The sequence below is a fragment of the Teredinibacter purpureus genome (genome assembly GCF_014217335.1).
Taxonomy (GTDB): Bacteria; Pseudomonadota; Gammaproteobacteria; order Pseudomonadales; family Cellvibrionaceae; genus Teredinibacter; species Teredinibacter purpureus.
Map to the genome: position 1 here is coordinate 4,362,844 of NZ_CP060092.1, position 57,671 is coordinate 4,420,514.

Consider the following 57,671-nt stretch of genomic DNA (forward strand, 5'->3'; position numbering starts at 1 on the left):
TATGACAACACTAAATTATCACGATGGATCAACTCATCGAAATCTTTGTAACCCAATAAGGTTTCGATGCGCGTTGTAGACTGACCCACAATTTTTCGCGCGTCATCACTACTGTAATTCACCAAGCCTCTCGCTATCTCTTTTCCTTGCTGATCTTGGCACACCACCATTTCGCCTCGCGTAAAATGCCCGCTCACACTGTTAACACCTACCGGCAGCAAACTTTTACCCTTGTCACGCAATACGGCTACCGCCCCATCGTCGAGCACAAGCGTTCCTCTCGACTGCAAATGCCCCGCCAACCACTGTTTGCGCGCACCGATAGGCTGCTGATCCGAGAACAGGAGTGTCCCAAGAATTTCGCCATTCGCAACACGAGGTATTACATCCGGCACCTTGCCACCCACAATGATGGTGCTCGCTCCTGAACGAGCCGCCAATCGGGCAGCCCTCACCTTACTGATCATTCCCCCACGACCTAACGCACCGCCGGAGCTGGCCATTGCATCCAAATCAGGCGATAGCGCTGGCTTTTCAAATACTATTTCAGCTAATGCATTTTTACGTGGGTCACAGTCATACATGCCCTTTTGATCCGTTAAAATACACAATACATCCGCTTCAATTAAATTAGCGACCAACGCCGCTAGCGTGTCATTATCGCCAAAACGAATTTCGTCGGTCACAACGGTATCGTTCTCATTAATAATGGGAATAACACCCATGTTAATTAATGTACGCAGCGTTGAACGCGCATTCAAATACCGCTGACGGCTAGAAAGATCGTCATGATCCAATAAGACTTGCGCCGTCTTCTTCGCGTATTTTTGAAATTCTTGCTCGTAAGCCTGAATTAAACTTGCCTGACCTACCGCAGCCGCAGCCTGCTGCTCGTGAATCGCTTTAGGTCGGGTCTTCCAGCCTAGCTTTGTCATACCCGCAGCCACCGCACCCGATGACACCAACACAACCTCATATCCTTTTTTCGACAGGGCGGCTATTTGCTCAACCCATCCCGCCATAGCCTCTTGATCGAGACCTCGACCGTTATCGGTCAGTAAAGCGCTACCAATTTTGATAACCCAACGTCGACTTTGTTTGACTAGCTTTCGTTTGCTCATCGCTCTCTTCGTTCGTTATTTATCAGGTTATTACCGGGAGTGAACCTGACAATTTATCGCAGCAGTATTCACCCAATTTATCGCGTGAATATTGAAAGTTGGAGAAATCTATTCACGAACATATTCTACTTCTACATCGAAGTCATCGTCATCATCATCATCGTCATCTTCTTCACTATTCTGAAGTTTCTTTGATTTGTGTCTTGCTCGCAGCGCTTCAATTTTCTCGCGAGCCTCCGCCTGCATTCGAATTTGCGTATCGTATTCCTGCCGGGCGTGCTCTTCATCTTCTTTCTCTAGGCGCCACAGCTCTTCCATATGCGTCAATATTTTCTCGCATAACTGCTTTGTACCAAAATGACCAATAGCCGACACACAAAAAACAGGCCCCTGCCAATTTAATGCATCCACTACCGCTTTTTTACGCTCTTCAACTTCTTCTTCCGACAACAAATCAGTTTTGTTTAAAACCAACCAACGATCACGCGTTGCTAACGTTGGACTAAAATGCTCAAGCTCTCTCACAATCGCCTTCGCCCCTTCGCCAGGGTCTGAGCCATCGATAGGGCAAATGTCCACCAAGTGCAAAAGCACACGGCAGCGCGTTAAATGCTTCAAAAACCGAACGCCCAAACCAGCGCCCTCAGCGGCACCCTCGATAAGCCCAGGAATATCGGCCACAACAAAACTACGATGCTTTTGTACCTTTACAACGCCTAAACTAGGGATCAAAGTGGTAAAAGGATAATCGGCAACCTTTGGTCTAGCGGCTGATACCGCGGCAATAAATGTAGACTTGCCCGCATTAGGTAAACCCAACATGCCCACATCTGCGAGCACCTTCATCTCCAACTTCAAACTCTTCGCTTCACCTTCAGAACCGCTAGAGGTCTGGCGCGGTGCTCGGTTAATACTGGACTTATAGCGAGCATTACCTATCCCATGAAAACCGCCCTGTGCCACAATCAAACGCTCACCATGCTCGGTAAGATCACCTAGCTGCTCATCGGTATCAATATTAAGTACAGAAGTGCCAATAGGTACCTTTAGCACTAAATCGTCGCCCTTATGCCCCGTACAATTGCGACCTCGACCACCCTCCCCGCTTTGGGCGTTATAGCTTCGCTGGTAACGGTAATCAATCAAAGTATTGAGGTTTTCATCCGCCTCCAAAAACACACTTCCACCATCACCGCCATCGCCGCCGTCAGGGCCTCCAAATTCAATATATTTTTCGCGACGAAAGCTACAGCAACCGTTACCGCCTTTGCCTGCCTGAACATTAATGGGTGCTTCGTCTACGAATTTCATTTAAATCTGTTCCTGTTATTTCTAATACTGCACGAATGAGGGGGACATTCTCGAGCATCACAACGGGAGCAACATTACTCCACTGCTATCTCTAACATACTTACTGACACTACAAACAAAAAAGCCCCACTACACAGTGTAGCGGGGCTTTTAAAGCTTTGATAAAACCGAGATTAAGCAGCTACGATGCTAACAAATCTACGATTTTTAGGGCCTTTAACCGCAAACTTCACTTCGCCATCAGTTTTAGCGAACAAAGTGTGATCTTTACCCATACCTACGTTCTCTCCACCGTGAAACTTAGTTCCACGCTGACGAACTAGAATATTTCCAGCTTTAACTACTTGGCCGCCGAACAATTTCACGCCTAAGCGTTTACTCTCGGAATCGCGACCGTTACGAGTACTACCACCAGCTTTTTTATGAGCCATGATTCTCTCCTAATTAACCTTTAATTCCAGTGATCTTAACTTCTGTATACCACTGACGATGACCTTGACGCTTCATAGAATGCTTACGACGACGGAATTTGATAATAGTTACCTTATCCGCACGACCGTGATTTAACACCTCGGCAGTCACTTTAGCGCCTTCAACAACTGGAGTTCCGATTTTAACGTCGTCTCCGCTGCCCACCAGCAAAACCTGATCGAAATCAATGGTCTCGCCAGTAGCCACTTCAATTTTCTCTAGACGAAGTACTTCGCCCTCTTCCACACGGTGCTGTTTACCACCGGCAGCAATAACTGCGTACATAACTGTGCTCCAGTTTTGGATTGGACGACACGAAGTAGGTAATAGCCCTATGGACCTAACCTTTCAAACCATCACCATTAGTGGCGATAAGCACAAAACTTGCATCGTTTAACGTATTAAACCTGCAGCCTAGACATACAGGGGCGCGCATTGTACTTTATGGTTAAATTCAAAGCAATCGTCATCGTAGTATTATCATGATCCAATATTCCGTATAATGCGCCCCCGAAACGGGGAGTCTACCGAATTCGAAAGTCGCCAGGAAAAAAGAAGAGCTGTCTTGGTCCACCCGTCCCACGAGATGAACTACAGGAAACTATAGATATGTCCAAAATTTTAGATGCAGTAAAACCCGGCGTTGCTACTGGCGACGATGTTCAGAAAATTTTTGAGATTGCCAAAGCCAACAGTTTCGCCCTACCTGCAGTTAACTGCGTTGGTACAGATTCTGTTAACGCGGTGCTAGAAACTGCAGCCAAAGTAAAATCTCCTGTTGTAGTTCAGTTCTCCAATGGCGGCGCCGCGTTCTTCGCGGGCAAAGGCTTGAAACTTGAAGGGCAACAAGCGCAAATTTTAGGGGCCATTGCAGGCGCCAAGCATGTACACCAAATGGCTGAAGCCTACGGCGTTCCTGTTATTCTTCATACCGACCACGCGGCTAAGAAGCTTCTACCGTGGATCGATGGCCTGCTAGATGCCGGTGAACAGCACTTTGCAGAAACGGGCAAGCCGCTATTCTCTTCACACATGATTGACCTTTCTGAAGAGAGCCTTGAAGAAAATATTGGGACATGTGCCAAGTACCTCGAGCGCATGAGCAAAATAGGCATGACCTTAGAAATTGAATTGGGCTGCACCGGCGGGGAAGAAGACGGCGTTGACAACTCCGATATGGACAGCTCATTGCTTTACACCCAGCCAGAAGACGTTGCATACGCCTATACGACGTTAAACGCAGTAAGCCCACGCTTTACCATTGCGGCTTCTTTTGGCAACGTGCACGGCGTATACAAGCCTGGCAACGTTAAGCTAACACCAGCCATACTTGATAACTCACAAAAGCATGTGTCAGAGAAGTTCGGTTTAGCTGACAACAGCTTAAACTTTGTTTTCCATGGCGGTTCGGGTTCTTCTCAAGCCGAAATTACCGAGTCTATTGGCTACGGTGTTATCAAAATGAATATCGATACTGATACTCAATGGGCGACGTGGGAAGGAATCAAAAACTACTACACGGGCAATGAAGGCTTCTTGCAGGCCCAAATTGGTAACCCAGAAGGCGACGACAAGCCAAACAAAAAGTACTACGACCCACGTGTTTGGTTGCGTGCAGGCCAAGCATCAATGGTTACACGCCTAGAGCAAGCCTTTAACGACCTTAACGCTGTAAACGTACTTTAAGCTTCGCGTTAAAACCTTAAGACTGATTAAGCCCGCTACTTAGCGGGCTTTTTTGTGCCTTATGGCTTTACTCCCCAATTTCAATCCGAGGCGATGCCGTTGCACGTTTATCAACCTTAGGTGCACATAGCAATAGCCGCTCTGATGCAATACCTTCCTGTTTGACCAAGTAAGCCTTGAACGACTCACTACGAGCTTCTGCGAGTGCCCGCTGCTCGGCCAAGGTTGCCGCCTCACTCGGCAGCGCAAAGCTACAAGCATTGAGCCTTAGCGTAGGCTTTTTGCGGAGTAAATCCGCCATCTGGCTAAGGTAGCCATGCTGATCACGTGTAATAGCCGTCTCGCCTACGGGAAAAAGTAAAGGCTTAAACCGAACTTTTAAGGCCTCCGCCCCGACCACTCGAGCGACGGCCAACACGTTACTGTAAGGAATAAACGTTTTAATTAAATAGCTTTCTACCTGTTTCATAGCCGCTTTGCGCATCGCAATATTGATAATGTGGCGAACACTTACATCCGGCGAAGTCAAATCGCCTTTTACCGGTATTTTTAAATGAATATCACCACGCTTATCTTTTAAATAATTGAGCGCCAAATTCAAAGGCAGCGAAGTTTGATCGACAACGCTTAAAGCATCCACTTCTTCCACAGACGTAAAAACGGGCCCCTTCAGGTTAAGATTGAGCGTGCCATCTAACTGATTGTTGTCGGCAACCATCTTGAAGTCACTGAATAACACGCCACGATCAACGCTAAACGCTAAAAATTGCTTGGTATACATATTTACTTTCGGCAACGAAAATTCTTTTATTTCACCTTCCACATTAAAACTTTTTTTCTCCGCGAAAGGCTGTGCCGCACCCGCAATGTTAAAAGAGAAGTAGTCGCCCTCATGGCCCGCGACCGTAAATACGGTATTAGCACCGGGGTTCGCGGTGTCTACATTTTCCACATCCAGCACATCCAGCGTTAACGGCATTACGAATGAATTTTTCTGGCGTTGATCCTCAAAATTAATTCGCCCCGGCGCGGCTAAACGAAGCTCGCGAAGCAGCAACGACATTAAAGCTTCCTGCGAACCCACTTCACTAGTGTCATCAGCATTGTTATTCGCTAACAACATATCCTGAGCCGTATCACTCGGAATAACTGGAGCCACCTCCGTATCGACGGCAGGCGCTAAAGTATCCTTCCCTTCAACAGGTGCTGGATGAAGAACAATATCAAGCAAGGGTGAATAAATGCTCACTTGGTCAACCGTTATACCGTCTAATGACGCCTCTATACCGCTTACGTTCAACGCTTCGACCAAAACCTTAGGCAATAAAGCGCCCGGTGATACGTCCGTCATTTTAAATCCGAAGCTCTTTACCTGCGCAACACTGGCGTCATACACCAAGACGGAAGGCTGCTGAGTTTGCTCTAGCGTAACCGAGGTCACATCCAGCTGTAGAGCGTCTAATGAGAACTGCTGTAAACCTGTCGTCACTTGCACCTTACTCACGGCCAGCGACGATGGCCCTACTACAATTTTTGACTCCGCAGCCGATAACTGTGCGCCCATCGTAACGTCCATGTCGAGCAGCCCACTCTCAACAACAAGCCCTTGACCCAAATAAGGACGAAGAACGGTTAAATCTAAATCACTCACCTTTAACGCCGCCGCCAAGGTTGCAACGTCGTCCTGCTCGCTATCCGTTGATAGTTGAGCCGTCAATAAAAGCCCTCCCTCGCCCAACTCTACGCGTCCGGCAATCTTTGTTCGCAGGCCCGCATTATTAAAATAGGTGTCAGTCAGAGAAAACCACGGCAGCTCCACACGATGAGAGGCCGCGCCCGTTTTAAGGTTAAAACTGACATTCTTAAACGAAACGGTATCAACCACCACAGAGAAGGGTAAAGCGGTATCGTTAGGTACGCTTGTATTCGTGTCGGGCTCACGACCTGATAGGCGACTGAGCAAAACGCCTCCAACGGTAGTGTCATCTTTATGTAGCTCGATAGACAATTGAGCATCCGTTAACAACACCTCCCTAATACGAATTTCTCGAGAAAATAATCGCAAAAACCCATAAGCCACCTCAAGCTGCTCAACGACCAACGTCTGTTCACCCGTATTTAGGCTAACAGCGCCTTTAATATTCACTTTTGATGTGAATAAATTAAGCCTTACGGTCGAATCCTCTGACAGCTTAACCCCAAGCGGGGAGAGAAAATCGGCACCCAGGGAACGGACAGCATAGGGGGATACCAACCACACACACACCACAACCACACTATAAAATACGATGCCAATAGAGGCCGCCCTAATTAACGCGCGGGCCAACCGCTTTATGTATACATTTATAACCAAAAAGAATGCTCCCTCTAAGAATACGGTATTAGCCGCAAAGACTGTCGCCCCAAAATATTGAGTTTAGCGTCGAAATGACTCCTACTGCGACCATTTGTCACATAGCCAAACAATATGATTTCGATACAATCTCCGCCCTCATATTTTGGGAGTTAGAAATGATCGATTCAAAACAAAAAAAAATAACGTACCTTCTTCTATCCCTTTGCTCAGCGATAAGTGCCAATACCTTCGCTGACGCCCGCAACGATAGCGGCTCACTGGAAGAACAAGTCTTTGTTACTTCCACACGAGAAGTTAAAACTATTGCCAACCTTTCAGAATCCGTTGGTGTATTGACAGAAGAAACCTTAAAGCAGGTGTCCCCCTCTCACCCAGCAGAAGCACTCAACCGCATCGCTGGAGTGCACATTAACAATCTTGGCGGCGAAGGGCATATGACATCCATTCGACAGCCCATTACCACTGCTGGCGTGTATCTTTTTCTAGAAGATGGCATACCTACACGCCCCACTGGGTTCTTCAATCATAATGGCTTATACGAAATTAATATTCCACAAAGCAGCCGCGTTGAAGTAATCAAAGGCCCAGCTTCAGCTCTCTATGGCAGTGATGCCATCGGTGGCGTTATTAACGTACTAACTCGCACAAGCCCAGACGATACGGAATTCGCCCTTAACGGTGAAGCCGGTTCATTCGGATGGCAGCGCGCGCTACTTTCGGGCGGCAGCAATCTAGGCAATAACAGCGGCTTTCGAGTTGATTATAATACCACTCAAAACGACGGCTTTCGTGATGAAGCCGCTTATGACAGGCAATCGTTAAGTGCCCGCTTTGACAGTGAACTTAGCGAAAAACTTTCGCTAAAAGTCATTGGCGCCTACTCCGAAATCAATCAATCAGGAGTCTCGGCTTTAGAAGAAGATGACTACAACAATAACACCGAGATTAACTTTTATCACAGCGATATTGGTTTTAGAGAAGTGGAAGCCTCTCGACTTTCTGCCGAATTTAATTACGCGGCTAGCAACAACCATTTATTCACATTAACGCCTTTTTATCGCGACAACCATATGGTGATGATGCCCAGTTGGATGGTTAGTTATGACCCGAATATCCGAGACTACGCTTTCGAAAGTTTTGGGGCACTGGCAAAATACCGTTATAAATTTGCAGACGATACTGGCGAATTCATTGTCGGTTTCGATATTGATTCCACCCCTTCAGACTACAAAGAAGAAGCCATTACCACCACACAAGAGGGCGAATTTTATACGGCTTACACCCGCACGGGTGAGCTAAGCTATGATTTTGAATCTACCCAAACCTCTAAGTCGCCTTACCTCCACGCGGAATTTCAAGTTACCGACAAATGGCGAGTAAACGCTGGCGTGAGGTACGATAAGTTTGAAGTCGATTATACCAATCATTTACCGGGCAACCCTGCGGATTATTCCCATCGTCGCCCCGACAGCCAAATATTAAGTTATAACAACACTAGCCCCAAATTTGGCGCAACATACCAACATTCCGACACTCATTCCTTTTACTTAAGCCACCGTTACGCGTTTAGAGCGCCGACCGTAGGGGCTCTTTTTAGACCGGGCTCATCACAAAGTAGCACCGAGCTTCAACCTGTAAAAAGTACAAGCTCAGAAATTGGGATGCGCGGCCGCATAGCCGATAACATTAGTTATGACATTGCACTTTACGATATGGCCGTTACCGACGACATTGTATCTATAATTGATGATGACACTCGACGCACCGTAAACGCTGGCGAAACCGAACACAAAGGCATTGAAGTTGGGTTTGATTGGCGCTTTTCACCCGAGTGGCAACTAGGCCTTTCTTACACCCAAACAGATCAAAATTACAAAGATTTCAGTTATGTATTTTTCTCCCGAGACTGTTTTTGCAATCAGCAAATTAATTTTTCGGGAAACCAAGTGGCAAAAGCGCCCAGCAATTTAGGCAACCTCCGCCTGGAATACACCCCCGAAGCGCTCGCTAAATTACGAGTAGAACTAGAATGGATGAGCGTAGGCGACTACTACACCGACCAGACGAATACCCAACAATACGCTGGCCATAACCTCGTTAACGTGAGAGCAAACTATACGCTTAGCACTGCATTCAACCTGTACGCTCGCATCTCGAACGCAACGGATGAACTCTACTCCACTTATACCTCTAACCAGGTAAACGATCCCGACCTCAGCTACCGCCCTGGGAACCCACGCGCACTCTATGCAGGCTTTAACTGGAGCTTCTAGGTAAACCATTATGAAAACGATACTCAATAATCCAAAATCACTTTTACATTGGCATAACGCGTTGGGATGGTGGGGTTTAGCGGCTATTACTATCTGGGTGTTAAGCGGCGCAGCGCACCCCATAATGAGTTGGCTTGGCCCTAAAGCAGAAAACTTTTTTCCCCCATCAATGACCGTTGACGGGCAACAACTCGGGCGCGTAACCAACTTGATCTCGACCACAGGGGTTCTAAATAACGCGCGTGTCGTAAAAGTGGTTCCTTCTGAAAAAGGCCCGTTATTACAGGTAACAACTGACGACTACGCACCACGCCAATATTACAGCCTTGCGTCGGGCAACAAATTAAATAATTTTGATGGCGAGCAAGCCAAATGGTTAGCGAGTTATTATACCGGCCGTCCAGTATCAGACATTGCGAGTATTCAATTTCAAACGAATTTTGATGACAGCTACCCTTGGGTAAACCGTTTACTACCTGTCTATAACGTTCACTTTAGCGGCGAAGATTCTCTGCGAATATTCATTCATACTGAAACATCAGCAATGGCCGGTTTAAATAACGAACTCAAAGCCTCCATGCAGTGGTTTTTCCAGCATGCCCATACATTTAAATGGTTAAACGGATTTGAGTACGGCCGGCTCATTATCATGTCACTTTTCATGCTGTGCTTAATTGGCACCGCCGTACTAGGTTTACTCTTAGTATTCGCGCTTAAATCTCGAAAGATTAAAAGTGGAAGTCGCCGGTACCATCGGTGGCTTGGCTACGTTTTATGGCTTCCTCTTCTAGCGTGGTCGGCCAGTGGGTTCTACCATTTATTGCAATCATCATTAGTGGATAAGCCTGCGGGCATGCGCTTAAACACACCGTTTAATGCACCTTCGATGGAAGCACTCACACCCCACGTCAACTTACCTGAATCACTAAGCGATCATCACATCAATAGCATTTCTCTGGTACGAGACGAAAATGCGCTGTTTTATCGGCTGAGTATTTCAGCCGCGTCAGACGTCAATGTATCGCGCACACAGCGCTATACCGGAATGCCTACCGAAAAACGGGCGGTATTTATTGATGCGACCACAGGGTTAATCTCCGACGCCCAAAATGATCAACATTACGCCCAAAACCTGGCGGCGAATTTTGCCGGTATCAGTACCGATAAGGTTGGTGCAAGTTCGATGATTACTCGATTTGGCACTGGTTACGATTTCCGCAATAAGCGCCTTCCCGTGTGGAAGGTAGAGATTAACGATGCCGACAACACATGGCTTTTTATCGACCCTATTACGGGTATTCTCGTTGACCAAAGCGAATCTATTGCGCGGGTAGAGGAGTGGTCTTTCACTTTTTTACATAAATGGAATTTCCTCACGCCTTTTACTGGCCGTATGGTGAGAGACATCCTAATCGTCGTCTGTTTAAGCTTTTTATTAGCCATTAGCTATTTTGGCGCAAAGCTGTTGCTGAGCCGATCTAGACGAGAAAAAAATACACTTAATCCTAGCGCCTAAAAATTGAGCTTACAGGTGGCCGATAAAAGGCTCACCTGTAAGCTTAACAATGTCACCTATCCAAGCTAAGCCCAATACCCGCAACCGTTATCACGCTCACCAAAAGCAACCCTCGCGGCTCATTCTTTTTGACCTCATAAACCGTACTTATTCCCTAGCCTGCAAGTCTAGTAATTGTCGCCATGAATATGTCTAGCATCAGCATTTTTACCATTGCCATCATAGGCATGGCAAGCAAAGTAATTTGCCGCCGTTACTAGATTGCTCTGGCTTGTATAAGCCGTATTTGGATGACTAAAGCCCTGCTGGGCGTTAGTTTTCATAGTGGCATTTACCAACTGAATAGAGCCCCTTTGATTGTCAATAACCGAAGACGGCTGATCCGTTTCATTTCCCCAGAGCGCCCCTATTGTTTTAGAGTTTTCAAGCACTTTGAGTGGCTCCTCACGCTCTAGTGTCTCGAAGATTGCCGTCATTTGACGATTAATCAATTGAATATTCCCTCTATTCGTCGCAGACTGATTATCGCCATCGCGAGCCCCCTCACCATAGATCATACAAATCTCAGTCGGCTGCCCCGTAAGCGGTGTGTCATCGTCGCCTGCTGGCACAAGGGGCCGCTCATTAGCGCAAACGTCTCTCGTGAAGTTCCAATGTGCATTCGCAAGGCTCGACGGGTCTTGGCAATTGGGCGTATTACGCTTATGTTCAAATGCTGCCCAGCTAAACCCAGGGTGCAGCACAGTACTTTTGACAAAGCGCCCCCGCCAACCCCAATAACTCATTCACCTCGACAACGCCGTCTCGATTAATATCAGCATTAATCCAAATATAGCCGTGTTTATCGGCCTCTTGTATCACGCTCCATAAGAGCTTCATTTCGCTTGAACCCGCCGGAAGCGTTTTACTTCCCACAGTAACACCACACATTTCACGACTGAAACGCGCTTCGTAATACACCATACTGCCCGCCTGATTATAGATAACAGCATTGCCAAACACTTGATTGATCATTTCAGGAATAATGAAATCATTTTCCGTATTGTCATCACCCTTAATGGAGAGCACAAAGATAAAAGGCTTATCTTTGTTGTTAAACGCGTGGTCAGATTGCGCACGCGCGCCGAGATTTTACCCAGAGGATAGACCACACCCTCACTTAACGATCATTTTATAGACAATCGCGTTGCTAAACTTGACACCCCCACACCATGCCCCTAGCATCCACCCCTCAAAAACAACTGGCGAAATGACCTCATGCAGTCCTTCCACGAAGTGGTGCAAAACGACTTTGAATCCGTCAACCGGCTCATTATTGACCAGCTACACTCTGACGTGGCGCTGGTAGAAAATATTGGACACTACATTGTTGACGCTGGTGGCAAACGTTTGCGCCCGCTACTCGTCCTATTAATGGCCAATGCACTCAACTACAAAGGTCAACAACACATTGATCTAGCCGCCATTATTGAGTTTATTCATACCGCAACACTACTGCACGATGATGTTGTCGACGTATCCTCTCTTCGTCGAGGGCGCCCGACCGCCAATGCAGAATGGGGTAACGCTCCCAGTGTATTGGTCGGTGACTTCCTATACTCTCGATCCTTTCAGATGATGGTCGCCATTGGCAACATGGATATTATGGCCATATTGTCTGACACCACTAATATCATCTCTGAAGGTGAAGTGCAGCAGCTCGTCAACGCTAGAAATCCAGACGTAACGGAAGACAACTATCTCACCGTCATTCACAAGAAGACAGCAGCCTTGTTCGAGGCGGCCTGTGAAATAGGTGCCGTTATTGCCGGTGCAAATGCCCAGCAACGCGCGCAAGCACGGCAAATTGGCTACCATTTAGGCGTCGCCTTTCAGCTTATTGATGACGCGTTAGATTACGAAGGAAATGCCGAAGAACTCGGCAAGAATGTGGGTGACGATTTAGCCGAGGGCAAACCCACCCTGCCATTAATTCACGCTATCGCCAACGGCACGTCAGAAGAAGCTGAATTGGTAAAACAAAGCATTCGCGATGGCGATATCAACAAACTGCAACAAATTATCACTATCGTGCAGCAGCGCGGTGGTTTGGAGTACACCAAAGAGTGTGCCCGCAACCATGCCGAGAAGGCTCAAGCACTCATTGCTAACCTTTCGGCCACACCTTACCAGTCCGCTTTAGCGGATCTCACACGCTTCTCGGTAGAGCGCAGCAACTAATAAAAAAGCCGCCAGCCATTCCTACCCTGAAGCACGCAGCAATAGAGAGTCTATCGATGCAAAAACGTACACTATCCGATCTTTATAATAACTGGGATCAACTCGTTGAAAACGCTACTTCATGGGAAGGGCGTACCTTAAAACAAGCTTTCGAAAAAGACGCCAATCGCTCGGCTCGCTATACCGTTTCAGCCACTGGCCTAGAATTGGACTTTTCTAAAAACCACATTGACGAAACAACACTGTCACTCTTACTCGACGTTGCCAAGCAAGCAGACCTCAAAGGTGCTATAAAGCGCTTGATGCGCGGTGACCACGTCAACAATACCGAAGATCGCCCAGCGTTGCACAGCGCCCTACGATACGCTGGCAAGGCCTCTAGCCCCGAAGAGAAAGCGGTAGAGTCAACACTCAACAAAATGGCCGGCTTAATTGAATCTGTGCATAGCGGCGAATGGAAAGGCTACAAAGGCGATAAGATTACTGACGTCGTCAACATTGGTATCGGCGGCTCCGACTTAGGCCCTCGCATGGTAACAAAAGCGCTAACACCCTTTCATACAGGGCATGTGAACGTTCACTTCGTTGCAAACATAGACGGCGCCGAAATCCATGACCTTACCCAAACATTAAATGCCGATACGACACTCTTCTTAGTTGCTTCCAAATCATTCTCTACTTTAGAGACCCTCGAAAATTCACTCACCGCTCGTCGATGGATGCTGGAAAATGGCTGTGCCGAAAATGAACTCCGCCATCACTTTGTTGCCATCTCGTCAAAAGTCGATAAAGCCGTTGAATTCGGTATTGATGCCGACAATGTTTACCCGTTATGGGATTGGGTAGGCGGCCGATACTCATTGTGGTCTGCTATAGGCATGCCCATAGCTTTCGCCGTTGGTATGGACAATTTCCGCAAGCTTCTGTCTGGTGCGAATGCAATGGACACTCACTTTGCTGAAGCGCCACCGGAAAAAAACATTCCCGTGCTTATGGCCCTTATCGTGTTCTGGTACAGCAACTTCATGGATACCGACACGCAAGCCATACTTCCTTACGCTTACCACTTACAGCTGCTCCCAGCCTATTTACAGCAACTTGAAATGGAAAGTAATGGCAAAAGTGTTACAAAAGAAGGCGTGCGCGTAGACTACCAAACAGGCTCTATTGTATGGGGTACTGAAGGAACAAATGGCCAGCACTCGTTCCACCAACTACTGCATCAAGGCACAACCACGATGCCTATCGATTTTATTGCCACCCTGCAAGCCCATCACCCAATCGATCATCAACATAAATACTTGTTTGCCAATTGTGTGGCGCAAAGCCAAGCTCTTATGACGGGGCGCGATCTCGCAACAACGGAAACAGAGCTGCGTGCAGCAGGTGTCAGTGAAAGTGAAATAACCACCTTAGCAGAACACAAAGTTCATCCGGGTAATCGCCCAAGCAACACTATTTTGATGGACAAGCTAACCCCAGAAACACTCGGCGCACTTGTCGCAGCCTACGAACATAAAGTGTATACATTGGGCACATTGTGGAATATTAACTCCTACGACCAATGGGGCGTAGAGCTAGGTAAGTTACTCGGCACACACATTGCCACTGCCATAGACACAACGGATATCCCCGGCGACTGGGACTCATCAACCCAAACTTTAGTGCGTAAGTTTAACGAAGCAAACAAAAGTATTTAACCCACAGGCTGGGCCTTAAATCGTTAGAACGCGGCCTAGGGCCGCGTTTTTTATACTCGCTAAACGTAATATTTCACTGAGGCTACAGCTATTACAGCATAAGTAAGTTAAATTCAGGGGCAGTAAAACCTGAACTTTCTATTATTCGCTTAGTCTCACTCGCTACCAGTACAAAAAGTACTGACAGAACAGACCTAAATTTTGCTCCCACAGGGAGTTACTTCGTCAGGAGATCACCGATGAAAAACATGAGTAAAACACTAGCATTATCCAGTGCCATCGCCGCAGGCGTTATGATGGCCTCAAGTCACGAAGCGCTTGCAGGCAAAGCTAGCATGGAGAAATGCTACGGTATCGTTAAAGCCGGTAAAAATGATTGTGCCATAAAAAGCCAAGGCACCAGCTGCGCGGGCCAAGCCAAAAAAGATGCCATTTCAGATGCATGGATCTACGTTCCAAACGGAAAATGTGAATCCATTGTTGGCGGTAGCTTAACCCCCAAAGGCGCACAAAAGTAAACATAGCTACCTGTGAACCACCTAAAAGGCTCATTGAGTTATCGGGGCCTTTTAGTGTAACCAGCCCGTACCTTTATTTATGACTGAACCTCTCCCCCTACGCTGCGGTGTTGGGCTAAAAGCACAGCACTACAACGATATTATTCACGAACAACCTAATGTTGGTTGGTTCGAGATTCATCCTGAAAACTATATGGGTCCTGGCGGGCCGCCACATCATTACCTACAAAAAATCAGAGCACAATACCCTCTTTCACTGCACGGAGTAGGGCTTTCGTTAGGCTCAAGCGAGGGGGTTAGTAGCGAACATTTACACGCGCTAAAACGGGTAATCGATCGATATCAGCCCGCTCAAGTATCCGAACATATCGCGTGGAGTCACTGGAATAGTATTTATTTAAATGATTTACTGCCGTTACCTTACACACATGAAAGCTTACAAATACTTTGTGACAACATCGACCGCACACAAGCTTTTTTAGGCCGATCAATACTCATCGAAAACCCTTCAACATATATCGACTTTTCATACAGTGATCTCACCGAGAGTGCATTCATTAATGAAGCCTGTCAGCGCACAGGCGCGGGCCTACTTCTCGACGTTAATAATATTTTTGTCTCTGCCACCAATAACGGATTTGACCCTTACCATTACATTGACACCATTAACACGCAATATATTGGCGAAATCCATCTTGCAGGCCATACAGAAAAAACATTACCCGATGCCTCCATTATTCGCATCGACGATCACGGCTCGGCTGTTAAAAACAGCGTATGGATGTTATTTAAGTATCTATTAACCAAGACAAACAAACCGTTCCCAACACTCATTGAATGGGACAACGATATTCCAGAATGGGCGGTTTTAGAAGGAGAAGCACATAAAGCTGAAACACTTCTAGTACGTCAACGAGAAGGCGCTTGATATGACGCTGAAAAAATTTCAACAAAATTTTGGCGAATTTTTTCTATCTGGCGAACACGATTTTGCACTACAAAAACAATTAAAGGCCTACCCTCGCGACATCTTAGAAGCACGGCTGAATATCCATAGAAACAACTATTACGCATCTCTTGGCGACATTTTGCGTGAAACATTTAGCACCGTTAACCAACTGGTAGGCGACACATTTTTTACAGCTCTCGCAAACAACTACCTCACCCAACACCCCCCAACTAAGGCTGCTATGCTTTGGCTCGGCGATACCTTCCCTCACTTTATTGCCCGCTTTGAACATACCCAAAAAATATCGTATCTAGCAGATGTAGCGCGCGTTAATTGGGCACAGCACTTAGCTTATCACGCAAAAGACACCCCCCCCTTAACCGCACGGAATTTCGCTGACATAGACAACGACACGCTTGGCCAAAGCGCTTTTATCTTTCACCCCAGTCTTGCGCTACTACAATCACCTTATGCTCTATATTCCATTTGGCAGTACTGCCTTCCAACAGAGGAGGCTAACGTTGATGAGGGTTCGACTATACTCCCCTCAGAGATCGACGCAGACAGGCCCGAAAATATACTTGTCGCAAGGCCTAGCACCACGGTCGCCACTTACAACCTTTCACATGAAGTCGCTTTTTTTATCTCTCAACTATTGACCGGCCAAACACTGCTAGACGCCGTATCTCGCACTGCAGACTATAGCGACTCTCACAAGCTCGACTTTAACGCCAGCGATGCTGTGTCATTCTTAATTTCCTCAGGCATCGTTACCTCAACCATTATTCCCGAGGGCGATGCTCTATGACTATTTTCAATAAAATTGATCGATTCGCAAAAACACTGGGCGATATTATTCCCGAGGCGGTGCTTTCTATTTCTGCCCGCGTTTCGGTCTTTATGATTTTCTGGCTATCCGCACAAACAAAAATTGGAGGGGACGCAATCTTCGGACAAAAATGGATGTTTTGGAATGTTTCACAAACAACGCTTCTATTGTTCGAATATGATTACGCCCTACCCTTAATTCCCGCCGATATCGCAGCTTACCTCGCGAGCATCACAGAATTTTTAATATCGATATTAATACTTGTTGGCTTCATGACGCGCGCAAGCGCCCTTATTTTTATAATCATGACGCTCATAATTGAAATTTTCGTTTACCCCGAAGCATGGGCAACCCACCTACTTTGGTTGGTGCCATTACTGTATATTCTAAAGCAGGGTGCCGGTGTATTTTCGGTCGATTCATTGCTAAAAAAAACTTAACTCCGTAAAAATATACCAAAAAAAACCGGCCAAGGCCGGTTTTTTTTGGTATTAACAGCTAAAGAAATTAAGCATCGTACTGTTTAACCAGGCCTAACAATTCCTCTGTTTTCGCTTCCATTAAGCCTTGATCAGCGCGGCTTTCAATATTTAAGCGCAGGACAGGCTCCGTACTGGATGAGCGTATATTTAATCGCCACTGTGCAAACTCCATTGATAAACCATCGATTTTTTTTAATAATCAATGCAGAAGAGCGGTAATGCTCTTCTATCGAAGTAATTATTTTTACAGGATCGTTTACCGTGTTATTTCGCTCGCCACTACACGGAAATTTTGCAACACGATCTTTCACCAATTCAGATAACGTCTTACCTGTAGTGCTCATTAACTCTGTCACCAACAACCAAGGGATATTGCCATTATCACAATAAGCAAAATCTCGGAAATAATGATGAGCGCTCATTTCACCGCCATAGACGGCATCTTCTGCACGCATTTTTTCTTTGATGAAGGCATGCCCTGTTTTACTTTCAATCGCAATACCACCTTCAGCCTCGGCCAAGTCAATGGTATTCCACGTTAATCGAGGATCATGCACAACTTTTGCACCGGGGTTTTTCTTTAAGTAAGCCGCGGCCAATAAACCAACAACATAATACCCTTCAATAAACACACCGTTTTCATCAAAGAAGAAGCAGCGATCAAAATCACCGTCCCAAGCAAAACCTAGGTCAGCCTTATGTTCCTTTACTGCATCAATAGTTGCGCCGCGCTTCTCGACCAAAAGCGGGTTAGGAATACCATTAGGGAAGTTGCCGTCAGGATTATGATGAATTTTAATAAATTCAAAAGGCAAATGAGGCTCTAAACCATCGACCACAGCACCAGCGCCACCATTACCCGCGTTACAGACAATTTTAAGCGGTTTTAAAGCTGAAATATCAACATATTCCAACAAATGTTCGAGGTATTCAGGGCGAATATCACGCTTTTCTACGCTACCCACAACCGCCGACGGCTTAAACTCACCACGCTCGGCAATAGTCTGTATATCATCCAAGCCGGAATCACCCGAAATAGGCTCTGACCCTTTGCGCACCAATTTCATTCCGTTGTAATCCATAGGGTTATGGCTAGCCGTTACACAAATGCCACCATCAACGCCCAAGTGAAACGTTCCGAAATATACCTCTTCTGTACCCACTTGCCCCATATGTATAACGCTGGCGCCCGCTTCCGTAATGCCTTTAACCAAGGAATCGGTTATCTCCGCGCTGGTCAAACGAATATCGTGGCCAACCACAACAGTTTTAGCATCGAGGTATTCAACGAACGCTCTACCAACGCGATACGCTACATCAGCATTAAGTTCTTCGGGAACACGGCCACGAATGTCGTACGCTTTGAAACAAGTAATATCAATTTTCATCTAACTTCAGTCCACCTTTAGTCTTGGGTATACAGATTTTCGTAAACATAGTTGGTTGCATTCACAAAGCCTGCAACGCTTCCGCAGTCAAAACGACGACCTTTGAATTTATACGCCAACACACAACCGTTTTTAGCTTGCGTAAGGAGTGCATCAGTGAGCTGCACTTCATTATTTTTACCTGGCGGGGTATTTTCTATTATTTCAAAAATGTCGGGAGTTAAAATATAACGACCAATGATAGCGAGATTACTGGGAGCATCTTCGGGTTCTGGTTTTTCTACCATGTTATCAACTTGGTAGAGCCCGTCTTTAATTTGCTTGCCAGCAATAACACCAAACTTACTAATATCTTCTTTTGGCACTTCTTGTACCGCCACAATACTGCAACGAAACTGTTTATACAGTTTAACCATTTGTGATAAAACGCCTTCGTCCGCTACACATAAGTCATCCGATAGCACAACGCCGAAAGGCTGGTCACCAATTAAACGACGGCCATTTAAGATTGCATCACCGAGCCCTCTCATTTCACGCTGCCGCGTAAAAGAGAACGAACCTTTTGCCATTACGTCGCGAATAGACGCTAAGTAATCCTCTTTGGAGGAACCCGCTATTTGATGCTCTAGCTCATAGCTCACGTCGAAATGGTCCGCGATTGCACGCTTACCTCGACCGGTTACAAAACCAATTTCGGATAAACCCGCACCCAAGGCTTCTTCTACGCCATACTGCACAAGTGGCTTGTTAACAACGGGTAACATTTCTTTGGGCATCGATTTTGTCGCAGGAAGAAAGCGGGTTCCATATCCGGCAACAGGAAATAAACATTTACTAATCATCTTTGATTCTACCTTCTTGGTATTAAATATTTTATCTGTTGAGCGTATCGCTAATGTGTGGTGTGAAAACTATACCAACTAATTGTTGAACTTTTATTGAGCAAAGGCACCGAAAACGAGCAGTTTACGGCGTCATCAACATTGGCAGTATTTATTTGTAGCGTTCAATGCACTGAGTCACCCAATCCACAGAGGCTCTATTCTTAACACGCACGAAATATACCATATTCAATAACACTATAGTGCTTGATCGAGGCCTTGGTAGCGCTACCCTTTATATTTTATTGGCTGATACGGTGTTTCGCCCGCCTCGCGACTGGACAAGCCCTATACACAGGGTAGAATGGCGGCTTTTTCCGGCTGGGTATCGCTTAAACTCGCCGCCAACTAACCACGGATAATCTTCAGTCATGAATTCATTCGAACAGCAATCATCCTATAACCTGGAAGAGCTACTGGCCTGCGGTCAAGGCAAAATGTTTGGCCCAGGTAACGCACAGCTACCCGTACCCAATATGTTAATGCTGGACCGAATAACTCACATCAGCCAAGCTGGCGGTGAGTTTGGCAAGGGCGAAATCATTGCCGAATTGGATATCAAAGATGACTTGTGGTTCTTTGACTGCCACTTCCCCGGAGATCCCGTAATGCCTGGCTGTCTGGGCTTAGACGCCATGTGGCAGTTAGTCGGTTTTTTCCTTGCATGGAAAGGGAACCCCGGTCGCGGACGCGCGCTTGGCTGTGGCGAAGTTAAATTCACAGGCCAAATACTCCCGTCGAACGGTAAAGTAACGTATCACATCAACCTAAAACGCGTTATTGAACGCAAGTTGGTAATGGGGATAGCCGATGGTCGAGTGTCGGTTGACGGCAAAGACATTTACTTTGCTAAAGACCTAAGAGTTGGCCTATTTAGCAATACCGACAGCTGGTAGTTCGCTAACAGAATTCGAGCTAGCGGTATGGCATAATGCCGCCGCGATCTGACTAGATTATGAGGAATAATATGAAACGCGTTGTGGTCACTGGCATGGGTATCAGCTCATGCATCGGTAACGATATAGACACAGTACTCGCCTCTTTAAAAGCGGGAAAATCCGGTATACGGTTTAATGAAAGCTATCAAGAACATGGGTTTCGCAGCTTGGTTTCTGGCTCTGTCGATATCGACTTAAAAGACCATATCGATCGTAAAGTGCTGCGTTTCATGGGCGATGCCGCCGGATTCGCCTACGTTGCAATGCAACAGGCCGTTCTCGACTCCGGGCTAGAAGCGAACCAAGTGTCAAACGAACGCACAGGCATTGTTGTGGGTTCAGGTGGCGCGACTACCTCTAGCGTAGTGGAGTCAGCCGACATTATCCGTAGCCGCGGCGTAAAACGCGCAGGACCTTACCGTGTCACACAAACAATGGGAAGCACGACCTCGGCGTGCCTAGCCACCCCCTTCAAGATCAAGGGCGTTAACTACTCCATCTCGTCGGCTTGCGCCACCAGTGCTCACTGCATTGGCAATGCGATGGAACTGATTCAACTCGGCAAGCAAGACGTTGTCTTTGCCGGAGGTGGTGAAGAAGAGCACTGGACTCTCACGGGCCTCTTCGATGCCATGGGCGCCCTTTCAACCAAATATAACGACACTCCAGAGAAAGCCTCTAGACCTTACGATGCGAACCGCGATGGGTTTGTTATTGGTGGTGGTGGTGGCTGTCTGGTGATCGAATCTCTGGATCACGCCTTGGCACGTGGCGCTAAAATATATGGCGAGCTCATCGGCTACGGAGCAACTTCAGACGGCTACGACATGGTTGCCCCCTCTGGCGAAGGCGCTATTCGCTGCATGAGACAAGCCTTACAAAACGTAGATGCGGCGACTATCGACTACATCAATTCACATGGCACCAGTACACCAGTAGGTGACCTTGCCGAATTGCGAGCAGTGCGAGAAACCTTCGGCGCCAATACTCCTGCTATTAGCTCAACAAAATCACTCACGGGCCACTCCTTAGGTGCTACTGGCGTTCAAGAAGCGATATACACTTTGCTTATGATGAAGCATAGCTTCATTGCAGGCTCATCGAATATCGAAACACTGGACCCTGAAGCTGATGGTTTGAATATTGTACCTACAGCAAAAGACGCAGATATTAATATCGCCATGTCGAATAGCTTTGGCTTTGGCGGCACCAATGCGACACTTGTTTTCCAAAAGTTTGCAGGTTGATAAAACACCACTGTTAGACCAAAAAAAGCGCCTAATAGGCGCTTTTTTTGGTCTAACCTCTACGTTATTGCCGCACAGACTGCCGCTTCTCTTCTACCAAATGCTGATCATGTAGCCACCGACGTACGAGCGATTTAAAACCGTGCCGCCAAGAAGGAAACTGAATACCAAAGTCATCGGTACAATTCCGACCGTTTAGGTTACCGTTACCTAACAACAAACGCCCTTCTTCTTTCCCCGATATTACCTGAGGCATTGTGAGCGACAAGCCTGCTTCAGCATTGATCATACGCACAGTTGCATCCACAAATTCCGCTTCGGAACTCTGATCAGAGCTACGCAAATGATACACACCCCAGTTTTCTGCGCCACAAAAAAACCTGATGAATGAGGGTGATAAGGCTGCGAATCACAAAACCTGCAGACACCAAACTAAAGCGATGGTGATCAGATACAGGGGGTAACTCGCCAACTAATAATTTAGGGATAATTCGACCGAATAAACTACAAGGAACTAGATCTAATATCCACGGTAACCGCAACACGATAGAAGAGGGGCACACCAACGCGCCTGTCTCCATCGATAAAATCCGCCGCCCCAGCTCATTGCTTGGCTGAGGCATATCCACCTCACCAACGCCCTGAGGGCAATAATTGTCACCAAAAACACGGAATGAAGATAACTGAATTAAAGGCACGCTTTTCGCTTTGCATGCCTTCGCAAGACTTCTCGCCGCGGCGATATCGCTAGCACTCACATCGACGCAAGATTCCGGAAAGTGAATAACAAGGCTAGGCGATTTTTCATCGAAATAACCTGCGACCGCCGCCTCATCCGACCAGTTCAGGCTCTCAGCAGACGGTGTAAGCAACACAAAAGGGTAATCTTCCATCACCCCCATAAACGCACTAGCGAGCGCGGTATCCGCTCGCCGAACAAGAATTCGATAACTCAAGTGAATACCCTAAAATGGGATGTCGTCATCAAAACTATCCATAGCGGGTGGCGGAGCAGCATGAGACGTTTGCTGCGGCGCTGGCGCGTGTTGCTGTTGCTGTTGCTGTTGCTGGTTTGGATTTTGCTGTTGCATCGGAGCGGGAGCCGCTTGCGGCTGATTAGGCGCTGCTGCAGGAGCACCCTGCTGAAAGCCACCGCCGTAATTTTGATTTTCGCCACCCTGACGCGCGTCGAGCATTTGCATTTCGGCGGCTACTATTTCAGTGGTGTAACGGTCTTGACCATCTTGCCCCTGCCATTTACGAGTGCGCAAGGCGCCTTCAATATACACTTTACTGCCTTTGCGAAGATACTCGCCGGCGATCTCTGCTAGACGATTAAAAAAGACTACACGGTGCCATTCTGTACGTTCTTGAGGCTGCCCAGACTGCTTATCTTTCCAAGCCTCAGAAGTGGCCACACTGATATTGGTCACGGCACCTCCGGAAGGCATATACTTAGTTTCAGGATCTTGACCTACATTTCCCACCAAAATCACTTTATTTACGCCTCTGCTGGCCACGTTAACTCTCCTATATCAAATAATGATTCAAATCTGGCTATCGATCGATTCTAGCGACTTTTCACTGCTTTGGCTCCACCTAAATTTAGCAGAACAATACCTTTACAGTATTGCCTAGCAATCAAGAATTACGCTGCAACACGCGATTAAGCTCACTCTCATCGAACACTCTTTTATCCACCTTTAAGTAAAGCAAAGCGTCTTCACTCACGAACAACACATCCTCAACACCCGGCACTGCCAAAACACACGCAGTAGCATTAAAATTTTGGGCAACACTGACGCTCACACTACTAAGATACCGCGGGCTTTTCATGGTTACAGCAAAGGCAAACCAAACCGCTACAACAACAGCCCCCAACAGATAAACTTCTGAAGGGCCATAATACTCTAACAACCAACCACCACTAACGCCTCCAGCAAATGCACCTAGAAATTGGCTGGTTGAATATATTCCCATCGCCGTACCTTTAGCGCCAGCGGGCGCTATTTTACTCACAAGAGACGGCAGGCTCGCTTCCAACAAATTGAATGCTGTAAAAAAAAGCAATAAAAGCGTTAACCAAACAACAATCGAAGCATTGACCTGAGACAACACGGCTAAACTGAACCCCAGTAAAGCGACCGCCCCCACGAACACCGTTTTAACGCGTCGCTTACGCTCGGCAAACATCACTAGAGGCAACATCAAAACAAAAGCGATACCCAACAACCCCAAATAAACGAGCCAATGAGAATCGCGCGATACCGCAAATCGCTCTTCAAGCATAAGCGGTACAACTAAAAATGCGGCCATTAGCACAAAGTGCAAAACGAAAATCCCCCAGTTCAAGCGCAACAACTGGGTATCTTTTAGGCTGGCGAGAATTAATGCTGGAATTGCGCCCGTATCACGGTGCGATGCAGATAAACGCGGCGGGCTGGGGACCACGAAAAGCAGTACTAACAGACCTATAAGCGCCAATAGGGCTGAAACGCCAAACACACCACCTAAGCCAACACTGGACGCAATACCCGGCCCCACTATCATTGCCACAGAAAAAGATAAGCCGATAGAGGCCCCAATAGCGGCCATAGCTTTCGTACGATTTTCTTCCGACGTAAGATCGGCCACCATTGCCATAATTGCACTTGCGATAGCACCACTGCCCTGTAAGGCCCTGCCTAAAATAAGCCCTTCTATTGAACTGGCAAGCGCCGCGACCAAACTACCAATGGCAAAGATAACTAAACCGAGAAAAATAACGGGCTTTCGCCCCCAGATATCGGACAGCAACCCCAAAGGAATCTGAAACAGAGCCTGAGTGAGGCCATAAACACCTAACGCTAGCCCTAAGAGCGCAGGACTGGCTCCGCGATATTCGCCACCGTATAACATCAAGACAGGCAGCACCATAAACAACCCAAGCATACGAAATGCGTAAAGCGATGCTAAGGATGCAACCGTTTTAACCTGAGAGTGCAAAGGTCTAATTCCTCGGATTTTAAAAGAGGGCGATTCTAACAGGCCGATCCATTTGGCGACACCGCTAGCGCCTTCCACGCGAAGAATTAGACCGCTAGAACCCCCATTGTGCGGTACCTCACACCCATTTCACCCCTCAAGTATGAAAAGGAGACCGCAAATTTAACGCGCCAATGTAACCCGTACCAACCCTCTCCCCCCACTTAAGAATGAGGTTTATGTCCCTATGGCGCGTATTTAATAAGCCTTTTTGGTACTAGGTGTACCAATAATCGGGTACAATGCTCAATGATTCTCCCGCTCGGGGAAGATAACAACAATAAATCAACTTCATACTTCATCGTCAAGATTGGGGAAGTGTGGACCGAAATCAGGTAATGATGTGTCTATATTAGAATCAGACACTGTAGTGCAAGGTAACAATATCGTCCTTTTCTCAGCCAATAGCAGCCTCCAAACAGGGCTTCTGGCTAAATTAATCGGCGAAGAATTACAACTTGACTGCAGCGTCCACAGAGAGCTTGGATCAGTACCCGCTGGTACAAATGTGATACTGATCGATTGCAATGGTCAAGACCTGGAAACACTCAGTGAATTTGTTCGCGAGATTCAAAATACTCTCGAAAACGTTAATGCCGCACTCCTCAACGCTGAATATGAAAGCGAACAGGAATCACTGCTTGATTGGCCCTGTGTTTCCGGCTTGTTCTACGTAGATTCAGAGCAGGAACAACTCATCCGCGGATTAAAATGTCTGCTAGAAGGCGACTTCTGGGTGCCCCGCCGACTACTTCATACATTTTTGGACAAAAACAGAAAAGCACCTTCGAACATTAAACGACCGAATGTAAAACTAACAAAGCGCGAAAAACAAATTCTGAAATTAATCAAAGAAGGCGCCACAAACGCTGATATTTCCGAATCATTGTCCGTTAGTGAGCATACAGTCAAAAGCCACCTTTATAACGTATACAAAAAGATTGGCGTGCGTAACCGTCTCGAGGCCAGTAACTGGGTACGCGATATGGACGATCTAGATAACTAAAACGCTAAGACATACCTCACACCAAAACCCGGATTGTTCCGGGTTTTTTATTGCCCCCAATCCCATAAAGTTAATGTAAAAGTCTAAACTTTCATCGAATGAAACGCGTATAATTTCCGGTTGGCTAATCTCGCTTCGCGATTTGCCCCGTAACCCCCATTTTTTAACCGGACAATAATCTGTGGATACCATCGTAGTACGTGGCGCGCGCACCCATAACCTGAAAAATGTTGATCTCGACCTCCCCCGCGATAAGCTTATCGTTATCACTGGCCTGTCTGGGTCAGGGAAGTCTTCTCTGGCATTTGACACGCTTTATGCCGAAGGGCAACGGCGTTATGTTGAATCCCTATCAACCTATGCCCGCCAGTTCCTATCCATGATGGAAAAGCCAGACGTCGATCATATTGAAGGGTTAAGCCCAGCCATTTCCATCGAACAGAAATCCACCTCCCACAACCCTAGATCCACGGTTGGCACTATCACCGAGATCTACGATTATTTGAGGCTTCTTTACGCACGCGTAGGCGAACCTCGCTGCCCTGAGCACGACGAACCCCTCGCCGCTCAAACGGTCTCGGAAATGGTGGACCAAGTCCTCACGCAACCTGAGGGCAGTAAAACGATGCTGCTCGCGCCAATTATTCGCGACAGAAAAGGCGAGCACTTACACATATTTGACAGCCTACGCCGCGACGGTTTTATTCGAGCGCGCATCGATGGGCTTGTGGTTGATCTAGACGATACCCCTACCCTCGATAAACGGAAAAAACACACCGTAGAAGCCGTGGTCGATCGTTTTAAAATTCGCAGCGACATAGCGATTCGAATAGCCGAGTCATTTGAAACTGCAATTAATCTGGCCGACGGCATTGCCATCGTTGCCGATATGGACGGCAAAAAACCAGACCAGGTTTTTTCCGCGAAGCATTCGTGCCCTGTTTGTGATTACTCACTGGCAGAGCTAGAGCCTCGCCTTTTCTCCTTTAATAGCCCTGCCGGCGCATGTTCGGGATGTGACGGCCTTGGCGTAAAACAGTTTTTCTCAGAAGATAAATTGATTCAATTTCCTGAATCGTCATTATCTGAAGGCGCTATAAGAGGTTGGGACAAACGCAACCTCTATTATTTTCATATGCTGAAATCTCTCGCAGAACATTTCGGTTTCGATACAGACAAGCAGTGGAAACGCCTTGCAAAAAAACACCGTGAAGTCATTTTATACGGATCCAAAGGTGAGGAAATTGATTTTAGTTACGTCAACGACCGAGGTGACACCTATAATCGCAAGCACGCCTTTGAAGGCGTAGTGCCTAACCTCGAACGACGCTACCGCGATACAGAATCAAATTCTGTTCGCGAAGAACTCTCCAAATTTTTATCCATTATGAAATGCCCAGACTGCGATGGAGCCAGGTTAAACAAAGAGGCCCGTCACGTATTTATCGACAAAAAGACACTACCCGAGATTACCGAATTCCCGGTCGGCGAAGCCTATGATTATTTTAAGAAATTAAAATTTACCGGCGCCAAGCACAAGATAGCCGACAAAATATTAAAAGAGCTACGTGACCGATTTCGTTTTTTAGTCGACGTTGGCCTCAACTATTTAACGCTCAACCGCAGCGCAGAAACGCTCTCCGGCGGTGAAGCACAACGTATTCGATTAGCCAGCCAAATTGGTGCCGGGCTTGTTGGTGTGATGTATATCCTAGACGAGCCTTCTATAGGCTTACATCAACGTGACAATGACCGGCTACTGGGCACCCTTACCCACCTGCGAGACTTAGGCAATACCGTAATCGTTGTGGAGCACGACGAAGACGCTATTCGCGCAGCCGATTACGTTGTCGATATTGGCCCCGGTGCGGGCGTGCACGGTGGCGAAGTGATTGCTGCAGGAACCTACAAACAGGTTCTTAAGGCAAAAAACTCTATCACGGCCGACTACTTAACTGGCCGCAAAAAAATTGAAGTCCCGTCTTTGCGGCATAAGCCGAAAGACGATAGCCATCTAATATTGCATAAAGCCCGAGGCAACAACTTACGAGATGTCACACTCACTATCCCCCTTGGGATTATGACCTGCGTAACAGGCGTTTCGGGTTCAGGAAAATCAACCCTTATTAATGGCACGCTTTACCCTCTCGCCGCCACGGCATTAAACGGTGCAACAACCTTAACTCCCGCAAAGCACGATTCAGTAGAAGGCCTAGAGCTGCTCGACAAATGCGTGGATATAGATCAAAGCCCTATTGGCCGTACGCCTCGCTCAAACCCTGCTACTTACACCGGGATCTTTACACCCATCCGCGATATATTTTCTGGTACACAAGAAGCGCGCTCACGAGGGTACAAACCTGGCCGCTTCAGTTTTAATGTAAAAGGTGGCCGCTGTGAAGCCTGCCAGGGCGATGGCGTTGTAAAAGTCGAAATGCACTTTTTACCCGACGTGTACGTCCCTTGTGACGTCTGTAAGGGCAAACGTTACAACCGAGAAACTCTCGAAATAAAATACAAGGGTAAAAACATTCACGAATGTTTAGACATGACCGTTGAGGACGCACGTGAATTCTTTGACGCAATACCCGCAATCGCAAAGAAACTACAAACACTCATGGACGTAGGCCTTGCATACATTCGCCTAGGCCAAGCCGCTACCACGCTATCCGGCGGCGAAGCGCAAAGAGTAAAACTTAGTCGCGAGCTTTCTAAACGTGACACTGGTAAAACACTTTACATTCTCGACGAACCCACTACGGGGTTGCACTTTCACGACATTCAACAATTACTTAATGTATTACATCGATTGCGCGACCACGGCAATACAATCGTTGTTATTGAGCACAACCTTGATGTTATTAAAACAGCTGACTGGGTTATCGATTTAGGCCCAGAGGGAGGAAGCGGCGGCGGTCAAATTATCGCAGAAGGAACGCCGGAAACCGTTTCGCGCGTGAAGAAATCCTATACCGGCGCCTACCTAAAAGACATGTTAGTAAAATAATAAAACGTTACTGCGTATAAAGCTCCTGCATATAAGACTGTGCGCTTTGCTGCCAAGTAAAGCGCACATCACCCGCAGCACGCATCATTTTTTTCCACGCTTCAGGCTCTTCATCAAATAGCGTTCGTACACGTTTAAATTCCCCCGCCATCGATTCGGCTTGCTCAACCGCAGAACCGCCGCTAAAACAGAACCCTGTCTTATTGTGTTCTACAGTATCTTTTAAACCACCTACGCTATTCACAAGGCACGGCTGACCAGCCCGCATTGCCAGCATCTGGCTTATCCCACAGGGCTCGAATGAGCTCGGCATTAAAAATAAATCGCCATAGCGATATAAATACAACGATAGTGCATGGGAATAACCATTCAGGAAAATAAAGTTACTGTAGCGTCCACTCACCCGAAGAAGAAAGTCTTCATAGACGGCATCGCCAGTACCTAGCAGTATTAATTGATCCCTGTCACTTAACGTATCGAGCATGGTCTCTAACGCCGTCTTCCCACTCGCGACATACGTCGACAGCAACTTCGCCTTTTGCTCCGTGATTCGGCCCACGGAGGTCACAGTGAAACCGCGTGATTTTTTGTGAGCCCAATAATCCAAACGCTTATCTGCGACAAAATGTGCACTCGACAACTCCGACTGATGACTGGCCCATGTCACCAAACATTCTTCAGCAAGCGCCACGACTTTTTTCTTGGCCGGATCAGCATAACGAGCGCCCTTTGGGTATTCGCTGCCATTTATAATCCCAACTAGATCACCTGTTGCAGAGCGTCCGTTTAAATCATCTTGCAGGCCTTCGCCACCGTATAGGCCGTTTATCTTGTCACTAGGCTGCAGTATTTCTTCTGCATACGTAGGCGAAACCGTATGCACTTTGTCGGCTAAAAGAATTGCGGCACGCATTGGATTAACACAATGAGGATTAACCGGATCGCAAATACTTTGGCCATCATAATGTAAATCTGGATACCACGTTTCCAATGAAGACGAATCCCCCCTAAGGGGCCTAACACCTTGCATCGCCAAATTATGAATGGTGAAAACCGACCGAATAGTCTTTAAGGTTTGTAACGCCGGTGAAAACTCTATCAAGATTAAGAGAAAGGCTGTGTGCCAATCATGACAATGGAGAACATCGGGCCGCGCCAGCGCACCGTCCAATAACGCCTTACCCAATGCAGCGCAAAAAAAAGCAAACTTTGTTGCGTCGGTGGCAAAAGGTCGATCATGATCATTACAATAGACCGTTTCGCCACTGGGAGAAAAAGCGGGGTGATGAATAATATAGTTGCTAGCCCCCCCATTTTTTTGGGTCTGCAGCAACAACACTACCTGATGAGTCGAACCGCCAAAACTGACTTCATACTCGGCAACAATATTCAACCCAGGAAGGCGTGCTAAAAAGCCATATGACGGAAGCACAACATCAACCTCAGCTCCCAACGCCACAATAGCGGGAGGTAGATCGCGAATTACATCGGCCACACCACCTACTTTTGCACCAGGAAGAAAATCGTTCTCCGCGGCAACCATCAAAATACGTTTATTATTTTTCATTCGCTCTCTTAGTAATACCTCTAACGTACGCTAGAGCCTTGGCCTAGCATCTCGCGTGTAACCAAAACAACACCTTTCTTCGAGACCCTAAACCCTCGAGCGATATCATGTTCGTGGTCATGCCCAATAACCATCCCTTCTGGAATAACGCAACCACCATCAATAATCGCGCGTTTTATCTTCGCATGACGATGAATTTCAACTTCAGGCAATACCACGGCTTCTTCAATGGTTGTAAACGAGTGCACGTGAACATCCGAAAACAGCAGCGATTTTTTAACCTCCCCACCAGAAATAACACAACCACCCGATACCATAGAATCAACCGCGTAGCCACGCCGTCCTTCATCATCAAATACAAATTTTGCAGGAGGCAAATGTGTTTGATAGGTCCAGATTGGCCAATCGTGGTTATATAAATTTAACGCGGGCGAAGGAGACACCAGTTCCATATTGGCTTCCCAGAAAGAATCCAATGTCCCTACATCACGCCAATAAGACGCAACAGCGGTGTCGTGATCACGAAATCGAAATGCGCGAACATTATGAGTATTAATAATTTCTGGAATTATATTTTTACCAAAATCGTGCTCCGAATCTGGGTTTTCGGCATCCTTACGCAACTGCTCGAATAAGAACTCTGTATTAAAAATATAGTTACCCATAGAAGCAAGTGTCATGCCGGGCTGATCAGACAACTCCGTGGGGGTTTTGGGCTTTTCATCAAAGCGCACGATTCGGTTATCATCATCAACCGTCATCACACCAAATGCTCCGGCGGCCTCTTCAATAGGCACTTCTATACATGACACCGTGAGGTCCGCGCCTTTTTCCACGTGATAGGCGAGCATTGACCCATAATCCATTTGATACACATGGTCACCAGATAACACCATTACATACTTAGGCGCTTCCGACATAATAATATCTAGATTTTGATAGATTGCATCAGCAGTCCCCTGATACCAATTCGGAGAATAACGCTGAGACGCAGGCAGTATTTCGACATACTCCCCTAGCTCTTTTTTGAAATGACTCCATCCACGCACTAAGTGGCGAATAAGGGAGTGCGCTTTATATTGAGTTAACACTCCGATTTTTCGAATACCGGAATTAACGCAATTCGATAACGGAAAATCAATTATCCGAAACTTACCGCCAAAATGTAATGCGGGTTTCGCTCGCCAATCGGTCAATTCATGCAAACGACTACCACGGCCTCCTGCGAGAATTAGGGCCATAGTATCGCGAGTTAATCGACTCACGTAGCGGGAATTCGGATCTAACATCAGCTTCCTCCTTTAATCCAAATTAAAACGGTGCAAAGATACCCCTATCGCAACCGACAAAGTTAGGCGTCAAAATAATCAGCCTCAATTAAACATTATTTATATTTTCCAAATATCTCGAGCATAATCTTGAATTGTTCGATCACTTGAAAAGTAACCACTTGCTGCCGTATTCAAGATACTGGATTTTGTCCAAACTTTCTTCTGTTTATACACCTGCGAAGCAGACCATTGCGCATCTATATAACTTCTAAAGTCTGCAGCCACCATCCACGGATCCATGGGATTTCGAATAGACTGAACAATTGGCTCAAAGATTCCTGGTTCGAACATACTAAAGTGACCGCACTCAATCAACCGCAATACGCGTTTTAAATCTTCGTCATTTTCAATAATATCATTGGGGCTGTTATGTAAACTAAATTCCGGTATCTCTTCTACTTTCAGCCCAAAAAGAAAAAAGTTTTCACGGCCAACAGCCTCTAGAATTTCGATATTAGCACCGTCATACGTCCCAATCGTGAGAGCTCCGTTCATCATAAACTTCATATTACCTGTACCTGATGCCTCTTTTCCAGCGGTAGATATCTGCTCAGACAAATCAGTTCCGGGGCAGATTATCTCCATGGATTTCACCCTGTAATTGGGTAAAAAAGCTAGTTTTAGATACGGATCTACACTTTTATCTGAGTTCACCACTTGCGCAACGTTATTCGCCAGCTTAATAGTCAACTTAGCAAGCGCGTACCCCGGTGCGGCCTTGCCTCCTAGCAAGACAGATCTAGGGACAAGCCCTTCAGTATCGCCGCGAGTTATTCGATCGTACAGGTGTATAACATGTAAAATATTCAAAAGCTGACGTTTGTATTCATGGATTCTTTTAACCTGAACATCAAAAATACTGTCGAGATCAAACTCGACATTACACTTTTGTATCACACGATCGCGCAAACGCTCTTTATTTTTTCGTTTTACGGCATCCCATCGCTGGCCAAATTCAGCGTCATCAGCAAAGTCTCGTAATTTTTCTAGCTGCGACAAATCAGTTTTCCATCCAGTACCAAGCGACTCGGTAAATAGATCGCCTAAGTCTCGATTACAATGAGCCAACCAGCGCCGAGGAGTAACACCATTCGTTTTGTTATTAAATTTTTCAGGCCACAGCTCGAAAAAGTCTCGGAACAAGCCCGTTGTCAACAATTTCGAATGTAGCTCTGCGACACCGTTTACGGAAAAACTACCCACAATCCCTAAGTATGCCATACGCACTTGGGGGGCCGAACCTTCTTCAATAAGCGACATTCTCTGCTGGCGAGACACATCCCCTGGCCACCGGTGGGCAACAACCGCTAAGAAACGTGCATTAATTTCGTAAATAATATCAAGCAGCCTAGGCAGCAACTCTTTAACTAAATCAACAGACCATTTTTCTAGAGCTTCAGGCAGTAACGTATGGTTTGTATAGGCCATAGTTTTAGTAGTTATTGTCCACGCATCGTCCCACGACAGCCCATGCTCATCCATCAAAAGACGCATTAGTTCTGCAACCGCTAACGTAGGGTGGGTGTCATTCAGCTGGAAACAATTAAATGCTGCGAACTCTTCAAATTTTTCTCCGTTCTCTAGCACCCAATCAGAGATGACGTCTTGCAAACTAGCCGAAGCAAGGAAATATTGCTGGCGCAATCGAAGCTCTTTGCCATTTTCGCTCGCATCATTTGGATATAACACCATGGTTATTTGTTCTGCAAGATTTTTTTGTGCTACCGCATCGGAGTAGTCACCCTCGTTAAATTCTTGCAGGTTAAATTCATCAGTGGCTGCGGCCTTCCATAATCGCAACGTGTTCACCTTGTCATTTTTGTAACCCGGTATCGGCATGTCGTAGGGCACCGCCAATACATCTTGAGATTGTATCCAGCGAGCGCATAATTCTCCCGCGTCATTATGATAGTACTCCGACTGCCCGTAAAATTTTACACGCCTCGTATGACGAGTCCGCTCGATTTCCCAGGGGTTTCCCGCAATCAACCAATGGTCCGGTTGCTCCACCTGCCTCCCTTCTTTAAAACTTTGTTGAAACATCCCGTATTCATAGCGAATGCCGTAACCAATTACCGGCAAACCCAACGTTGCACAACTATCCATAAAACATGCTGCTAGCCTACCCAACCCACCATTACCTAGGCCCGCGTCTTTCTCTTCCATTTCGATGGATTCTAAATCTGCACTAAATTCACTTAAGGCCTGCCGAATAGAGTCTTGCATATTTAAATTCAATATAGCGTTACCAAGACTGCGGCCAAGCAAAAACTCCAGGGATAGGTAATAGACCTTTCTGACTCGTTTCCCTTGCTCATGCGCTTTAGTAATTCGCCAGCGTTCCATTAATCTGTCTCTCACAGTTAACGCGAGCGCCGTCATCATATATCCACTAAGATCATCTGTATCGAAACGGCCTAAAGTAAAATTGAAATGACGATGTAGATCCGCAGCTACCTGGTCATGGTCATTGCTGAGGATTGGCTCCAACAATTTTTTATCCATAACGCTATCCTTTAGTGTGTGTGTTGTAATGTAGTTTAATGTTCAAAAACAGCTACGAGTAACTGTAGACTTTGGGCAGGCAATGTAATCATTCCACCTTTTTCAAAACGCGGTATAACGGGTATTCCCTTTTCTTGCTTTGTATCGATTTTCGCTTCCCAGTACAACGCTTCAATACCGTCTGCATCTGGTGTACCTATGGGTATACGAAAATCAACATCAGACAACCCTGAATTAAATAGCACTAGCAGACGGCTTTTACCCTCGCTTAGAGCTGCATCGTCAACAGGGTACCGTTCCAAAATCCAACCGAGTGTATTAACATTTTGTTCAGTCCAGTGAGACTCTTTCATCTCTTCGCCCGCTGTATTTACCCATCGAACAGCGCATTTAATATTACTGTTGGGTTCATCTGGGCGATGTATATAACGCGGAAAGGTAAGTAGAGGGTATTGCTGTCGAATGGAGATGATATAGCTCACATATTCTTGGAGCTCTTTATCCTCTTCAGTTAACGCCTGCCAATCAATCCAAGTAATATCATTGTCCTGGCAATAGGCATTATTATTACCCTTCTGTGTTTTCCCCAGCTCGTCACCCGCTAGTAACATTGGCGTTCCTTGGGATAGGAATAACGTCGCTAATATATTGCGCTTTTGTCGGCGCCGAATGGACCCTATTTTGATATCAGTTGTTTTGCCTTCGACCCCATAGTTCTCACTAAAATTGGCATGGTGGCCGTCTCGATTCTGTTCCTTATTGCGCTCATTATGTTTCTCTCGATAACTCACGAGGTCATGCAACGTAAAACCATCGTGGCTCGTGACGAAATTGATACTTGATGACGGTGTTCGACCGGAATGTTCGAAAAGATCGCTGGAGCCGTGTATACGTCTCGCAAATTCCGGTAACACACCCGGCTCTCCTTTCCAAAATTTTCGACATGTATCGCGGTACCTATCATTCCACTCACACCAACCACTTGGATAGTTTCCGAGCTGATATCCGCCAGGCCCGATATCCCAAGGCTCTGCAATTAATTTAACGTTTGCCAATACGGGGTCTTGTCTGAGCGCATCGAAAAAACCACTTCCAGCATCAAAGCCGTAGGACTCGCGCCCCAAAACGGTTGCCAAGTCGAAACGGAAACCATCTACACCCATTTCTCCCGCCCAATAGCGCAAACTATCCATCACCATCTGCAACACTCTTGGGTGGCGCACATTTAATGTATTGCCACACCCTGTATCGTTGACATAAAAACGTTGATCGTGCGCTTGTAGCGCATAGTAAGACGCGTTATCGATACCCCGAAAAGAAAGAGTGGGGCCTAAATGATTACCTTCAGCCGTGTGGTTATAAACAACATCCAGAATCACCTCCATTCCGGCTTCATGTACCGCGCTAACCATTCTTTTAAATTCGACTGGCCGTCCACTACCAGAATAACCTGCATGAGGAGAGAAAAAGTGTAGAGAGTTATAGCCCCAGTAATTACTTAACCCGTGGCTTTGTAAAAAATACTCATCAATAAAACCGTGTACCGGTAACAGCTCTATAGAGGTAATACCCAAATTTTTCAGATACGCCAGAACTTTCGGGTGTGCTAGCCCCGCATAACTGCCCCGATCATGGGCAGGCACGTCAAGGTTTAGCTGGCTAAAGCCTTTCACATGCGTTTCGTACACAACCATTTCATTCCTTGGAATGTTGGGTTTGTTGTGAGCCGGATGCGGCAGATCTTGAATACTTAGATCTTCCTCCGATACTACGACACACTTCGGCACTTCAGCAGCGTTGTCACGAGTATCAAGAACCAGATCTTGATGTGGACTATCAAGATCGTAGCCATAAACTCCGGGCACCCAACGAAACAGACCGTCAATTTGCTTAGCGTAAGGATCCAGTAATAACTTATGTGGATTAAAGCGGTGCCCTCTCTGGGGTTCGTATGCACCGTGCACTCGATAACCGTATAGCGCTCCCGACGGCAGCCCCTCGACAAAAACATGCCAGACCTGATCAGTTTGAGCGTCCATGGTAATACGCGCTAGCTCCATTCGCCCCAACTCATCAAATAGGCATAACTCTACACTCGACGCATGAGCAGAAAAAAGCGCGAAATTAACGCCTCCCTCAAGACAACTCGCGCCGAGAGGATAGGAACTCCCCTCTCGAGTAACAAATTGTTTCGTTTGCGTAAACTTATTCATTCAATCTATTACCCCACGGAATTTTAACAACGCACTAGCCTCTCACTCATTACACGTTAATATTACAGCCGCTAACGGAGGCAACGTTATTTGAATGGAGTGATCCCGATGGTGCCAAGGCACAGGCTCGGAGGAAACTTCACCCGCATTCCCTACGTTACTTCCCCCATATATTTCACTATCAGTATTCAACAACTCTTTATACACCCCGGGCTCGCGGACCCCTACGCGATACCCTTCTCTCACCATTGGCGTAAAGTTGCAGACGAACAACAATTTTTCGTGGGAGTTTTTTGAGATACGGTAAAAAGCAAAAATTGAATTGTGCCGATCGTCAGCCTCTACCCATTCAAAACCGGCTTCCTCTGCATCGAGTTCATAAAGAGCGGGCGACGCGCAATATAATTTATTCAGATCGCGAATCAACCATTTAACGCCCGCATGCTCCGGGATTTCGAGCTGATCCCAACGCAAGCTCTGATCATGATCCCATTCCGGCCCTTGACCAAACTCACATCCCATAAACAATAACTTTTTACCCGGATGCGCCCACATAAAAGCGTAATAGGCTCGCAAATTCGCGAATTTTTGCCAAGTATCGCCAGGCATTCGGCCCAGTATCGAGCCCTTACCGTGTACAACTTCATCATGACTTAAAGGTAAAATAAAATTTTCGCTGAATGCATAGTAAAGGCTGAATGTCATACCGTGATGATGGAATTGTCGATGGACAGGCTCTTTGGCAATATAGTCTAGACTATCGTTCATCCACCCCATATTCCATTTATAGCCAAATCCAAGACCACCAAAATTCGTTGGCTTGGATACGCCCGGCCACGCTGTGGACTCTTCCGCAACCATCATACAATTAGGGTAATTTTTGTAGACGCGCTCGTTTACATGGCGCAGAAAATCGATTGCTTCTAAATTCTCCCGTCCACCATAGGCATTAGGCACCCATTCACCGTCGTTCCGGCTGTAATCCAAATACAGCATTGAGGCTACGGCATCTACGCGTAAGCCATCAATATGAAATACATCAAGCCAGAATAACGCATTGGCCATCAAGTAGTTTGCAACCTCCTTGCGCCCGTAATTATAAATAAAGGTATTCCAATCAGGATGAAAACCTTGCCGCGCATCAGCATGCTCATACAAAGGCGTTCCGTCAAAACACCCTAATCCGTGTTGGTCTGTGGGAAAATGGCCTGGCACCCAGTCGATTAAAACGGCAACGTCAGCGCGATGACACTCATCCACAAAAAACTTAAAATCATCCGGCGTACCGTATCGGCTTGTAGGCGCAAACAAACCAATAGGTTGATACCCCCAAGAACCGTCAAAGGGAAATTCACTTATGGGCATTAACTGTAAGTGCGTAAATCCCATTTCTTTTACATAAGGAATAAGTTCAGCAGCAAGCTCTCTATAATTCAGGTACCGGTTTTGCTCTTTATATACCCGCCGCCACGAACCCAGATGAACTTCATAGATAGAGACGGGCTTATCGCGCTTTGTAAAAATCTGTTGCCGCTCTTTCCAATGAGCGTCACCCCACTCATACTCACAATTGTTATAAACCCTAGACGCTTGTTCTGGAGGTTGCTGTGCAAAAAAACCATAGGGATCCGCTTTATGCGGTAACAGTTTTCCATCCTGCGTCTTCAGCTCATATTTATAGAGTGCGCCGTCAGTAACGTTGGGAACGAATATTTCCCAAATACCACTCGGATTATGCTTACGCATCATATGGCAGCGCCCGTCCCAGCGATTGAAATCACCAATAACAGATACTCTTCCTGCATTTGGCGCCCATACTGAAAATTGTGTACCGCAAACGCCATCGTTAGTCTTTAACTGAGCACCCATAAACTGATAAGCGTTTTCATGTGTACCTTCACCGAACAAATAAAGATCCTGCTCACCTATGCCGCTGCCGAATCGATACGCATCTTCCTGTAGTTGCCAACGCCCCTCAATACAGACATTCAACTTATATTTGAAGCGGGTATCTGAGGCGATTAACCCTATGTAGAAACCGCCCTCGTGAACACACTCCATTTTAGCGAGCAGCGTAGCTTCGTCGTAACTAAACACTTCAACCGCGTCCGCGTAGGGAAGGTATGCACGGACTTCATATTGATTTTGGGCAACCGTATGGCAGCCTAGAATGGAAAAAATGTCGTCACAGTGGGAATCAACTACCGACTGTATAACTTCTGGTGCAATCCTACCCATAACGTGTATCACTCTCCTACTTTCGGTTTCGTCTCTGTGCATCTATTTCTTTAAGCAGCAGTATTGTTCTTTCACAATCAAAAATATCTTCCACGCTCTTACAAATTTTACGCTGCCAATTAGGGTATTCTTTGTAGGTTCCGGGCACATTGACGGGTTCATCCATTAAAAGAACATCCTCTAACTGTATTACAAATAGTTTGGAGCGGACCCGGCTAACAGCCTTTAAAATTGAAAATATTAAATTAACATCAGCATCTCTTGATACCTCACGATGCGACCAAGCGCGTGGCAATAAATGTTGGCGATCTAAAAAATCTAGCACCTCCTTTTTATCACGGCTTCGCTGCTCAACCATTAATGCGTAATTAACACCTTCTTCAAATATATTAAGGCGATCTCTCAGCAATAAATCAGTACCATCCCACCAGCTTTTCAACGTAGGAACATCATGATTATTGACCATGGCAAGCGCATGCTCATCGTAATACTCCGGTGATTTAAACGCAGTATAATGTTCACGCTCAAAATAGAATACTCGATTAGAAAATATTCCTGCCGCATTAATCGCGTCTCTAAATTCATCAGGAACCACCCCTAGATCTTCACCAATAATTGCGCATTCGTTACGATAGCTTTCCAAGCAAAGCAGCGCCAGCATATCGTCGAAGGGATAGTACACATATGCACCATAATCAGCCGTTTTACCCGGAGGGCACCACCATAGCCGCATCAATGACATCGCGTGATCGATACGGAGCGCTCCGCAACGCGACATATTTTCGCGTAATATCTGTATAAAATGAGCGTAACCGGTAGAGCGAAGATGCGCGGGATCCATCGGCGGCAGCCCCCAATTTTGGCCCTGCTCGGCCAAGGGGTCGGGCGGCGCGCCCACTGACACAGATTGGCAAAATTGGTCTGGATTTGAAAACGCTTCGGCCCCACCACCATCGGCGCCCACGGCTAGATCACGAACCAATCCAACCTTCATTCCTAGCGCTTCACAATGAGCCTGACAAGCGCCTAACTGCTGATGCGCTAGCCATTGCAAATATGAATGAAAGAGAACGTCTGCTTCATACAAGCCTAACGCGCCCCGAAACACCTCAGAGTTAGGAGCGGCTATTAAAACATCGTCGCTGATATCCGCGCGATACTCAGATCCAACCCAGTGATTACGTGCAGCCTCATAAAGTGCGAATTGCTTAAGCGGAACGCCACTGCCCCGAACAAACGCCTGAAATGCATCCCATCGTGCGCCGTGGTTTACACCATCATCGCTTATAAATTGCTTAAACATCGCTTCAAAAACCGGATATTTAAGGTTCTTAACCGCACTATAGTTAACACTAGGGCGATCTCTTAGCACCCCTAAACGCGCCTTCCTTTCCGCTTTACTCTCTGCAGAATGGAGACTATTAGAACGTAGAAAATCGGGTTCATTCGTAGGGTCAATGTAGAGCGGATTAATGAAACGCCGATCGGACGGGCTATACGGACTATTGTGAGCTTCAACGTCTGGAAGCAATACATGCAGAGGATTTAACCCAATAACATCAGCGCCTAGTGCCGCGGCCTTACTCGTAAGCAGTTGTAAATCCGAAAAGTCACCAATACCCCAATCTCCATCAGTACGAATCGTATAAAGCTGAATGATAAACCCCCACGGGCTATCTCCCTCGATTAGCCAAGCGGGCTGAAATACCTGAATAGGGGCAACCGCCAGTAGCGCATGTAATTTATGCGCTTCGCCGCCATCATTGAGTAAGCCTAATTTTGAGGCGCTTAGCGTGGGGAAACCGATATTGAGCGTGTAATAACCTGGTGTTGAGACAGCGCTATGGATCTTTCTTCGAGAATAACGATTTCCCTTATAAACATAGTCACCCAACTCTGGCGCATCCTCGGGCTTTACCGCACCAGAATCGGCCACGACACCACCGTCTCCAACCAACTTCCAATGTAATTTTTCGGATAACAATGCCGGGTGCAAATTTACGAAAAAATGAGCCGACTCATTCACGGCTATACGACACGTCTGTAGGGGAGGAAAAAAATGCCTCCAGGGCCCCACATCCAATTCGTCGGCAGATGCTTTAATGGCCCTCTCATCCTTGACATCGACATTCATCGCTTTCAGTAAATTAAGTCGATTTTGTATAGGCACCTGAACTAATTCACCACGATAATTTCGATATTCTTTTGCGATACCACGCCAATAAAACAACCGATCGAGATCACTCATATTAAATCCATTATTCGCTGATACTACTTTCACTGCAAAGGGCCGGCCAATAGTGCGAGACTCTACACTATAAGTTAACTAAGCGTGATGACAACAAAGGCAAAAGGTACGAATTGGAGTGGTCATACGGAAGATAAGCACTGCACCTACCGCTAGGCAACAATGCATACAACACTCGTTAACGGCGACAATGCTCTGAATAATAGCAGCAAAATTCAGTAACGGAAGGATCAGACAATCTATGAAAAAAAATAGCAGATATTTTTAGCTGGCATGAAAAGCATATTACGTTGGCGCAAAATACTACGAAAAGTGAATACGTTCAGGAGTACCTTAAATTAAACATTGAGTGCCAAGCACCCCTTCCTAGAAAAATCATTAATCAATCGAGCTATACCAATATCAACACTGCGCCAAGGTGCTCACGATGGCAAATAATACAGCACAAAAAAAACGCTCTCCTGAAAGGAGAGCGTTTTAGGAATTACTTGTATGTAGCTAACGAACGCCGCTGATACTCAAAACCTAGACAGTATAGCGATCACGGCCAGCAAGTAACCAGGATAAGTTGCTTACTCGGCAGCAGACTCTTCCGCACTAGCACGTGGACGATCTACCAATTCCACGTAAGCCATAGGCGCTTTATCGCCAGTACGAAGACCGCACTTTAAAATACGCAAATAGCCACCAGGACGGCCTTCGTAACGAGGACCAAGTTCGTTGAACAACTTACCAACGGTCGCTTTGTTACGCGTTCTATCGAATGCCAAACGGCGATTAGCAACACTGTCTACCTTTGACAAGGTAATCAGTGGCTCTGCGTGACTCCGCAACTCTTTAGCTTTTGCCAAAGTTGTTCTAATTAATTCGTGCTCTACCAATGACGCTACCATATTCTTGAACATGGCTTTACGGTGAGAACTGTTTCTATTTAACTGACGTCCACTATGACGATGGCGCATGACTCTAACCCTTCACTCGATTGCTATCTCAGCAAATCAAAATTGTTCAACAGGCGGTAAATTACCGCCCCTACATTAATCGTTGTTTTTCAAACTAGCTGGTGGCCAATTTTCCAAACGCATCCCCAAAGACAAACCGCGTGAAGCGAGGATATCTTTGATCTCAGTAAGAGACTTCTTACCCAAATTTGGGGTTTTTAACAATTCAACTTCGGTGCGCTGAATCAAATCACCGATGTAGTATATATTTTCAGCTTTCAAGCAATTCGCAGACCGGACGGTTAACTCAAGGTCATCAACAGGACGCAGTAGTACTGGGTCAATTTGATCTTCCTTCTGCTCCGGCTCAACTTCCTTCTCACCTTCAAGGTCTACAAACACAGCCAACTGCTGCTGCAGAATAGTCGCCGCACGGCGAATAGCTTCTTCAGGATCGATAGTACCGTTGGTTTCTAAATCTAACACCAACTTATCAAGATCCGTACGCTGTTCAACACGAGCGCTTTCCACTGTGTAAGCCAAGCGACGAACAGGGCTATACGATGCGTCTAACTGCAGTCGACCAATTGCGCGAGTCTCATCTTCATCAGACTGGCGAGCATCTACTGGCTGATAACCGCGACCGCGACCGACCGTTAATTTCATATCAAGGGTCATATCACCCGTAATATTAGCGATAACGAGTTCAGGGTTAGCAATTTCCACTTCATGATCTAGCTGGATATCGCCTGCTGTCACAACGCCAGGGCCTTGTTTGGTCAACGATAACGTTGTTAGATCTTTAGTGTGCATGACCACAGCAACGTTCTTAAGGTTCAACAAGATTTCAATTACGTCTTCCTGTACTCCCTCAATAGCGCTGTATTCATGCTGCACACCAGCGATCTCGACTTCCGTAATCGCACAGCCAGGCATAGAAGACAATAAAATACGGCGTAACGCATTACCAAGGGTGTGACCAAAGCCTCTCTCTAAGGGTTCTAGTACTACCTTCGCACGAGTTGGCGCCACTTCTGTTACATCAATGTGACGAGGAGTCAAAAATTCGTTAACCGCACTCTGCATATAAGCACCTGTATGTGATTGTATAGCTTAATTAAAAACCAAGTTGATAAAGCTTTACTTAGAGTAAAGCTCAACAATGAGGTTCTCGTTGATATCGGCTGGTAAATCTGCACGATCAGGAACGCGTTTAAATGTTCCTTCTTTCTTATCGGAGTTTACGTCAACCCATTCAACGTCAGGGCGTTGAGCGGCGATACCCATTGCATTTTGGATACGCAACTGACTTTTGGCCTTTTCACGAATCGTAATCACATCACCTACCAATACTTGGTAAGACGGGATGTTCAATACTTTACCGTTAACCAATATAGATTTGTGTGATACCAACTGGCGAGACTCAGAACGAGTAGAGCCAAAGCCCATGCGGTATACGACATTATCTAAACGACTTTCCAAAAGCTTCAACAAGTTCTCACCGGTTGCGCCTTTTCGGCGTGCAGCTTCTTTATAGTAGCTACGGAACTGTTTTTCCAGTACGCCATAAGTACGACGAACCTTTTGTTTTTCACGTAACTGAACACCGTAATCAGACAATCGACCACGACGTTGGCCGTGCATGCCTGGAGCATTTTCGGCTTTACATTTACTTTCTAAAGGTCTCACACCACTTTTTAGGAACAAATCTGTTCCTTCACGGCGAGACAGTTTACAAGTAGGACCTATATAACGTGCCACTTTCGTTCCTCCTTATACTCGACGCTTTTTGGGTGGACGACAGCCGTTATGTGGAATCGGCGTAACGTCTGTGATGTTGGTGATTTTATAACCAACGTTATTCAAGGCTCGAACGGCTGATTCACGGCCGGGCCCTGGACCTTTAACTTCTACATCCAAGTTCTTTAAACCGTATTCCTGAGCTGCTTGACCAGCTCGCTCAGCAGCAACCTGTGCCGCGAAAGGAGTACTTTTTCGTGAACCACGGAAGCCTGAACCACCAGCAGTGGCCCATGACAGTGTATTACCCTGACGATCACTGATTGTCACGATAGTGTTATTAAATGAGGCATGTATGTGTGCAATACCATCGACGACGGTCTTTTTGACCTTTTTCTTCGTCGTGCTTTTACCACCTGGCTTTGCCATAGCAATATTTTCCCGAACTGATAAGTTAGAGTGAATAAACTCGAAGCTTACTTCTTAATTGGCTTACGAGGACCTTTACGCGTACGAGCGTTCGTCTTGCTACGCTGACCACGTACGGGCAGGTTGCGACGATGGCGCATTCCACGATAGCTACCCAAATCCATCAAACGTTTGATGTTCATGGAAATTTCACGACGCAAATCACCTTCTACGGTAATTTTTGCCACTTCGCTACGAATAGAATCCATTTGATCTTCGCCAAGCTCACCAATTTTGGTGGACTCTGCGATACCGGTTGCCTCACAAATTTCTTTGGCTTTGGTTTTACCAACACCGAATACATAAGTGAGGGAAATCACGGCATGCTTATGATCTGGTATATTGACACCAGCGATACGAGCCATTCAACTTACTCCAACTAGATAAGATTTTCAGTGTTAACGGCGGCTAGCACCATTCAAGCACCTTGAAAGGGCGCGAAGAATAGCGGCAAAACGACCAAAAAGCAATAGCACAGTTGTTTCCAACTGTGCGACAGTCAACACCTCGTATTTATCAGGAGAAGAACCCCTGAAGGGTTTTGCCTACATCGTACTCACAAGCACAAAATACACAACACCGGTTTTAACAAGTTACCGAACTATTAACCTTGACGCTGCTTGTGGCGTGGCTCTGCATTACAAATTACACGCAGAACACCCTTACGGCGTACTATCTTGCAGTTACGGCAAACTTTCTTTACTGAAGCACGAACTTTCATCTTAATTTACTCCAAAAAACTCAGGGCAATACGCTGCGCTTATCGCGAACCGCGCCCATAACTCTGCAAATTGGCCTTTTTCATCACAGAATCGTACTGATGCGACATCAAGTGCGATTGAACCTGAGACATAAAGTCCATGACCACGACTACGACAATAAGCAATGACGTACCACCTAGATAGAACGGTACGTTAGCAGATACCATCAGAAACTGAGGTAATAACGCTACCGCTGCTATATAGATAGAGCCGACCACCGTGAGCCGTGTTAATACATTATCGATGTACTTAGCAGACTGGTCACCAGGACGAATACCTGGAATATAAGCTCCGCCTCGTTTCAAATTATCTGCGACTTCTTTCGGGTTATACATCATCGCTGTGTAAACGAAACAGAACACCACGATCAAAACACCGAACAACACAAAATTAAGTGGCTGGCCCGGACCAATAGCCAATGCAATTTCTTGCAGAATTTCGCCAGACTTACCTTCACTCGCACTACCAAACCACTGAGCGATAGACGCTGGAAACAGTAATATACTACTTGCGAAGATAACGGGTATAACACCAGCCATGTTGATCTTCAAGGGTAAATGGCTAGTCTGAGCAGGACCCTGACCACCTCTACCACCAGCCTGCCGGCGAGCGTACTGAATAGTGATACGTCGTTGCCCGCGTTCCATACGAACCACAAACCAAACGATTGCGACGGCGGCAAACAGCAATGCTAATAACATTAGCACGTGTAAATCGCCTTGTTTCGCGCTCTCGAAGGCTTGACCAACAGCGCCTGGTAGCCCAGCGACGATACCTGCGAATATGAGCATCGAAATACCGTTACCAATACCGCGCTCAGTAATTTGTTCGCCCAGCCACATCATAAACACCGCACCAGTCACTAGGGACGACACTGCAATTACGTAAAAGCTTATTGGAGAAAGCCCAGCATAAGCCATGTTTTGGCCTGCCATACCAGCAACCATCACGAAGGCCTGTATACTCGCCAAAAAAACGGTTAAATAGCGTGTGTACTGACTAATCTTACGACGGCCAGATTCACCTTCTTTTTTTATCGCTTCAAGAGACGGGGTAACGGCGCTCATCATCTGCATGATAATAGAAGCAGAGATGTACGGCATAATGCCCAGAGCGAGGATACTCATTCGCTCCAATGCCCCACCCGAGAACATATTGAACATTCCCAAGATTGTGCCTTGATTTTGTTTGAAGAGGTTCGCGACCTGCTCCGGGTCGATACCCGGTACTGGTATGTGCGTTCCCAGGCGATAAATCACAATTGCCAAAAACAAAAATTTAAGGCGAGCAAACAGCTCGCCCAATCCTTTCTGACCACCTAGAGGTGTCTTCCCCGGCGTTGCCATCTATCCCCCTCGTGCGGTGTAAACCGCTTATTCTTCGATTTTACCGCCAGCAGCTTCGATGGCTGCTTTAGCGCCTTTGGTGACAGCCAAACCTTTAACAGTTACAGCTTTTTTTAATTCACCGGATAGAAATACTTTTGCCCGCTTAACATTCACACCGATCAGATCGGCCTGATGAAGCGCAGCCAAGTCAATCACGTCTGCATCTACTTTATTCAACTCAGCGAGACGAATTTCAGCGGATATACGACCCACTCGGCTAGTAAAACCGAACTTAGGTAGACGTTTTTGCAAAGGCATCTGACCACCTTCGAAACCGGGCTTCACAGAACCACCGGAACGAGATTTCAGACCTTTGTGACCACGACCAGCAGTTTTACCTGTACCACTACCGATGCCGCGACCAACGCGTTTTTTGCTACTGGTACTGCCGGGAGCTGGACTTAAAGTGTTTAAACGCATCTTACTCTCCCTCTACCTGAACCAAGTAGTTAACTTTATTTATCATACCGCGCGTAGAAGGAGTGTCCTCTACTTCAACAGTATGACCGATGCGACGCAAACCCAAACCGCGCACACACCCCTTATGGGCTTTTAAGCGCCCGCTAACGCTTTTTACTTGCGTTACTTTAACCGTCTTTTTAGCCATGATCTTTTTACCTAAAATCGGCGATTGTTGACTAACCGCTTACGCGATTAGTTCAATATATCTTCTACTGATTTACCGCGCTTAGCAGCAACAGTCTCTGGTGATGACATTGCTCGTAACGCTTCAAAAGTAGCGCGAACAACGTTTACCGGATTTGTTGACCCATAGCACTTTGCCAATACGTTTTGAACACCTGCAATTTCCAAAACTGCTCGCATCGCACCACCGGCAATTACGCCAGTACCTTGTGATGCGGGCTGCATGTACACTTTAGATGCACCGTGACGCCCACGTGTTGGGTACTGAATAGTATCACCGTTCAGTTCAACCTGAATCATATTGCGACGAGCTGCTTCCATCGCCTTTTGGATAGCGATAGGCACTTCTCGAGCCTTACCGCGACCAAAGCCAACCTTGCCATTTCCGTCACCGACAACCGTTAAAGCTGTGAAGCCAAAAATTCGGCCACCTTTTACAGTCTTAGCAACGCGGTTTACTTGTACAAGCTTCTCTTGTAAACCTTCAGCGTTGTTGTCATCTCGTTTGTTGTTTTGCTGCGCCATAATTCAACCTTTAGAATTCCAATCCAGCTTCTCGAGCAGCATCAGCCAACGCTTTAACTCGACCGTGATATTTAAAACCGCTTCGATCAAACGCAACTTTAGTTACGCCCGCGCTTTTAGCACGCTCTGCGATTAATTTACCTATTTCTGTAGCGGCATCGGTATTACCGGTCTTACCACCACGCAAATCTTTCTCAAGTGTTGAAGCGGTAGCTAGAACCTTATCGCCTTCTACAGCAATAATTTGCGCGTACATATGACGCGGGGTTCTGTTAACGCAAAGACGTACTTCGCGAAGATCGCGAATTTTGGCTCGAGACCGAGTCGCACGGCGTATTCTGGATTGCTTCTTAGCGTTCATATTCAAACCTACTGTTTAGATAGCCCGAGTTTCGGCTTACTTCTTCTTAGCTTCTTTACGACGTACGTATTCATCTGCATAACGAACACCTTTACCTTTATAAGGCTCTGGTGGACGGAAAGCACGCACTTCACTAGCCACTTGACCCAACAATTGCTTGTCAGAACACTTAAGCACGATCTCAGTTTGAGATGGTGTTTCAGCGGTTACGCCTTCGGGCAGCTCGTAATCAATGGGGTGTGAAAAACCGAGAGTTAAGTTTAAAACTTTACCCGTAGCCTTTGCACGATAACCTACACCGTTAAGTACCAGCTTCTTTTCGAAACCTGCACTTACACCAGTAACCATATTGTTTACCAATGCGCGCATAGTACCCGCCAACGCTCGGGAGGTTTTTGCTCCGTCGCGAGCCGAAAACGTTAATACGTTATCTTCTAATTTTACTTCCACTTTATCGTGGACCTGCAAGCCTAGGGAACCTTTACCACCTTTGACGGTAAGGTCTTGGCCTTCCTGCTTTATGTCCACACCCTGAGGGAGCTGGACGGGGCTATTAGCAACACGTGACATAATGGTTACCTGTTAAATACTGTTAAAGACTCACTCAAAAACGATGACTAAGCTTAGAAAACTGTACAAATAATCTCACCACCAATACCGGCAGCACGTGCTGCTCGATCGGTCATAACACCGTTACTGGTGGAAACGATGGCGATACCGAGGCCACCGCGTACCGACGGTAGCTCACCTTTACCAACATAAGAACGTAAACCTGGACGGCTAACACGATCTAATTCAGCAATTACGGGCTTACCTTCGAAATACTTAAGCTCAATACTCAACTCTGCTTTTACTTCGTCCGAAACAGAAAGTTCAGAAACATAACCTTCTTCCTTCAGGACGTTCGCAATACTAATCTTCAACTTCGAAGAAGGCATTGTTACGGATGTTTTACCAACCATCTGCGCGTTGCGAATGCGAGTGAGCATATCGGCGATAGGGTCTTGCATACTCATAAAATTCTGCTCCTACAATTACCTGGATTTACCAACTGGCTTTTACCAGGCCTGGTACGTCGCCGCGCATCGCAGCTTCACGCAATTTGTTTCGACACAAACCGAACTTACTGTAAACACCGTGAGGTCGGCCTGTTACTCGACAACGATTGCGGCCACGAGCGGCGCTGCTATCGCGTGGTAACTTTTGCAACTTTATCATCGCATCCCACACTTCACTGTCATCAGTTTCGGGGTTGCTAATGATGTTTTTAAGCTCTTCACGCTTAGCTGCATACTGTTCTACTGATTTCGCGCGTTTAACTTCACGGGCGATCATTGATTTCTTAGCCATTATTCAATCAACTCCTAGCCTTTAAATGGGAAGTTAAATGCTTTTAACAAAGCACGACCTTCATCATTAGTACGAGCGGTGGTAGAAATACAGATATCCATACCACGCAGTTTGTCAATCTTGTCGTAATCAATCTCTGGGAAAATGATTTGCTCATTTATACCCATTGAGAAATTACCGCGTCCGTCAAACTGCTTGGGGCTGATGCCGCGAAAATCTCGAACGCGTGGAATCGCAATACTAACTAAACGATCCAAAAATTCGTACATTCTTTCGCTTCGCAACGTAACTTTACAGCCTACAGGCCAATCTTCACGCACTTTAAAACCAGCGATAGATCTGCGAGCTTTGGTAACAACAGGTTTCTGACCGGCAATTTTTTCCAAGTCAGCTACTGCGTGTTCCAAAACCTTTTTATCCCCAATCGCCTCACCAACACCCATATTTAAGGTGATTTTGGTAATGCGAGGAATTTCCATCACGTTTTTCAAACCCAACTCCTCTAGGAGCTTGGGCGCAATTTCGTTTCGATAAATTTCTTTAAGCCTGGCCATTTTATTCACTCAGTCCGCTTATGCGTCAATCGCTTCGCCGTTGGATTTGAAAACACGTATTTTGTTTCCGTCTTCCAACACCTTAAATCCAACGCGATCCGCTTTTTGGGTGCTCGGATTGTAAATTGCAACATTCGAAACCTGTATTGGAGCTTCTTTCTCAACAATACCGCCAGCCACGTTCAGCTGTGGGTTCGGCTTCTGATGCTTTTTAATCATCTGCACACCGGCGACGATTATTCGATTATCAGGCAGTACACGGTTAACTTTACCGCGCTTACCTTTATCACGACCGGTGATTATCACCACTTCGTCATTACGTTTGATTTTACGCATAACTAAAATTCCTCTTGACCTCTGTGCGGCCGATTAAAGTACTTCTGGCGCCAGAGAGATAATCTTCATAAACTTTTCACCGCGCAACTCGCGGGTCACGGGTCCGAAGATACGAGTACCGACAGGTGCATTCTGCTGAGTCAATAATACCGCAGCATTATCGTCAAAGCGGATGATAGAACCATCTGGCCTGCGAACACCTTTTCGGGTGCGCACTACGACAGCGTTCATTACCTGACCCTTTTTAACTTTACCGCGAGGAATTGCTTCTTTAACGGTAACTTTAATTACATCGCCAACTCGTGCATAGCGACGATGTGAGCCACCCAACACCTTGATACACATCACTCGGCGCGCACCGCTGTTGTCGGCTACGTCCAAATAACTTTCTGTTTGAATCATCGTCTTTCTCCGAAACTCTTTACCGGCAAGCGGCTATTAAATTGATAAACGCTTGCCCGTGGCGATTCGCTTAAATTTGTGTCGCTTTTTCTTCGATTTTAACCAAAGTCCAAGACTTGGTTTTCGAAAGAGGGCGAGATTCGGCGATTGTCACGGTATCGCCAGCGTTACATTCGTTGTTTTCATCATGAGCTTTAATCTTGGTAGATTTGCTCACGTACTTGCTATACACCGGGTGTTTAACACGACGCTCGATCAAGACAACGATGGATTTATCCATCTTATCGCTAACAACCTTGCCAGTTAGCGTACGTACTAAGTTTTCTGCTTCAGCCATTGCTAATTACCTACGCGCTTACTAGTTGCTAGAGGTGGACGCTTTCTGACGCAAAACCGTTTTTATGCGAGCAATGTCGCGACGGGCTTGCTTCATCAAGTGAGTCTGATTCAATTGGCCAGTTGTTTTCTGCATACGCAGCTTGAACTGTGCTTCCAACTGAGAAAGCAGTTCTTGATTTAACTCTTCAACTGACTTTTCGTTAAGTTCTGTAGCTTTCATCACATCACCGATCGCTTAACAAAAGTTGTATTCAGTGGCAATTTCGCAGCAGCAAGAGCAAAAGCTTCTCGCGCCAACTCTTCGGAAACGCCTTCCATTTCGTAAAGGATTTTTCCTGGCTGAATTTGGGCCACCCAATATTCAACATTACCCTTACCTTTACCCTGACGAACTTCCAGAGGTTTTTCAGTAATTGGCTTATCTGGAAACACTCGAATCCAGATTTTACCGCCACGTTTAACGTGACGAGTCATTGCACGACGTGCCGCCTCAATTTGGCGTGCCGTAATACGGCCACGATCAACGCATTTCAAACCGAATTCACCAAAGCTAACTTTGGACCCACGCAGCGCTAAACCACGATTACGACCCTTCATTTGCTTACGGAATTTTGTACGCTTTGGTTGCAGCATTTGCCTAACCCTTATTCGTCAAAACTATTTTAACAAAGCGCTTATTTAGCGCCTTTTTTCTTTGGAGCGGCTTCGGCTTCTTCGACGCCACCAATTATTTCGCCTTTGAAGATCCACACTTTTACGCCAATAATGCCGTAAGTTGTAGAAGCTTCTGCAGTCGAGTAATCAATATCAGCACGTAACGTGTGAAGTGGAACTCGACCTTCGCGATACCATTCGGAACGGGCAATTTCTGCACCACCCAAACGACCACCAACCTGAACTTTCACACCTTGCGCGCCTTGACGCATTGCGTTCTGTACAGCGCGCTTCATAGCACGGCGGAACATCACTCGACGCTCCAGCTGTTGCGCCACACTTTGGGCAACCAATACAGCGTCCAGATCCGGTTTGCGAATCTCTTCGATGTTGATGTGTACAGGGACACCCATCTGCTTGCTAATTGCAGCGCGCAGCTTTTCAACATCTTCGCCTTTCTTACCAATCACAATACCGGGACGGGCAGTATGAATAGTAACGCGGGCAGTATTTGCAGGCCGCTCTATTTCAATTCGACTAACTGACGCATGCGACAGTGCCTTTTGTATATAGCTACGAACTTGTAAATCTTCATTCAGCTTATCCGCGTACTCGCCTTTGCTAGCATACCAAGTTGAGGTATGCTTTTTAACAATACCGAGCCGGATTCCTGTGGGATGTACTTTCTGACCCATAAGTCTACTCTCTTATTGATCCGCTACTTTAACGGTGATGTGGCAAGTGCGCTTCAAGATACGATCTGCGCGACCCTTTGCGCGCGGTCGAATGCGCTTCATCGTTAAACCTTCGTCCACAAATATGGTGGACACCTTCAGCTCATCAACGTCAGCACCTTCATTGTGCTCAGCGTTGGCGATAGCCGATTCCAAAACCTTTTTGATGACCGCAGCGCCTTTCTTCGGGCTGAAAGCCAACAAATCCAAAGCCGTCTCTACTGTCTTACCGCGAATCTGGTCTGCTACGAGTCGCGCTTTTTGCGCTGACATGTTAGCGCCGCGTAATTTAGCTGCTACTTCCATCTCTTATTCCTCGCTTAACGCTTAGCTTTCTTGTCTGCTACATGGCCACGGTAAGTGCGGGTTGCCGCGAACTCACCTAACTTGTGACCAACCATTTCTTCGCTAACCAAAACGGGAACGTGTAAGCGCCCGTTATGTACAGCGATAGTCAAACCCACCATCTCAGGCAAAATCATTGAGCGGCGCGACCAAGTTTTAATTGGGCGACGATCATTCTTCTCCGCCGCAACTTCAACTTTATTCAAAAGATGGTGGTCAACAAAAGGACCTTTCTTCAGTGAACGTGGCACTGTTCTTTCCTCTTTTTAGCTATTTAGCCGGCGCTTACTTCTTACCGCGACGACGAATAATCATGTTGTCAGTACGCTTGTTGCTGCGAGTTTTGTAACCTTTGGTAGGAGTACCCCATGGAGACACGGGATGACGACCACCTGAAGTACGACCCTCACCACCACCATGCGGGTGATCAACTGGGTTCATCGCAACACCGCGAACGGTTGGACGAACACCACGCCAGCGAGTAGCACCAGCCTTACCTAATGAACGCAAACTGTGTTCACTATTCGATACTTCACCTAAAGTTGCGCGACATTCGGATTCAACCTTACGCATTTCACCACTGCGCAAGCGCAAGGTAGCGTATTGACCATCACGAGCAACCAACTGCACTGAAGTTCCGGCCGAACGCGCTAACTGAGCACCTTTGCCTGGCTTCATTTCTACACAATGAATAACACTACCCACTGGTATATTGCGCAGAGGCAAGGTGTTTCCGGGCTTAATAGCAGCCGCATCACCTGACTCGACCACATCACCGGCCGAAACGCCCTTAGGAGCAATAATATAACGACGTTCGCCATCAAGATAACAAACGAGCGCAATGTAAGCACTGCGATTTGGATCGTACTCTAAGCGCTCAACCTTTGCAGGAATAGCATCTTTATTACGCTTAAAATCAATCTTTCGGTAGTGCTGCTTGTGTCCGCCACCAATATGACGAGTCGTAATACGACCGTTATTGTTGCGTCCACCACTTTTAGACTTTTTCTCTAATAAAGGAGCATAAGGCGCACCTTTATGTAAGTCTGGGTTCACCACGCTGACAACAAAGCGGCGACCGGCTGAGGTTGGCTTGCGTTTTACAATTGGCATGACAATCCGCTCCTTATTCCGCTGCTTCGAAGTCGATCTCTGAGCCTTCGGCTAGAGTGACGTAAGCTTTTTTCCAATCGCTGCGACGACCTAGACCGTTGCGCGTACGTTTGGTTTTACCCTTAACATTCAAGACGCGAACGCCTTCAACACTAACATTAAACAGTTTTTCGACTGCAGCTTTGATCTCGGCTTTTTCTGCATTACTAACCACTTTAAACACAACCTGGTTAGCGATATCGGCAACTGCTGCTGCCTTTTCAGAAATTACTGGGCCAAGCAAAACTTTATATAGGCGCTCCTGGTTCATACCAGCACCTCCTCAAGTTTTTTGAGAGCGGGCACGGTGACCACAACCTTATCAAAACGAATCAGGCTGACAGGATCGATACCCTGAACATCGCGAACGTCGACCTTATGCAAGTTGCGAGAAGCAAGATACAGATTGGAATCCACATCCTCCGTCACAATCAACACATCCGACAAATCAAACTGCGCAAGCTTCGCTATCAAACTTTTAGTCTTAGGAGCTTCTAAAGCAAACCCTTCAACAACAACTAAACGCTCTTGACGCGCCAACTCAGACAATATGCAGCGCATAGCTGCACGATACATCTTTTTATTCAACTTTTGCTCAAAGCTACGCGGCTGTGCAGCAAACGTCACACCACCCGAACGCCAAATTGGGCTTCGGATAGTACCAGCACGCGCTCGGCCAGTACCTTTTTGACGCCATGGCTTCTTACCACCACCTGACACATCAGCACGATTCTTTTGAGCTTTGGTCCCCTGGCGAGCACCAGCCATATAGGCCACTACTGCTTGATGAACCAAATCTTGATTAAACTCTTTACCAAAAGCCACTTCGGAAACTGAAACAGTACCCTTGGCGCCTTGAGGTGTAGCAATACTTAATTCCATGGTCGATTCCCCCGGGATACTTAACCGTTGTTACGCAGCTTGACAGCAGGACGAACAATCACGTCACCACCGGGAGCACCAGGCACGGCACCCTTAATAAGTAACAAGTTGCGTTCAACATCAACCCGAACCACTTCAAGATTCTGAGTCGTTACACGCTCAGCGCCCATGTGGCCAGCCATCTTTTTACCCTTGAATACACGACCAGGTGTTTGACACTGACCAATAGAACCAGGAGCTCGGTGCGAAAGTGAGTTGCCGTGCGTAGCATCTTGCATTGAGAAATTCCAACGCTTTACACCACCAGCAAAACCTTTACCTTTAGAAGTGCCCGTTACATCAACCACCTGACCAGCTTCAAAAAGCTCTACAGTTAATTGACCACCAACCTCAAAAGCTTCGCCTGCATCGTTACGCAACTCCCAAACACCGCGACCGGCTTCGGTTTGCGCTTTAGCATAATGCCCAGCTTCTGATTTAGTAACACGGGAGGCTCGACGAGACCCTACGGTTACTTGTACTGCTTCGTAACCGTCGGTTTCTGCGTTCTTAACCTGAGTGATGCGGTTGGGATCTACCTCAACCACAGTGACAGGAACGGATAAACCATCGTCAGTAAAAATGCGCGTCATACCGCTCTTGCGGCCGACTATTCCAATCGTCATTTTTGTAAACCTCTAAGTGTACGGGGCTTTCCCCTACCGCTCTTTTTCAAGAGGCGATGGACCCGCTATGGCCGCCCATTACAGAGCGTTACACACTTGCCCACATTATCGTGAACAAGCTGCATCTGAAGCTTTAGCCCAGACTAATTTGCACTTCAACGCCAGCCGCTAAATCCAGCTTCATCAAAGCATCTACAGTCTTTTCAGTTGGCTCTACTATATCGAGCAACCTTTTATACGTGCGAATCTCATACTGATCTCGCGCATCTTTATTTACGTGCGGCGAAACCAAAATAGTAAAACGTTCTTTGCGTGTGGGCAGCGGGATAGGACCACGAACCTGAGCACCAGTACGCTTTGCCGTTTCAACAATCTCTAGCGTTGAAGCATCAATCAACTTGTGATCAAAAGCCTTCAAGCGAATGCGAATACGTTGATTCTGCATCTGAACCAAACTCCAAATATTTTTAAAGAACAATCAACCAAACTCAATATTTGGGTCGGCTGAAATGAGGGCGCAATTCTAATGACTGCACACAAACCTGTCAACAAGGAATATGATTATTTTCATCGGCTACGTGAGGACTAATTTTTGAAGGCTAATCAGACCACTTTAGTGAGAGGAAAGAGGGTGCGAGCACTCAAGGAAAGTGCCCACAAAGTATGGCTTTAACCGTCATATCGTAGGTTTCAATAGAAGGTCAATGCGCCGGTTTCGCTTGCGCCCCTCTCGAGACTCGTTGTTAGCAATAGGCCGTGATTCGCCGTAACCGTAAGATTCACACCGGCTAGCTGACAGGTCGTCCATATTCACCAATAGGTACTGGCGCACCGCTCTAGCCCTGTCATCGGACAACGCTTGGTTTGCTGCCGTACTGCCAAATGAATCGGTATGCCCCTCCACAACCACCGTGTAGCCGGGATACATACGTATGGCCTGCTCTACCTTCTGGAGCAGACCATAGTTTGAAGTCTCCACCTGAGCACTGCCGGGCGAGAAATTCAACCCCACCATCCGTACCAATACATTGCTACCCTGCGTTAATACCATAGCTTCGTCTCGACGAAAATACTCGGTCACCCGTTCTAAACGCTCTCGCGCCTCTTCTTCTTCCTTGATCCGTTCAGACTGTACGCCAAGCGTCGCCTCCATTACGGCAAACTCCTGCTCCAGTATCGCGGTACGCGCCTTTAGCTCCCTTAGATCATGCGAGTCCTGCAACAACTTTCTAATTTCACCACTGATAAGGGTCGCCGGAGGCTCGAAACCCTGATCGAATTCAGCAAGAAGATCCACCTCCCCCGCTATCGCCCCAACGGGCTCCTCCAAACTCAGGATCATCTCTTCTGCTGAAAACGCTTTATCTTTTAATTTCTCAAGCTGCTCCGCAAGAAAGATTGCATGACGCGCCTCATAATAAGCTTCTTTGACCAGCGCCCGAGGATAGTCTGTGTCATAACGATTCTCGCTCAACTCTTTTTCAGCCGCGGCAAGCAAGCTCTCAGCTCTAGCCAGCGTCTTTGGCGCATACTTTTTAACCTTGAGTCTCTTCGCTTCATCTAGCTTTGCACGTGTCTGGCTCAAATAATTCCCTTTAATGGCAGCCAGCTCGGCGTCACGGTATAACACCTCAGCTTCCACGGCGCGACTTTCAGCTTTAGCCCTACTACCGGTTTCAAGTGTCTTTGTCGCTAGCAAAAATTTGGTTTCAGCTTTTCCCCATAACTTAGCCGCCAGCTTCTCGGCATCCACACCGCGCGCATCCGTCCGCGCCTGCACCGCACTTTTAAAGCTAACCTGGGCAATTCCCGCGGCTTTTGCCGCCTTCCTGAAATAGAACGCTGCTTGTTTTAAATCTTTCTCTACACGCGTTACATTTGCACCCTTACCATAACGCTTGTCTGCACTTGCATAATACGTAGCAGCCTGCTGATAACTGCTGGGCGCCAACACGCCAGCAAGTTCATTGTCCGCCTCTTTTAAAGCCGCATTTGCTGCAGCAAAGAGCGAGTTGCGCAACTCATCGGACTGAACGTAAGTACTGGCCAGGCATAACAACAGCCCAAACGAAAGCAATACTCGCTTTAAGGTCATGATGATTACTCCTAAAATTAATTCGATTTTCTGTCGACACACTTTACATCAAGTAACGGTTAATTAAAAAGAATGGGAGAGAGGGATCGGTGGATAGCGCTCGGTTACTCGGCGCCAACCAGTGTAGCCGAGCGTTCTAGCGAAAAAGACAAAGCGGAAACCTGGACGAAGATACTGCGAACTGCTGAACACGATAATTTACCGATTATCGCCTAACACTCTAAGCGCTAGCGATTGGCCGCGGACATAAATAGCGCATGAACCTCTTCATTGCGATGATCGGAGATCCCTCGTCGGTGACATTGCGCA

At 46.7% G+C, this 57,671-nt stretch carries 61 protein-coding genes and 1 pseudogene (2 of these 62 only partly in view); 13 read left to right on the top strand and 49 right to left on the bottom strand.

What is annotated here, in order from left to right; translation table 11 throughout:
• The 4 genes from proB to rplU form a co-directional block, all read right to left on the bottom strand.
• On the bottom strand, positions 1–1,121 hold the 5' portion of the coding sequence (gene proB, locus H5647_RS19420; RefSeq protein WP_045860675.1) for a glutamate 5-kinase. Its footprint begins 1 nt before the window's first position; 1,121 of the gene's 1,122 nt are visible here — the first part of the coding sequence; its start codon is at positions 1,119–1,121; only part of the stop codon is in view: it crosses the left edge, with 2 bases visible at positions 1–2.
• 108 nt (positions 1,122–1,229) lie between these two features.
• Complete coding sequence (gene cgtA / locus H5647_RS19425) at positions 1,230–2,432, bottom strand: Obg family GTPase CgtA (protein WP_045860676.1); 1,203 nt, start codon at positions 2,430–2,432, stop codon at positions 1,230–1,232.
• 173 nt (positions 2,433–2,605) lie between these two features.
• Positions 2,606–2,863: a 50S ribosomal protein L27 gene (rpmA, locus tag H5647_RS19430; RefSeq protein WP_045860677.1), complete on the bottom strand. Its 258-nt coding sequence runs from the start codon at positions 2,861–2,863 to the stop codon at positions 2,606–2,608.
• Positions 2,864–2,876: 13 nt separating this feature from the next.
• A complete protein-coding gene (rplU, locus tag H5647_RS19435; protein WP_045860678.1) occupies positions 2,877–3,188 on the bottom strand; it encodes a 50S ribosomal protein L21 in 312 nt (103 codons plus the stop codon).
• Between the two features lie 324 nt (positions 3,189–3,512).
• Here rplU and fbaA point away from each other — a divergent pair, with 324 nt between their 5' ends.
• Complete coding sequence (fbaA, locus tag H5647_RS19440) at positions 3,513–4,589, top strand: class II fructose-bisphosphate aldolase (RefSeq protein WP_045860679.1); 1,077 nt, start codon at positions 3,513–3,515, stop codon at positions 4,587–4,589.
• 67 nt (positions 4,590–4,656) lie between these two features.
• Here fbaA and H5647_RS19445 read toward each other — a convergent pair whose 3' ends face one another.
• Positions 4,657–6,942, bottom strand: coding sequence for a DUF748 domain-containing protein (locus H5647_RS19445; RefSeq protein ID WP_045860680.1), 2,286 nt, complete (start codon positions 6,940–6,942; stop codon positions 4,657–4,659).
• 158 nt (positions 6,943–7,100) lie between these two features.
• Between H5647_RS19445 and H5647_RS19450 the strand changes: the two genes are divergently transcribed.
• On the top strand, positions 7,101–9,218 hold the full coding sequence (locus tag H5647_RS19450) for a TonB-dependent receptor (protein ID WP_052692285.1): 2,118 nt from the start codon (positions 7,101–7,103) through the stop codon (positions 9,216–9,218).
• Positions 9,219–9,228: 10 nt separating this feature from the next.
• On the top strand, positions 9,229–10,734 hold the full coding sequence (locus H5647_RS19455) for a PepSY-associated TM helix domain-containing protein (protein WP_045860681.1): 1,506 nt from the start codon (positions 9,229–9,231) through the stop codon (positions 10,732–10,734).
• A 167-nt stretch (positions 10,735–10,901) separates the two neighbouring features.
• Here the strand turns inward: H5647_RS19455 and H5647_RS19460 are convergent, their stop codons facing one another.
• Both H5647_RS19460 and H5647_RS19465 read right to left on the bottom strand, forming a co-directional pair.
• Entirely contained in the window at positions 10,902–11,345 is a 444-nt protein-coding gene (locus H5647_RS19460; RefSeq protein ID WP_162926442.1) for a hypothetical protein, read from the bottom strand.
• Positions 11,346–11,457: 112 nt separating this feature from the next.
• Complete coding sequence (locus H5647_RS19465) at positions 11,458–11,802, bottom strand: hypothetical protein (RefSeq protein ID WP_045860683.1); 345 nt, start codon at positions 11,800–11,802, stop codon at positions 11,458–11,460.
• A 189-nt stretch (positions 11,803–11,991) separates the two neighbouring features.
• On the opposite strand from H5647_RS19465, the gene H5647_RS19470 reads away from it, so the two are divergent.
• The 6 genes from H5647_RS19470 (at position 11,992) to H5647_RS19495 (ending at position 17,390) form a co-directional block, all read left to right on the top strand.
• Positions 11,992–12,954, top strand: coding sequence for a polyprenyl synthetase family protein (locus H5647_RS19470; protein WP_045860684.1), 963 nt, complete (start codon positions 11,992–11,994; stop codon positions 12,952–12,954).
• Between the two features lie 56 nt (positions 12,955–13,010).
• Positions 13,011–14,654, top strand: a complete 1,644-nt coding sequence (gene pgi, locus H5647_RS19475; RefSeq protein WP_045860685.1) for a glucose-6-phosphate isomerase — start codon at positions 13,011–13,013, stop codon at positions 14,652–14,654.
• Positions 14,655–14,893: 239 nt separating this feature from the next.
• Positions 14,894–15,172 (top strand): BufA1 family periplasmic bufferin-type metallophore, encoded by a 279-nt coding sequence (locus tag H5647_RS19480; RefSeq protein WP_045860686.1) that lies wholly within the window; start codon positions 14,894–14,896, stop codon positions 15,170–15,172.
• A gap of 79 nt (positions 15,173–15,251) precedes the next feature.
• Positions 15,252–16,100, top strand: coding sequence for an MNIO family bufferin maturase (gene bufB / locus H5647_RS19485; RefSeq protein ID WP_045860687.1), 849 nt, complete (start codon positions 15,252–15,254; stop codon positions 16,098–16,100).
• 1 nt (position 16,101) lies between these two features.
• Entirely contained in the window at positions 16,102–16,929 is an 828-nt protein-coding gene (locus H5647_RS19490) for an HvfC/BufC N-terminal domain-containing protein (protein WP_045860688.1), read from the top strand.
• The gene (locus H5647_RS19495) at positions 16,926–17,390 is read left to right on the top strand and encodes a DoxX family protein (protein WP_045860689.1); all 465 of its coding nucleotides are present in this window, start codon (positions 16,926–16,928) and stop codon (positions 17,388–17,390) included. Before H5647_RS19490 ends, H5647_RS19495 begins: the two co-directional genes overlap by 4 nt.
• A 67-nt stretch (positions 17,391–17,457) precedes the next feature.
• Here the strand turns inward: H5647_RS19495 and H5647_RS19500 are convergent.
• A pseudogene (locus H5647_RS19500) lies at positions 17,458–18,820 on the bottom strand (phosphomannomutase).
• 17 nt (positions 18,821–18,837) lie between these two features.
• A complete protein-coding gene (galU, locus tag H5647_RS19505; RefSeq protein WP_045860690.1) occupies positions 18,838–19,662 on the bottom strand; it encodes a UTP--glucose-1-phosphate uridylyltransferase GalU in 825 nt (274 codons plus the stop codon).
• 410 nt (positions 19,663–20,072) lie between these two features.
• Here galU and fabA point away from each other — a divergent pair, with 410 nt between their 5' ends.
• Both fabA and fabB read left to right on the top strand, forming a co-directional pair.
• A complete protein-coding gene (fabA, locus tag H5647_RS19510; protein ID WP_045860691.1) occupies positions 20,073–20,597 on the top strand; it encodes a 3-hydroxyacyl-[acyl-carrier-protein] dehydratase FabA in 525 nt (174 codons plus the stop codon).
• Positions 20,598–20,668: 71 nt separating this feature from the next.
• Entirely contained in the window at positions 20,669–21,886 is a 1,218-nt protein-coding gene (gene fabB, locus H5647_RS19515; RefSeq protein ID WP_045860692.1) for a beta-ketoacyl-ACP synthase I, read from the top strand.
• 64 nt (positions 21,887–21,950) lie between these two features.
• Here fabB and H5647_RS22270 read toward each other — a convergent pair whose 3' ends face one another.
• The 4 genes from H5647_RS22270 to H5647_RS19530 form a co-directional block, all read right to left on the bottom strand.
• The gene (locus H5647_RS22270) at positions 21,951–22,229 is read right to left on the bottom strand and encodes a hypothetical protein (RefSeq protein WP_236074980.1); all 279 of its coding nucleotides are present in this window, start codon (positions 22,227–22,229) and stop codon (positions 21,951–21,953) included.
• The gene (locus H5647_RS19520; protein ID WP_236074982.1) at positions 22,222–22,842 is read right to left on the bottom strand and encodes a sugar nucleotide-binding protein; all 621 of its coding nucleotides are present in this window, start codon (positions 22,840–22,842) and stop codon (positions 22,222–22,224) included. Before H5647_RS19520 ends, H5647_RS22270 begins: the two co-directional genes overlap by 8 nt.
• A 9-nt stretch (positions 22,843–22,851) precedes the next feature.
• Entirely contained in the window at positions 22,852–23,406 is a 555-nt protein-coding gene (gene ssb / locus H5647_RS19525; protein ID WP_045860693.1) for a single-stranded DNA-binding protein, read from the bottom strand.
• Between the two features lie 121 nt (positions 23,407–23,527).
• Positions 23,528–24,871 (bottom strand): MFS transporter, encoded by a 1,344-nt coding sequence (locus tag H5647_RS19530; protein WP_052692286.1) that lies wholly within the window; start codon positions 24,869–24,871, stop codon positions 23,528–23,530.
• 382 nt (positions 24,872–25,253) lie between these two features.
• Here H5647_RS19530 and H5647_RS19535 point away from each other — a divergent pair, with 382 nt between their 5' ends.
• Both H5647_RS19535 and uvrA read left to right on the top strand, forming a co-directional pair.
• On the top strand, positions 25,254–25,916 hold the full coding sequence (locus H5647_RS19535; RefSeq protein WP_045860694.1) for a LuxR C-terminal-related transcriptional regulator: 663 nt from the start codon (positions 25,254–25,256) through the stop codon (positions 25,914–25,916).
• A 181-nt stretch (positions 25,917–26,097) separates the two neighbouring features.
• Positions 26,098–28,923, top strand: coding sequence for an excinuclease ABC subunit UvrA (uvrA, locus tag H5647_RS19540; protein WP_045860695.1), 2,826 nt, complete (start codon positions 26,098–26,100; stop codon positions 28,921–28,923).
• Between the two features lie 7 nt (positions 28,924–28,930).
• On the opposite strand, the gene H5647_RS19545 is transcribed toward uvrA, so the two are convergent.
• The 36 genes from H5647_RS19545 to H5647_RS19720 all read right to left on the bottom strand — a co-directional run.
• Positions 28,931–30,490, bottom strand: a complete 1,560-nt coding sequence (locus H5647_RS19545; protein WP_236074984.1) for a glycogen synthase — start codon at positions 30,488–30,490, stop codon at positions 28,931–28,933.
• A gap of 20 nt (positions 30,491–30,510) precedes the next feature.
• Positions 30,511–31,779, bottom strand: coding sequence for a glucose-1-phosphate adenylyltransferase (glgC, locus tag H5647_RS19550; protein ID WP_045860696.1), 1,269 nt, complete (start codon positions 31,777–31,779; stop codon positions 30,511–30,513).
• Between the two features lie 99 nt (positions 31,780–31,878).
• Positions 31,879–34,326, bottom strand: coding sequence for a glycogen/starch/alpha-glucan phosphorylase (locus tag H5647_RS19555; protein ID WP_045860697.1), 2,448 nt, complete (start codon positions 34,324–34,326; stop codon positions 31,879–31,881).
• 35 nt (positions 34,327–34,361) lie between these two features.
• Positions 34,362–36,539 (bottom strand): glycogen debranching protein GlgX, encoded by a 2,178-nt coding sequence (glgX, locus tag H5647_RS19560; protein WP_045860698.1) that lies wholly within the window; start codon positions 36,537–36,539, stop codon positions 34,362–34,364.
• 42 nt (positions 36,540–36,581) lie between these two features.
• Entirely contained in the window at positions 36,582–38,777 is a 2,196-nt protein-coding gene (glgB, locus tag H5647_RS19565) for a 1,4-alpha-glucan branching protein GlgB (RefSeq protein ID WP_045860699.1), read from the bottom strand.
• Between the two features lie 16 nt (positions 38,778–38,793).
• Positions 38,794–41,025 carry a 4-alpha-glucanotransferase gene (gene malQ / locus H5647_RS19570; RefSeq protein ID WP_045860700.1) on the bottom strand — a complete coding sequence of 744 codons (2,232 nt, stop codon included), beginning with the start codon at positions 41,023–41,025 and terminating at the stop codon, positions 38,794–38,796.
• 572 nt (positions 41,026–41,597) lie between these two features.
• Positions 41,598–41,987 (bottom strand): 50S ribosomal protein L17, encoded by a 390-nt coding sequence (gene rplQ, locus H5647_RS19575; protein WP_045860701.1) that lies wholly within the window; start codon positions 41,985–41,987, stop codon positions 41,598–41,600.
• Between the two features lie 75 nt (positions 41,988–42,062).
• Positions 42,063–43,052 (bottom strand): DNA-directed RNA polymerase subunit alpha, encoded by a 990-nt coding sequence (locus H5647_RS19580; RefSeq protein WP_045860702.1) that lies wholly within the window; start codon positions 43,050–43,052, stop codon positions 42,063–42,065.
• Positions 43,053–43,106: 54 nt separating this feature from the next.
• Entirely contained in the window at positions 43,107–43,727 is a 621-nt protein-coding gene (gene rpsD, locus H5647_RS19585; protein ID WP_045860703.1) for a 30S ribosomal protein S4, read from the bottom strand.
• 12 nt (positions 43,728–43,739) lie between these two features.
• On the bottom strand, positions 43,740–44,135 hold the full coding sequence (rpsK, locus tag H5647_RS19590) for a 30S ribosomal protein S11 (protein ID WP_045860704.1): 396 nt from the start codon (positions 44,133–44,135) through the stop codon (positions 43,740–43,742).
• 47 nt (positions 44,136–44,182) lie between these two features.
• Positions 44,183–44,539 (bottom strand): 30S ribosomal protein S13, encoded by a 357-nt coding sequence (gene rpsM, locus H5647_RS19595; RefSeq protein ID WP_045860705.1) that lies wholly within the window; start codon positions 44,537–44,539, stop codon positions 44,183–44,185.
• Between the two features lie 239 nt (positions 44,540–44,778).
• Positions 44,779–44,895, bottom strand: coding sequence for a 50S ribosomal protein L36 (gene rpmJ, locus H5647_RS19600; RefSeq protein ID WP_082087124.1), 117 nt, complete (start codon positions 44,893–44,895; stop codon positions 44,779–44,781).
• A gap of 39 nt (positions 44,896–44,934) precedes the next feature.
• Positions 44,935–46,281 carry a preprotein translocase subunit SecY gene (gene secY / locus H5647_RS19605; protein ID WP_045860706.1) on the bottom strand — a complete coding sequence of 449 codons (1,347 nt, stop codon included), beginning with the start codon at positions 46,279–46,281 and terminating at the stop codon, positions 44,935–44,937.
• A gap of 27 nt (positions 46,282–46,308) precedes the next feature.
• Entirely contained in the window at positions 46,309–46,743 is a 435-nt protein-coding gene (rplO, locus tag H5647_RS19610; RefSeq protein WP_045860707.1) for a 50S ribosomal protein L15, read from the bottom strand.
• A 1-nt stretch (position 46,744) separates the two neighbouring features.
• Positions 46,745–46,930, bottom strand: a complete 186-nt coding sequence (gene rpmD / locus H5647_RS19615; RefSeq protein WP_045860708.1) for a 50S ribosomal protein L30 — start codon at positions 46,928–46,930, stop codon at positions 46,745–46,747.
• Between the two features lie 47 nt (positions 46,931–46,977).
• Complete coding sequence (gene rpsE / locus H5647_RS19620; protein ID WP_045860709.1) at positions 46,978–47,493, bottom strand: 30S ribosomal protein S5; 516 nt, start codon at positions 47,491–47,493, stop codon at positions 46,978–46,980.
• Positions 47,494–47,503: 10 nt separating this feature from the next.
• Positions 47,504–47,854, bottom strand: a complete 351-nt coding sequence (gene rplR, locus H5647_RS19625) for a 50S ribosomal protein L18 (protein ID WP_045860710.1) — start codon at positions 47,852–47,854, stop codon at positions 47,504–47,506.
• A gap of 36 nt (positions 47,855–47,890) precedes the next feature.
• The gene (gene rplF, locus H5647_RS19630) at positions 47,891–48,424 is read right to left on the bottom strand and encodes a 50S ribosomal protein L6 (protein ID WP_045860711.1); all 534 of its coding nucleotides are present in this window, start codon (positions 48,422–48,424) and stop codon (positions 47,891–47,893) included.
• Between the two features lie 53 nt (positions 48,425–48,477).
• A complete protein-coding gene (gene rpsH, locus H5647_RS19635) occupies positions 48,478–48,870 on the bottom strand; it encodes a 30S ribosomal protein S8 (RefSeq protein WP_045860712.1) in 393 nt (130 codons plus the stop codon).
• Positions 48,871–48,898: 28 nt separating this feature from the next.
• Positions 48,899–49,204, bottom strand: a complete 306-nt coding sequence (gene rpsN, locus H5647_RS19640; protein WP_045860713.1) for a 30S ribosomal protein S14 — start codon at positions 49,202–49,204, stop codon at positions 48,899–48,901.
• A 14-nt stretch (positions 49,205–49,218) separates the two neighbouring features.
• A complete protein-coding gene (rplE, locus tag H5647_RS19645) occupies positions 49,219–49,758 on the bottom strand; it encodes a 50S ribosomal protein L5 (protein ID WP_045861573.1) in 540 nt (179 codons plus the stop codon).
• Between the two features lie 18 nt (positions 49,759–49,776).
• Positions 49,777–50,094, bottom strand: a complete 318-nt coding sequence (gene rplX, locus H5647_RS19650; RefSeq protein ID WP_045860714.1) for a 50S ribosomal protein L24 — start codon at positions 50,092–50,094, stop codon at positions 49,777–49,779.
• A gap of 33 nt (positions 50,095–50,127) precedes the next feature.
• Complete coding sequence (rplN, locus tag H5647_RS19655) at positions 50,128–50,496, bottom strand: 50S ribosomal protein L14 (RefSeq protein ID WP_045860715.1); 369 nt, start codon at positions 50,494–50,496, stop codon at positions 50,128–50,130.
• A gap of 70 nt (positions 50,497–50,566) precedes the next feature.
• Positions 50,567–50,833: a 30S ribosomal protein S17 gene (gene rpsQ / locus H5647_RS19660; RefSeq protein ID WP_045860716.1), complete on the bottom strand. Its 267-nt coding sequence runs from the start codon at positions 50,831–50,833 to the stop codon at positions 50,567–50,569.
• Between the two features lie 21 nt (positions 50,834–50,854).
• Entirely contained in the window at positions 50,855–51,055 is a 201-nt protein-coding gene (rpmC, locus tag H5647_RS19665) for a 50S ribosomal protein L29 (RefSeq protein ID WP_045860717.1), read from the bottom strand.
• Complete coding sequence (gene rplP, locus H5647_RS19670) at positions 51,055–51,468, bottom strand: 50S ribosomal protein L16 (protein WP_045860718.1); 414 nt, start codon at positions 51,466–51,468, stop codon at positions 51,055–51,057. Before rplP ends, rpmC begins: the two co-directional genes overlap by 1 nt.
• 41 nt (positions 51,469–51,509) lie before the next feature.
• Positions 51,510–52,184 (bottom strand): 30S ribosomal protein S3, encoded by a 675-nt coding sequence (gene rpsC, locus H5647_RS19675; RefSeq protein WP_045860719.1) that lies wholly within the window; start codon positions 52,182–52,184, stop codon positions 51,510–51,512.
• A gap of 12 nt (positions 52,185–52,196) precedes the next feature.
• Positions 52,197–52,529 (bottom strand): 50S ribosomal protein L22, encoded by a 333-nt coding sequence (rplV, locus tag H5647_RS19680; protein WP_045860720.1) that lies wholly within the window; start codon positions 52,527–52,529, stop codon positions 52,197–52,199.
• 14 nt (positions 52,530–52,543) lie between these two features.
• Positions 52,544–52,819: a 30S ribosomal protein S19 gene (gene rpsS, locus H5647_RS19685; protein ID WP_045860721.1), complete on the bottom strand. Its 276-nt coding sequence runs from the start codon at positions 52,817–52,819 to the stop codon at positions 52,544–52,546.
• Between the two features lie 34 nt (positions 52,820–52,853).
• Positions 52,854–53,681 carry a 50S ribosomal protein L2 gene (gene rplB / locus H5647_RS19690; RefSeq protein ID WP_045860722.1) on the bottom strand — a complete coding sequence of 276 codons (828 nt, stop codon included), beginning with the start codon at positions 53,679–53,681 and terminating at the stop codon, positions 52,854–52,856.
• 13 nt (positions 53,682–53,694) lie between these two features.
• Positions 53,695–53,991 carry a 50S ribosomal protein L23 gene (rplW, locus tag H5647_RS19695; RefSeq protein ID WP_045860723.1) on the bottom strand — a complete coding sequence of 99 codons (297 nt, stop codon included), beginning with the start codon at positions 53,989–53,991 and terminating at the stop codon, positions 53,695–53,697.
• Entirely contained in the window at positions 53,988–54,602 is a 615-nt protein-coding gene (rplD, locus tag H5647_RS19700; protein WP_045860724.1) for a 50S ribosomal protein L4, read from the bottom strand. Before rplD ends, rplW begins: the two co-directional genes overlap by 4 nt.
• A 20-nt stretch (positions 54,603–54,622) precedes the next feature.
• Positions 54,623–55,267 (bottom strand): 50S ribosomal protein L3, encoded by a 645-nt coding sequence (rplC, locus tag H5647_RS19705; RefSeq protein WP_045860725.1) that lies wholly within the window; start codon positions 55,265–55,267, stop codon positions 54,623–54,625.
• 133 nt (positions 55,268–55,400) lie between these two features.
• Positions 55,401–55,712 carry a 30S ribosomal protein S10 gene (gene rpsJ, locus H5647_RS19710; RefSeq protein WP_045860726.1) on the bottom strand — a complete coding sequence of 104 codons (312 nt, stop codon included), beginning with the start codon at positions 55,710–55,712 and terminating at the stop codon, positions 55,401–55,403.
• A gap of 231 nt (positions 55,713–55,943) precedes the next feature.
• On the bottom strand, positions 55,944–57,362 hold the full coding sequence (locus tag H5647_RS19715) for an OmpA family protein (RefSeq protein WP_045860727.1): 1,419 nt from the start codon (positions 57,360–57,362) through the stop codon (positions 55,944–55,946).
• 227 nt (positions 57,363–57,589) lie between these two features.
• A protein-coding gene (locus H5647_RS19720; RefSeq protein ID WP_045860728.1) for a lysozyme family protein crosses the window boundary here: on the bottom strand, positions 57,590–57,671 show its final stretch. It continues 482 nt past the right edge of the window; 82 of the gene's 564 nt are visible here — the last part of the coding sequence; the start codon falls outside the window, past its right edge — the gene reads right to left on this strand; its stop codon occupies positions 57,590–57,592.

Coding starts and splice junctions, on each gene's coding strand:
- cgtA (WP_045860676.1), bottom strand. CDS start 2,432: ATGAAATTCGTAGACGAAGCACCCATTAATGTTCAGGCAGGCAAAGGC.
- rpmA (WP_045860677.1), bottom strand. CDS start 2,863: ATGGCTCATAAAAAAGCTGGTGGTAGTACTCGTAACGGTCGCGATTCC.
- rplU (WP_045860678.1), bottom strand. CDS start 3,188: ATGTACGCAGTTATTGCTGCCGGTGGTAAACAGCACCGTGTGGAAGAG.
- fbaA (WP_045860679.1), top strand. CDS start 3,513: ATGTCCAAAATTTTAGATGCAGTAAAACCCGGCGTTGCTACTGGCGAC.
- H5647_RS19450 (WP_052692285.1), top strand. CDS start 7,101: ATGATCGATTCAAAACAAAAAAAAATAACGTACCTTCTTCTATCCCTT.
- H5647_RS19455 (WP_045860681.1), top strand. CDS start 9,229: ATGAAAACGATACTCAATAATCCAAAATCACTTTTACATTGGCATAAC.
- H5647_RS19470 (WP_045860684.1), top strand. CDS start 11,992: ATGCAGTCCTTCCACGAAGTGGTGCAAAACGACTTTGAATCCGTCAAC.
- pgi (WP_045860685.1), top strand. CDS start 13,011: ATGCAAAAACGTACACTATCCGATCTTTATAATAACTGGGATCAACTC.
- H5647_RS19480 (WP_045860686.1), top strand. CDS start 14,894: ATGAAAAACATGAGTAAAACACTAGCATTATCCAGTGCCATCGCCGCA.
- bufB (WP_045860687.1), top strand. CDS start 15,252: ATGACTGAACCTCTCCCCCTACGCTGCGGTGTTGGGCTAAAAGCACAG.
- H5647_RS19490 (WP_045860688.1), top strand. CDS start 16,102: ATGACGCTGAAAAAATTTCAACAAAATTTTGGCGAATTTTTTCTATCT.
- H5647_RS19495 (WP_045860689.1), top strand. CDS start 16,926: ATGACTATTTTCAATAAAATTGATCGATTCGCAAAAACACTGGGCGAT.
- galU (WP_045860690.1), bottom strand. CDS start 19,662: ATGATTAGTAAATGTTTATTTCCTGTTGCCGGATATGGAACCCGCTTT.
- fabA (WP_045860691.1), top strand. CDS start 20,073: ATGAATTCATTCGAACAGCAATCATCCTATAACCTGGAAGAGCTACTG.
- fabB (WP_045860692.1), top strand. CDS start 20,669: ATGAAACGCGTTGTGGTCACTGGCATGGGTATCAGCTCATGCATCGGT.
- H5647_RS19545 (WP_236074984.1), bottom strand. CDS start 30,490: ATGAAAAATAATAAACGTATTTTGATGGTTGCCGCGGAGAACGATTTT.
- glgC (WP_045860696.1), bottom strand. CDS start 31,779: ATGTTAGATCCGAATTCCCGCTACGTGAGTCGATTAACTCGCGATACT.
- H5647_RS19555 (WP_045860697.1), bottom strand. CDS start 34,326: ATGGATAAAAAATTGTTGGAGCCAATCCTCAGCAATGACCATGACCAG.
- glgX (WP_045860698.1), bottom strand. CDS start 36,539: ATGAATAAGTTTACGCAAACGAAACAATTTGTTACTCGAGAGGGGAGT.
- glgB (WP_045860699.1), bottom strand. CDS start 38,777: ATGGGTAGGATTGCACCAGAAGTTATACAGTCGGTAGTTGATTCCCAC.
- malQ (WP_045860700.1), bottom strand. CDS start 41,025: ATGAGTGATCTCGATCGGTTGTTTTATTGGCGTGGTATCGCAAAAGAA.
- rplQ (WP_045860701.1), bottom strand. CDS start 41,987: ATGCGCCATCGTCATAGTGGACGTCAGTTAAATAGAAACAGTTCTCAC.
- H5647_RS19580 (WP_045860702.1), bottom strand. CDS start 43,052: ATGCAGAGTGCGGTTAACGAATTTTTGACTCCTCGTCACATTGATGTA.
- rpsK (WP_045860704.1), bottom strand. CDS start 44,135: ATGGCAAAGCCAGGTGGTAAAAGCACGACGAAGAAAAAGGTCAAAAAG.
- rpsM (WP_045860705.1), bottom strand. CDS start 44,539: ATGGCTCGTATCGCTGGTGTCAATATACCAGATCATAAGCATGCCGTG.
- rpmJ (WP_082087124.1), bottom strand. CDS start 44,895: ATGAAAGTTCGTGCTTCAGTAAAGAAAGTTTGCCGTAACTGCAAGATA.
- secY (WP_045860706.1), bottom strand. CDS start 46,281: ATGGCAACGCCGGGGAAGACACCTCTAGGTGGTCAGAAAGGATTGGGC.
- rplO (WP_045860707.1), bottom strand. CDS start 46,743: ATGCGTTTAAACACTTTAAGTCCAGCTCCCGGCAGTACCAGTAGCAAA.
- rpmD (WP_045860708.1), bottom strand. CDS start 46,930: ATGGCTAAAAAGACGGTTAAAGTAACGCAAGTAAAAAGCGTTAGCGGG.
- rpsE (WP_045860709.1), bottom strand. CDS start 47,493: ATGGCGCAGCAAAACAACAAACGAGATGACAACAACGCTGAAGGTTTA.
- rplR (WP_045860710.1), bottom strand. CDS start 47,854: ATGAACGCTAAGAAGCAATCCAGAATACGCCGTGCGACTCGGTCTCGA.
- rplF (WP_045860711.1), bottom strand. CDS start 48,424: ATGTCACGTGTTGCTAATAGCCCCGTCCAGCTCCCTCAGGGTGTGGAC.
- rpsH (WP_045860712.1), bottom strand. CDS start 48,870: ATGAGTATGCAAGACCCTATCGCCGATATGCTCACTCGCATTCGCAAC.
- rpsN (WP_045860713.1), bottom strand. CDS start 49,204: ATGGCTAAGAAATCAATGATCGCCCGTGAAGTTAAACGCGCGAAATCA.
- rplE (WP_045861573.1), bottom strand. CDS start 49,758: ATGGCCAGGCTTAAAGAAATTTATCGAAACGAAATTGCGCCCAAGCTC.
- rplX (WP_045860714.1), bottom strand. CDS start 50,094: ATGCGTAAAATCAAACGTAATGACGAAGTGGTGATAATCACCGGTCGT.
- rplN (WP_045860715.1), bottom strand. CDS start 50,496: ATGATTCAAACAGAAAGTTATTTGGACGTAGCCGACAACAGCGGTGCG.
- rpsQ (WP_045860716.1), bottom strand. CDS start 50,833: ATGGCTGAAGCAGAAAACTTAGTACGTACGCTAACTGGCAAGGTTGTT.
- rpmC (WP_045860717.1), bottom strand. CDS start 51,055: ATGAAAGCTACAGAACTTAACGAAAAGTCAGTTGAAGAGTTAAATCAA.
- rplP (WP_045860718.1), bottom strand. CDS start 51,468: ATGCTGCAACCAAAGCGTACAAAATTCCGTAAGCAAATGAAGGGTCGT.
- rpsC (WP_045860719.1), bottom strand. CDS start 52,184: ATGGGTCAGAAAGTACATCCCACAGGAATCCGGCTCGGTATTGTTAAA.
- rplV (WP_045860720.1), bottom strand. CDS start 52,529: ATGGAAGTAGCAGCTAAATTACGCGGCGCTAACATGTCAGCGCAAAAA.
- rplB (WP_045860722.1), bottom strand. CDS start 53,681: ATGCCAATTGTAAAACGCAAGCCAACCTCAGCCGGTCGCCGCTTTGTT.
- rplW (WP_045860723.1), bottom strand. CDS start 53,991: ATGAACCAGGAGCGCCTATATAAAGTTTTGCTTGGCCCAGTAATTTCT.
- rplD (WP_045860724.1), bottom strand. CDS start 54,602: ATGGAATTAAGTATTGCTACACCTCAAGGCGCCAAGGGTACTGTTTCA.
- rplC (WP_045860725.1), bottom strand. CDS start 55,267: ATGACGATTGGAATAGTCGGCCGCAAGAGCGGTATGACGCGCATTTTT.
- rpsJ (WP_045860726.1), bottom strand. CDS start 55,712: ATGCAGAATCAACGTATTCGCATTCGCTTGAAGGCTTTTGATCACAAG.
- H5647_RS19715 (WP_045860727.1), bottom strand. CDS start 57,362: ATGACCTTAAAGCGAGTATTGCTTTCGTTTGGGCTGTTGTTATGCCTG.